The organism is Streptomyces sp. NPDC085931 (assembly GCF_044540565.1).
Lineage (GTDB): Bacteria > Actinomycetota > Actinomycetes > Streptomycetales > Streptomycetaceae > Streptomyces.
On record NZ_JBITSK010000020.1, the window covers coordinates 1 to 57,671 of the forward strand.

A 57,671-nucleotide genomic window follows, 5' to 3' on the forward strand; every position below is an offset into this window, starting at 1 on the left:
AGTTCTCAAGGAACGGTCGCTTCCTTTGTACTCACCCTCTCGGGCTTTCCTCCGGGCGCTTCCCTTCGGTCTTGCGTTTCCGACTCTATCAGATCCTTTTCTCGACCTGACCCCCAGTCAGCGGGGTTTGTCTTCCCGGCCGTTGGGCCGTTCCGACGTGTCCAACCTTAGCGCGTTCTCTCGGCGATTCCAAAATCGGTCCCGGTTCGGAGCCGATCAAGACGTCGAGTCCCTATTCGAATTGAATTCGGGCACGCCGAATACAACCCCGCTGGGAGCGATCTTGCTGATGGTTGGTGCCGCTGCTGCGGCGGAAGTGTCACCGGCAGAACCGTTACGGCTCCGCGGCAACCCGAAGAACTCTACGGATCCGGTCGGGGGCTGTCAAGCGCCCTCTGTCAAGATCTTTTGCGCGCGAGGCGCGGGCGCGTCAGTCCAGGTCGGACAGGCGGCCGCCGGCGTCCGGCTGGGCGTCCTCCACCCGGCGCAGCAGGCGCGTGAGCACTTCGCCCAGGGCCGTGCGCTCCACGGGGGTCAGGTCCTGGAGCAGGTCCTCCTCGAAGACCGACGCCAGGCGCATCGCCTCCAGCCACTTCTCTCGCCCTTCGGATGTCAGCTCCACGATGACGCGGACGCGGTTGGTCTCGTCCCGCTCACGGGTCACCAGTCCTTCGCCGACCATGCGGTCGATCCGGTGGGTCATCGCGGCGGGCGTCAGACCGAGGCGCTTGGCCAGCTCGCTGGGGCCCAGCCGGTAGGGGGCGCCGGAGAGCACCAGGGCCTTGAGGACCTCCCACTCGGCGTTGCTGATGCCGAGGGCCGACGTCTGGCGGCCGTAGGCGACGTTCATGCGGCGGTTCAGGCGGGACAGTGCCGAGACGATCTGCTCGACCTGGGGGTCGAGGTCCTGGAACTCGCGCTGGTACGCGGCGATCTGCTCTTCGAGGGTCGGCTCGCCGGAGCCTGGGGTGTCGCCCATGGGGCGCAGTATGGCACGCCCCTTCTTTGCGTTGAAGTCCTTGGGTATGTACTCTTTAGCTTCGAACTTTAGCTTCGAAGTCTTCACTCCTAACTTGTGAGAGAGGTGAACGTGACCAGGGCGATGGGCGCAGCGATGCGCCGGATCCACGTGGGCAACGCACTCAGCGCGTTCGGGCTGGGCTTCACGGTCCCGTATCTGTACGTCTACGTGGCGCAGGTGCGGGGTCTGGGGGCCATGACGGCGGGTCTCGTGCTCGCCGTCTTCGCTGTGGCCGCGCTGGTGGTGCTGCCGTTCGCCGGGCGGGCCATCGTCCGGCGCGGCCCGCTGCCGGTGCTGCTCACCGCCCTGCTCACCGCCGCCGTCGGTGCGCTGACCCTGGGGATCTCGGGCAGCGCGGCGACCGTGCTGATGTCGGCCTCGCTGCTCGGAGCCGGGCAGGCCGTGATGCAGCCGGCGCTGGCGACGATGATCGTGGACTGCTCCTCCGCGGAGACGCGGTCGCGGGCGTTCGCCATGCAGTTCTTCCTGCAGAACCTCGGGCTCGGAGTCGGCGGTCTCATCGGAGGGCACCTGGTCGACACCTCCAGCGCCGCCTCCTTCACGCTGCTCTTCGCGATCGAGGCGGCGATGTTCCTGCTGCTGGTCGTGGTGATGGCGACGGTGCGGATGCCGCACGCGCCGCGGATCGAGGGCGCGCCCGCCTCGGCGCGGGGCGGCTGGAAGCAGCTGCTGGGCAACCGGGCCATGGTGCAGCTGTGTGTGCTGGGCTTCGTGCTCTTCTTCGCCTGCTACGGGCAGTTCGAGTCCGGGCTGAGCGCGTACGGGGTGGAGGCCGCGGGGATATCGACGTCCGCGCTGGGGACGGCCCTCGCGGCGAACACGCTGATGATCGTCGTGGCGCAGTTCGCCGTGCTGCGGTTCGTGGAGCGGCGCCGGCGTTCGCGGGTGATCGCGGCCGTGGGCCTCATCTGGGCCGTGGCGTGGGCCGTCGCCGGGTACGCGGGGCTGGGGCACGGCAGCCAGGAGATGGCGACCGCCGCGTTCGTCTCGACGTACGCCTTGTTCGGGCTGGGTGAGGCGATGCTGTCGCCGACCGTGGCGCCGCTGGTCGCGGATCTCGCGCCGGAGGGGATGGCCGGGCAGTACAACTCCGCCTTCGCCCTGGTCAAGCAGCTCGCGCTGGCCGTCGGGCCGGCGGTGGGCGGGCCGCTGGGCGCCTCGCTGCACGCGCCGTACATCGTGGCGTTCCTGGTGTTCTCGCTGGGGATCACGGTCCTTGCCGTGCGGTTGGGGCGGCAGCTGACCGACGTACAGGATCAGCCGTGGCTGGAAAGGAGCCGGGTCGTGGCGCGGGGTGGGGCGCCGGTGTCCGCGGACGTCTGAGCCCGGTCCCTCCTACGTCGCCTGGGCGCGCGGCAGGGCGAACTCGCACCAGACCGCCTTGCCGCCGCCGGGGGTGCGGCGGGAGCCCCAGCTGGACGCGATGGTCGCGACGATGGCGATGCCGCGGCCCGATTCGTCGCCCGGTTCCGCGCGGCGGCGTCTGGGGAGGTGGTCGTCGCCGTCGGTGACCTCGATGATCAGCCGCCGGTCCGTGCGGCGCAGGCGCAGACGCATCGGCGGGGTGCCGTGCTGCAGCGAGTTGGCGACCAGTTCGCTGGTGGCGAGGACGCCGAGGTCGTGCAGGTCGGCGGGGAAGCGCCAGCTGGTCAGGACGCCGGAGGCGAAGGCACGCGCGCGGGGGGCCGCCTCGACGCCGCCGAGGAGTTCGAGCGCGGCGTTGCGGAACAGCTCGCTCTCCGGTCCCGTGCGCGCGGGGTGCTGGAGGACCAGGACGGCCACGTCGTCGTCGTGGTCCGGGGTCACGCCGGCCGAGCGGACCAGACGGTCGCAGACGACCTGGGGCGTGCCGGTGGCACCGGCCAGGGCGCGCTCCAGGGCGGCGATGCCCTCGTCGAGGTCGGCGTCGCGCCGCTCCACCAGGCCGTCCGTGTAGAGGACGGCCGTGGAGCCCGGGCTCAGGGGGATCGAGCCGGAGGCGTGCATCCAGCCGCCGGTGCCGAGCGGGGGGCCGGTGGGCTCGTCGGCGCGCAACACCGTGCCGTTCTCGTCGCGGACGAGGATGGGGAGGTGGCCGGCCGAGGCGTAGACCAGCTTGCCCTCGTTCGGGTCGTGGATGGCGTACGCGCACGTGGCGATCTGGTTGGCGTCGATCTCGGCCGCCAGGCCGTCGAGGAGCTGGAGCACCTCGTGCGGGGGCAGGTCGAGGCGGGCGTAGGCGCGGACCGCCGTGCGCAGCTGGCCCATGACGGCGGCCGCGCGGACGCCGCGGCCCATGACGTCGCCGATGACCAGGGCCGTGCGGCCGCCGCCCAGGGTGATGACGTCGTACCAGTCGCCGCCGACGGCGGCTTCCGTGCCGCCCGGGTGGTACGTGGCCGCGATGCGCAGGTCGTCCGGCTGTTCGAGTTCCTGGGGAAGCAGGGAGCGCTGGAGGGTGACGGCCGTTTCGCGCTGGCGGCGTTCGCTGGCGCGCAGCCGTTCGGCGGCCTCGGCGTGGTCGGTGACGTCGGTGGCGAAGACCAGGACGCCCCGGCCGTCCGTGCCGCCCTTGCCGTCGCCCTGGGCGACCGGGGTGCAGGTGAAGGTGTAGGAGCGGCCGTCGGGGGCCTTGCGGGACTTCACCGTGCGCGGCTTGCCGCTGCGCTGGACCTGGTCCAGGAGCGGGAACAGGCCGAACGCGTCCAGCTCGGGCAGGGCCTCGCGGGCGCGCTCGCCGAGGGGGCGGACGCCGAAGGCGGTGGTGTAGGCGTCGTTGACGTAGGCGATGCGGTGGTCGGGGCCGTGGACCAGGGCGACGAGGGAGGGGACACGGTCGAGGACCTCGCGCACCCGCAGCTCGTCGACGGCGGGCACGGGCGGGGTCTCGCCGGTCAGTTGTCCGGCGCGGGCGGCGGGCACGGAACCGTCCCCCCGCCGGTCCGGGGAGGCCGTCTGCTCGGTCCGCGCTGCGGCGCGGCGCTGCGTTCCGGGGAGCCGGGCGCTCCAGCGCGTGAAGTTCACGAATCCTTGCCTCGCGTAGTCGTCGGCGGCCGGCACCGGGACCGGCCGGGGGCCCGGGGGCCCGCACCGGGGCGAGCCGTGGCACACCCGTGGTGGTGGACCAGTCTGGCAGTGCGCGGACCGGACCGACATCCGTCAGACGCCGGGCCGGCCGGTGGAGTTCCAGGGTCCGGTCAGGACGACCCCTTCGGGTTGCCCGGGGGGTCCTGGGAAGGCTTTCCACCGGCCGCGAGTTCGAACTCCGCCCGGGGGTGTTCGAGTGAACCGAGGGAGACGATCTCCCGTTTGAACAAGCCGGCCAGGGTCCATTCGGCGAGCACGCGCGCCTTGCGGTTGAAGGTGGGCACGCGGCTGAGGTGGTAGGCGCGGTGCATGAACCAGGCCGGGTAGCCCTTGAGCTTGCGCCCGTAGACGTGGGCGACGCCCTTGTGCAGACCGAGGGAGGCGACGGAGCCGGCGTAGGCGTGTTCGTACGTCTGAAGGGGCTCGTCGCGCAGGGTGTGGACGATGTTGTCGGCGAGGACCCTGGCCTGGCGGAGGGCGTGCTGGGCGTTGGGGGCGCACTCGCGGCCCGGTTCGGCGGCGGTGACGTCCGGCACGGCGGCGGCGTCTCCGGCCGCCCACGCGTGCGTGGTGCCCTCGATCGACAGTTCCGGCGTGCACTTCAGGCGTCCGCGGTCGTTGCGCGGGAGGTCGGTGGCGGCGAGCACCGGGTGGGGTTTCACGCCGGCCGTCCACACGACCGTGCGGGTGGGGAAGCGGGCGCCGTCGCTGAGGACGGCCACCCGGTCGGCGCAGGACTCCAGGCGGGTGCGCAGGCGGACGTCGATGTTGCGGCGGCGCAGTTCGGTGACGGTGTAGCGGCCCAGTTCCTCGCCGACCTCCGGCAGGATGCGCTCCGAGGCCTCGACGAGGATCCACTTCATGTCCTCGGGCTGGACGTTGTGGTAGTACCGCGCGGCGTAGCGGGCCATGTCCTCCAGTTCGCCGAGGGCCTCGACGCCCGCGTAGCCGCCGCCGACGAAGACGAAGGTGAGGGCCGCGTCGCGGATGGCCGGGTCGCGGGTGGAGGAGGCGATGTCCATCTGCTCGATCACGTGGTTGCGCAGGCCGATGGCCTCCTCGACCGTCTTGAAGCCGATGCCGTGGTCGGCGAGGCCGGGAATGGGCAGGGTGCGCGAGACGGATCCGGGGGCGAGGACGAGGTGGTCGTAGGGCAGGTGCCGGCCGCCGGTGCCCTGCTCCTCGGTGGCGAGGGTGGTGATCGTGGCGGTGCGCTGGGCGTGGTCGACGGCGGTCGCCTCGCCGATGAGGACATGACACCGGTCGAGGACGCGGCGCAGCGGTACGACGACATGGCGGGGTGAGATGGCGCCCGCGGCGGCCTCGGGGAGGAACGGCTGGTACGTCATGTACGGGTCGGGGGTGACGACCGTGATCTCGGCCTCGCCCCGGTCCAGTTCCCGTTTCAGTCTGCGCTGCAGGCGCAGGGCCGTGTACATCCCGACGTAGCCGCCACCGACAACGAGAATGCGCGCACGTTCCTTCACCATCCCATGACGCACCCGCCGCTTGCGTTTGTCCACAGCCTCGACGGATTGTGTGACCGGAGCGGGGGCGGGCGCGGAGTTGGCCGGATTAGCGGGCTGCGGTGTGTTCGCGCAGGTCAGCGCGGGTGGCACGGGGGGCGCGCGGGGGCACATTCGGGACGTATGCGACCCGTACTCCGATCGGTGGGCGCTCCGTGCGGAACCTGCCCCTTCTGAATTGACTCCCTCTCAACTATGTTCGTGTGTCGACGGGGTGTAGGGGGATGTGCTCACCGGGTCCGCGACGGGCGGGCCGCGGAACCGGGCCTGTTCCTCCGTCCCGGCATCGAATGGCGGGGAGAGTCTCCGGGGGGAGACGTCATTACCGGGGGAATGCATATGCATGTTCAGGATTCTCATTGGTCGTCCGCGTCCGCCCTTGCCGCGGGTGGCGCGACGATGAGCGCGGCGGGCAGCGGACGCGCGGACGGGGCGCGGACCACGCCGCTGCGCGTGGACGCCCAGCGCAATCTGGAGCACGTGCTGCGGGCGGCGCGCGAGGTCTTCGGCGAGCTGGGGTACGGCGCGCCGATGGAGGACGTCGCGCGGCGCGCGCGGGTCGGTGTGGGCACGGTGTACCGGCGGTTCCCGAGCAAGGACGTCCTGGTACGGCGGATAGCCGAGGAGGAGATCTCCCGGCTGACCGACCAGGCGCGTGCGGCGCTCGGGCAGGAGGACGAGCCGTGGTCGGCGCTGTCGCGCTTCCTGCGCACGTCGGTGGCGTCGGGCGCCGGACGGCTGCTGCCGCCGCAGGTGCTGCGGGTCTCGGTCGTGGAGGAGCAGGCCGGCGGTGCGCGGGTGCCGCAGCAGCGGACCCAGCCCGCGGAGCTGCGGCTGGTGCCGGAGGAGCCGGTGGCGGTCGCCTCGGTCCCCGCGCCGGAGGACGACGCCGGGGCATCGGCGCTGCTGGAGGTCGTCGGCCGGCTCGTGGAGCGGGCCCGGGCCGCGGGTGAGCTGCGGGCGGACGTGTCCGTGTCGGACGTCCTGCTGGTGATCGCGACGGCCGCGCCCTCGCTGCCGGACGCGGCCCAGCAGCAGGCGGCTTCGGCGCGACTGCTGGACATCCTGCTGGAGGGTCTGCGGTCGCGTCCGGCGTGAACGCATCCGGGCGGTGACTCCGCCGGAGGGCCCGGCCGACGCGTTCGTGCCGGGCCCTCCGGCCTTTAATTCTCCGGCCTTTGGTCTTCTGGCCTTGGCCTTCCGGCCTGTGGTCTGCCGGTCAGTGGTCTTCCGGCCTGGGGTCTTTCGGCCTTGGCTTTCCGGCCATTGGTCTTCCGGCCTGAGGTCTTCCGGCCACTGGTCTTCCGGCCTTGGCCTTCCGGCCTGTGGGCGCCCGGCGTTCGGCTTTCGGTTCCGGCTTTCGGGGTTCCGGACTTCGGGGTTCCGGACTTCGGGGTTCCGGACTTCGGGGCTTCGGGGCTTCCGGACTTCGGGGCTTCCGGAGTCCTGGGCTCCCGGAGGCCCGGACTTCCGGGCGATCGGGCGATCAGGCGGGCAGAGCCACGACGGCTGAAGCTCACGGATGCCCCGGTGCCAGCGGGGACGGCCGCAGGGTGTTCAAGTGCCCGGCCCCGGACTCGGGGAAGCCGCCCCGGAGCAAAGGGGGTTCCTTCCCCGGACAGGCGGTGGCCATGGCTCGCGTGCCTGAAAACCCCACGGACGAGTGACGGTCCGAACTCCGGGGTTCCGGCCGGGAGCCGCTGTGGCACGCTGACCCGGTGGTCTGGACGGGTACGGCGGCTGGTGGGGGCGTTCCGCGATGAGCGTTGACGGGCGGGACGAGTCGAACGGCACCGGAAACAGCGGGGACGCCACGGCCGGCGGCCAGGTTCCACCCCCGATTCCACCCCAGGTTCCCAGCCAGGGCGGGCGAGGAAGCGTTCCTGCCGACGGGCGTTCCGCCGAGGAGTCGGTCCCGGCGCAGCGCGACCGGCGCGAGGAAGGGGTGCTGCCGCCGCCCCGCGATGTGCCGCCCTCCGACGCCGACCTCATCGACCGGATGCGCACGGGCGACGACACGGCGTACGAGGAGCTGTACCGGCGCCACGCCCAGGCCGTGCGCCGGTACGCCCGCACCTGCTGCCGGGACGCCCACACCGCGGACGACCTGACCGCCGAGGTGTTCGCCCGCATGCTGCAGGCCGTCCGCGGCGGCTCCGGCCCCACCCACGCGGTCCGCGCCTACCTGCTCACCTCGGTCCGGCGCGTCGCCGCCTCCTGGACACGGTCGGCGCGGCGCGAGCAACTCGTCGACGACTTCGCCGTGTTCGCCGCCCAGTCCGCGCGCGGCCGGGACGCGTCCGACGACGACACCCTCGAACTGGGCGCGGACGTACGGGCCATGCACGAGGCCGAGCAGTCCATGGCCATGCGCGCCTTCCGGTCGCTGCCCGAGCGCTGGCAGGCCGTGCTCTGGCACACCGAGGTCGAGGACGAGTCGCCCAGCGAGGTCGCCACGCTCTTCGGTCTGGACGCCAACGGCACGCGCGTCCTGGCCAGCCGAGCCCGGGAGGGTCTCAAGCAGGCCTACCTCCAGGCCCACGTCAGCTCCACGCTCACCGCCGACGAGGAGTGCGCGCGCTACGCCGACCAGCTCGGCACGTACGCGCGCGGCCGGCTGCGCACACGGGCCGAGCGGGGGCTGCGCAAACACCTGGAGGAGTGCGCCAAGTGCCGCCTGGCCGCGAGCCAGATCGCGGAGGTGGCGGGCGGTATCCCGGCCGTCGTACCGGTGGCCGTCATCGGCTGGTTCGGCGCCGCCGGATACGCCAAGGCGGCCGCGCTCATCGCCGGGGGCACCGGCGCGGGAGCCGCCGGTGCCGCCGGGGCGGCCGCGGCGGCGGGTGGCTCGTCCGGGGCGGCGGGGGCCGGTGCGTCCGGCGGCGCCGCGGGCGGCGCTTCCGCTGGAGCCGGTGGCGGCGCGGCCGCCGAGGGAGTCGGTGCGCCGGTGAAGGCCGGTATCGCGGCCGGAGTGGTGGCCGTCGGGGTCGCGGCGGCGGTGGTGCTGGCCCTGGCCGGCAACGACCAGCCCCGGCAGGAGGCGCGGCCGGCACCGTCGTCCCCGCCGCCCTCCTCCGTCGTGCGGCCCGGCGAGCCGGCGCCCGACCCGCCCCGGCGGGAGTCCGGGCCGCGTCCGCCGGCCCTCGTACCCGTCGGTGCCGGGACGCCCGCGGCGACGCCGAGCGCCCGCACCACCCCCGGCCCGGCCGCGTCCCCGACACCGGCTCCCCGGCCCGCCCGGCCGTCCACGCCCCCGCGTCCGGCACCCCCGGTGCCCTCCGCTCCCGCCCCGGCACCCACCCCCACTCCAACGCCCCCACCGCCCCCGCCACCACCGCCGCCCGCCCCGGCCGTCTACCAGTGGAGCGACCTGTCGTACGACGTCACCGGCGACGGCACCGGGCCGGAGATGCGGCTCGGTGCGAGCAGCTGGGTCTGGAAGCGGTCCGGTCTGTCGGTCGGCGGGCAGCGGTACGCGCACGGTGTCACCGTGCACGGCACCTCCTCCGTCACCATCGACCTCAACCGCCCCTGCTCCGCCTACGACGCGCTCGTCGGCGTCGACGACCTGACGCTGAAGCACGGCAAGGTGTCCTTCTCCGTCTACGCCGACGGCGTCCGGCTGTGGCGGTCAGGACTGGTCGAGGGCGGTAACCCGGCCGTCCCGGTCCATGTGAACCTCACCGGCCGCAGCACGGTCCGGCTGGTGGTGGAGCCGCGCGGCGCGCTGGACGGACTCACCCTGGCGGACTGGGCGGAGTCGAGGTTCACCTGCCGCTAGGGCCTGTCGTAGGCACGGTGTGCCTCGGCCAGTTCGCGCAGGACGTCGTCCGCGGTGAGGGTCGTGCCCGCGGCGCGCTCCGCCGCGCAGCGGCCGTCGCCCAGCGCGGCGCGGGCGGCGGCCTCCGTGCGTTCGGCGTGGGCGCGCTCGGGCATGGGGCGGGGGCGGCCGGAACGCCAGTGGTCGCCGGTGCCGAGCAGCCGGGCCGCGCGCGGGAAGTCGCCCAGGCCGGCCAGGAGGGCGGCCGCGCCGTCCACCACCGCGGCCAGGATGGCGTCGGAGCACCGCTTGTCCACCGCTTCGCGCAGGGCCTCGGTCAGCGTGGCCAGCGCGCGCCCCGGCCCGGACTCGTCCGCCGTGATCATCGCGTCGACCAGGTGCAGCATGACCACGAACTGCGGCGGCGGTGTGCCCCGCCGGGTCTCCGCCCGCGCCTCCTCGCACAGCGCCCGCGCCCGCGCGGTATGTCCCTCGTCGCACTCCATCTGGGCGCGCAGCAGCCGCACGAACGCCTTGGAGTCGGCCACGCCGTACCGCTCGGCCGCCTCGCTCGCCTCGTCCAGCGCCTTGACCGCGGCCGGCCGGTCCCCGGCGCGGTAGGAGATCTCGGCGAGCCGGGCCTTGAGGAACGGCGACTCCGTGAACGCGCCCACCTCGTCGGCCAGCCGCAGGGCCTCCTCGTACTCCCCCTCGGCCAGGTCGAAGCGGCCCCGCGCCATGGCCGCCTCGCCGGCCGCGCTGCACACCTGGGCCCGCAGCCAGCGGTCACCCGTGCGGCGGCTGAGGACGCGCAGCTCAGCGAGGTCGGCGTCGACGCCCTCCAGGTCGCCCGGTGCGTCGACGACCATGTGCGTGCGGAACATCAGGGCCACGGCGAGCTCCCAGTCGTCGCCGTGCGCACGGCAGTTGGCGACGGCGGCGTCCATGACGTCCCGGGCCTCGCGCCGCACGTCCAAGTAGGCCGAGATGATCGGGCAGACCAGCCCGGGGAGCCGGGCCGCCTGCGGTCCGCCGTCCGCGAAGTAGGCCCACACGCGCTCCACATAGGCGCGTCGCTCGTCGACGAACACGTCCATGGGCGCGGCCTCGGTAAGGAAGAACAGCTGCAGCATGCGCAGGTCCATCCGCAGGGCGTGCGACGGATGCCCCGCCTCCCCGTCCGGCGCGGCCAGGAAGTGGTCGACGGGGCCGGGCAGGCCCGCCTGGCCATCGGGCGGCCGGTGTGCCCCGGTGTCGAGCGCGACGCCCAGCCGCAGGATGCGCTCCAGCCACTCCAGGCCCTCCTGCCGGTAGTTGCGCAGCCACCAGAACCAGCCCATGCCGAGGGCGAGGGCGGCGGCCTCCTCCTCGTCCCCGGCCGTCAGGGCCCGGTCGAGGGCCGCGCGGATGTTGTCCAGCTCCGTCTCCAGGCGGGACATCCAGGGCAGTTGCGCGGCGGAGCGCAGCAGCGGCTCGGCGCGCTCGACGAGGGCGCGCACCCACGCGCGGTGCCGGAGCTCGGCCGCGGCGCGCTGCCGCCCGGCCTCGGCCGCGCGCTCGGCGGCGTACTCGTGGACGGTCTCCAGCATTCGGTAGCGCATGCCCGGAAAGGCGTCGTCCCGCGCCGGGGCGGCCACGACGAGGGATTTGTCGACGAGGGACCCGAGCAGCTCGGCGACGGGCCCGCTGCACACGGCTTCCGCCGCCGCGAGGTCCCAGCCTCCGGTGAAGACGGACACCTCGCGCAGCACCGTGCGCTCGGCCTCGTCGAGCAGGTCCCACGACCAGTCGACGACGGCGCGCAGGGTCTGCTGGCGGGGCAGGACCGTACGGCTTCCGGAGGTGAGGAGGCGGAAGCGGTCGTCGAGACGGTCGGCGATCTGGCGGGGCGTGAGCAGGCGGAGCCGGGCGGCCGCCAGCTCGATGGCGAGCGGCAGCCCGTCCAGCCGCCGGCAGATCTCGGCCACCGCCAGCTCGTCCCGGAGCACCTCCCTCGCGTCGGGACGGACGGCGGCGGCGCGCTCCGCGAACAGCCGGCGGGCCTGGTCCGGTCGCAGGGGCCCGACCGGGCGCACCACCTCGCCCGGCACGCCCAGGGGTTCACGGCTGGTGGCGAGGATCGTCAGAGCCGGGCAGCGGGTCAGCAGGGTCTCGGCGAGGTGGGCGGCGGCGCCGATGACGTGCTCGCAGTTGTCAAGGATCAGCAGGAGGCCGCGCGGGGCGCAGTACTCCACGAGCAGGGCGACCGGGTCGTCCTGCAGGGCCGTGAGCTCGCTGGTCATCAGCACGGTCTCGCGCAGACCGAGCGCGCTGACCACGGCTCCCGGCACCGCCTCGGGCCGGTCGAGCGGGGCGAGCTCGACGAGCCATGCCTGCGGAAGCCCGGCGGCGGCTTCCTCGGCGAGACGGGTCTTTCCAGAACCGCCCGCTCCGGTGAGGGTGACGAGCCGGGCCCTGTGCATGTCGGAACGGATGGCGTCGATCTCGGGTTCCCGGCCGACGAAGGACGTCAGCCGGGGCCGGAGGTTGCCCATCCGCCCGGGCCGCGCGCGCTCCGGCCGCGGTGTCCCGCCCCGCGTCTGCCCGCCGAGCAGTTCGGCGTGCAGGGCGCGCAATCGCGGCCCCGGGTCGGTGCCGAGGCCTTCGGCGAGGGCGCGGCGGGCGGTCTCGTACACGGCGAGGGCGTCGGCCGCACGGCCGGCGTCCCGCAGAGCACGGATCAGCAGGGCGTACAGGGGCTCGTCGTAGGGATGCACGGCCGTGAGCTCGCGCAGTTCCGGTACGACGTCCCCGGCGCGGCCGAGCCGGAGACGCGCCTCGGCCCGCGCCCTGGTCGCCTCCAGGCGGGCCGCTTCCGGGCGGGCCGCGGCGGAGCGGTCGGGGAGGTCGGCGAGGGCCGGGCCGTGCCAGAGGGCGAGGGCGTCGTCGAGGTGCCGTTCCGCGCGGGCGGGGTCGCCGGCGGCGAGGGCGTCCGTGCCGTGGCGGAGGAGCCGTTCGAAGACGAAGAGGTCGACGTCGTCCTGCCCGGCCGCGAGCCGGTAACCGCCGGGTTCGAGCGTCACGGCGTCCTTGCCGAGCGCCCTGCGGAGCCGGCCGACCAGGGCCTGGAGGGCGGCGGGGGCGTCCTGGGGCGGGTCGTCGGCCCAGACCTCGTCGATCAGGGTCCCGGGTGTCGTGACACGTCCCGGGCGCAGGGCGAGGGCGGTGAGCAGGGCGCGCAGGCGGGGGCCGCCGACGGGTACGACTGAGCCGTCCTCGTCCGCTGCCGTGGTGACGCCCAGGATTCTGTACCGCACGGGGCCATTGTCGCCGGGGTTCGCCCGGGGGCCCTGGGTTTTTGCCGGGCGTTACCGCAGGAGCCCTGCTCGCGGGGACTCGGCGCGACGAGGCCGACGCTCCGCGGCGCGGACCTGCCCCGGAAGCACGACGCGCCCGCACCCGCCGTACTACGGAAGGGGCCGTGTCGGGGGGTGTCCGCCCGCAGCGGTCGGCGCGTCAACGGACAGTGAGTCGGCACGCAAGTCGATCGCGCCGTTCCGAGGACGGACACCCCCCGGCGCGGCCCCGCCCCACCCGGCCGCGAGAGGCGCCGACACGGGCACCGCCCGCGCTGCCCGGCACAAGCACGGACCCCAAGCCACCCCGACACCCCACCCCGACACCGCCACACACGACACGCGACACCCGAACTGGCACACCCCCACCCCAGCCGCGAAGCCACCCGCACAGGCACGGCCCGCACCCCCCGACACAAGCTCGGGGACCCGCACCCCCCGACGCAAGCTCGGGGACCCGCAACCCCCGACACAAGCTCGGGGACCCGCAACCCCAACTAGGGGCACCGCCCGCACCCCCCAACCCAAACTAGGGGCACCGCCCGCACCCCCCGGCGCAAGCTCGGCGCAGCCCTCTACCCCCGCCGCCCCCCGATCGCCCCCGCCGTCCCGGCTCCCAGCGCCCCCCGCTGCGGCGCGATGCCCGCCGGTACCGCTCGCTGGCGGGCCGGTGTGCCCGTCCAGCACGTGCCGCGGCGGGCCAGCAGCCGGCGCAGCCACAGCTCCAGGGAGACCAGGTCCGCGAGCCCGTCCAGCGGCAGCGGCTCGCCCGCCGCCGCGCCGCGCAGCGCCTTGCGGACCACCCGCGCCTCGACCAGCCCCGCCTCCGCCAGCAGCGGCGTGTCGAACAGCGCGACCAGCGAGTCCGCCGCCACCCGCAACCCCGTACGCGCCACCGCGGCCGCCGTCGCCTGGCTGGGCGCGCCCCACCCGGGCGGCAACTCCCGTACCCCGGCTCCCTCCAGCACCGTGCGCAGCACCGCCGCCCGCGCCCCCGGGCGCACCCGCAGCGCCTCCGGCAGGGCGCGCGCCGCCCGCACCACCTGGTTGTCGAGGAACGGCGCGTGCAGCCGCTGGAAGCGGATCTCCGCGGCCTGCTCCAGCACCCGCAGGTCCGCCGCGTGCCGCGCCAGCGCCGCCCGCGCGCGGAAGTCGCCCGGCCGCTGCCCGGGCCCGACCAGTTCCGACCGGTGCGTCGACGCCTGAAGGCGAACCGATACTTCAGCGAGTGCCTCACCGGTCAGCCAGCGCGCCGCCGGCCCGGGTCTGCCCCAGCTCAGCGCCGCGAGGGAGGCTTCCACGGCCCCGCCGGGCGCGTCGAGCCCGTCGTCCGACCGGTGGTCGAGGAGGCGCTCGGCGAGGGACTCCAGACCCGACCGGTACGACGTACGGGACAACCGCCGCGCCGCCGCGTACACGCGCGCGGGAACGAACACCGACCCGTCCGCCTTGGCCAGCGCCGCGACCGGGCGCACGAGGTGACGCCGCCGGCGGTCCATCAGCAGGTCGGCCAGGCGCGCGGGATGCGCGTCCAGCACCTGCCGCGCCCCGTACCCGGTGAAGTGGTCCGCGCTGCCCGCCGCCAGCCGGGCCCGGTGCCGCGCCGCCGTCACCAGGCAGGCCCCGGGTTCGTCCGTCAGGGGACCGTCCAGGTCGGCGTAGGGCAGGGTCTCCTCGCCGCCCGTCACCACCACGTGGTGCAGCCGCGGGTTCGCCGCCAGCGCCCCGGCCCGCTCCAGCTCGGCCTCCCGCCCGCCGACGGTCAGATCGTTGAAGGTGACCGCCAGCAACCGCTCGCCCGCGCCCGTGCCGTGCCCGAGCACCGTGCCCGGCATCCCGGGCAGGCCCGCGGCCAGCAGCGCCAGCGTTGCGGAGGCAGGGCCGCCGGAGAGGTCGGCCCCTATGCCCGGTACCGGCATCCCGCGCGCGGCACGCCGTTCGGCGGGTCCCATCCCGGGCACGGGCCCGGGGTCGATGTCCGCGCCGGGGACGTGCCGCGGCGCGGACAGCCGGGTGCGTACGGCCTCCACGAGCGCGTCGCGCACCGCGTCGACCGCGCTGTCGGGATCGGCCGGAGGGGCGGCGACCGCGAGCGAGGCGACCGGCTCGTACCCGGCGATCTCCCGCGCCCCGGCGCGCAGGATCAGCGCGTGCCCCGGCGGAATCCGCCTCACGCCGTCGTACGGCGTCGAGTCGTGGAGCGCGGCGGGCACGTCAGGGGCGGCCAGCAGCGCGGCGAGGTGCCCGAAGTCGAGGTTGGCCTCGATGAGGTCGGCCAAGGGCAGGGCGGCGGTCGCGTAGGCCGTGCCGCCGGCCCAGGGCGTGTAGAACACCGGCCGGGCGCCCGCGAGATCACCGCAGACGGTGATCCTCCTGCCGACCTGCACGATCGCGGTGTAACTGCCCGGCCAGGCGGTCAGATGCCGAAGTGCCCCGCCGCGCGCGGCGAACAACGCGACGCGCAACTGCTCGTCGGTGGCGCCGCAGATCCCGAGCACGGCGATGCGCGTGCGCTCGTCGGCCTTCACGACCCGCACCTCGTCGGGCCGCCAGTCGCCCACGGCCCACAGCGGATCGGGGTCGCCCCACAGCAGCTGGGACCCCACCGGGTGCAGGGTCTCACCGTCGTGCCCGGTGGCCCCCGCCGCACCGGCGGCGACGGCTCCCGCGGCGGTGCTGCTCCATCCCACCAACCACCGCATCGCCGCCTCCACAGGCTGTGGACAACCAGTGCACCGCACGAACCGGTTCCCCATGCTGCCATGAAGGAAGCGCTCCGGAGGGTGCCCGCGCCGCTCGCGCTCCGCCGAATGCGCCCCGGCGGAGCCGCCGATGCATCGGCGTGAGCCCCAACTCCCTTACGGGGAAAGACGGCACGGCCGCCCTGGGGCCGCTCCGGGGCGAGGAGCAAACCGAACAGAGGGAAGAAGAAAGAGAAAGGAGAAGGACTCGGCCGCGGCACCGCTACGCGACCATCCGGCCACGGGGCAAGGCACACCAGCGACACGTCACCGGTACGACTGCGACGTGAACGCGCCCCCGGTACGCGCCCCAAATACGCCCAACGCGCCCTCAACTGCCGTGGTCGGAGCCCTGAAAGCCCGCGATCGACGGGGGCCATTTTCAGCCAAATCACCGATACGCGCGCAGTATCGAACACGCTCCGTACAGGCTCGGCGCCGCGTCGCCCGGTCGCGCAGTCCGGGAGACGGAGCACGCCTCCCGGACCGTTCCGCCGCCCGCGGGGATGAAGGCGGCGGTGTCCCCCAGCCCACTGGATCCAGTACAGCGGGCCGACCCACGCACGGACCATGGAACCGCTCCCGCGATGGCCGGAGAAGAGCGCACGGCCGGGCGCACGGCCACACATCGGGAGCACGCCGCAACTGCCCGTATCTGACCCGCACTTCAGTACGGACCACAATCCCGCCAACCGGAAGAATGCCCCTTAACGCTTGGGATGCGGCGAACTACGCTGGGTTTACGAATGCCGCACGGTTATGCCACTGCGGCAGCCGTCTGTGTCGAGGGGTGGCGCATGTCCAGGGAGCAACGCGGGCCGAACGAAAAACTCGGCGCCGTTCTCGCCCTCGCGGGAATCAGCAACGCAGGCCTCGCGCGGCGCGTCAACGATCTTGGCGCACAGCGGGGACTGACACTTCGCTACGACAAGACGTCGGTGGCGCGGTGGGTGTCGAAGGGCATGGTGCCGCAGGGCGCGGCCCCGCACCTCATCGCCGCCGCCATCGGCCAGAAGCTCGGCCGCCCGGTGCCGCTCCACGAGATCGGCCTGGCCGACGCGGACCCCGCCCCCGAAGTGGGCCTGGCCTTCCCGCGCGACGTCGGCCAGGCGGTGAGGTCCGCCACGGAGCTGTACCGCCTCGACCTCGCGGGCCGCCGCGCCGGCTCCGGCGGCATCTGGCAGTCCCTCGCCGGATCGTTCGCAGTGAGCGCGTACGCAACGCCCGCCTCGCGGTGGCTGATAACCCCGGCCGACAGTTCGGTCGCGCGTGACGTGGGCCCGGGCGAGGGCTCCGGCGCACCGCTCAAAGTCGGCCACAGCGATGTGCAGAAGCTGCGGGAGGCCGCCGAGGACGCGCGGCGCTGGGACTCCAAGTACGGCGGCGGCGACTGGCGTTCGTCCATGGTCCCCGAGTGCCTGCGGGTGGAGGCCGCCCCGCTCCTGCTCGGCTCCTACTCCGACGAGGTCGGCCGGGCCCTGTTCGGCGCCTCCGCCGAACTCACCCGCCTGGCGGGCTGGATGGCCTTCGACACGGGCCAGCAGGAAGCGGCCCAGCGCTACTACATCCAGGCCCTGCGCCTGGCCCGGGCGGCGGCCGACGTCCCCCTCGGGGGCTATGTGCTGGCCTCCATGTCCCTGCAGGCCACCTACCGCGGCTTCGGCGACGAGGGCGTGGACCTCGCCCAGGCCGCCCTGGAGCGCAACCGCGGACTGGCCACGGCCCGCACGATGAGCTTCTTCCGCCTCGTCGAGGCCCGGGCACACGCGCGTGCGGGCGACGCCCAGGCCGCCGGCGGGGCCCTGAAGGCGGCCGAGAGCTGGCTGGAGCGGGCCCGCCCCGGCGACAACGACCCGAGCTGGCTCGGCTTCTACTCCTACGACCGCTTCTGCGCCGACGCGGCCGAGTGCTACCGCGACCTCAAGGCACCCCGCCAGGTCCGCCGCTTCACCGAGCAGGCGCTGTCGAAGCCGACGGAGGAGTTCGTGCGCTCGCACGGCCTGCGCCTGGTGGTCTCCGCCGTCGCCGAACTGGAGTCGGGCAACCTGGACGCGGCGTGCGAGCAGGGGGTGCGGGCGGTGGAGGTCGCCGGGCGCATCTCGTCGGCCCGCACGACGGAGTACGTGAAGGACCTCCTGCACCGCCTGGAGCCGTACGGCGACGAGCCCCGGGTGGTCGAGCTCCGCGAGCGCGCCCGGCCCCTGCTGATGACCTCCGCCTAGGGCCTGTCGTTTGGATCAGGTCGCAGGAAAGTGACGGTGCTGTTCAGCGCCGGGGAGCGTGGTCCGGTGCGTGCAGCTGCAAGGCGGAGGAGGGAGTCGACGCGGAGCGTCGGCGACCGACGACAACGCCGCGGATGTGCGTGCCGGACCACGCGTCAGCGGCGTGATCCAAACGACAGGCCCTAGGCGCCCGCGAGGTGCCGTCTCCGCGTTTGAAGGCACTGTCAGTGGCGCAGTGCACTATCGAGGTGGGAGGTGGTGCCGGTGGGGCTCGCATACGACGCTGACGTGCTGGTGATCGGCGGCGGGATCGTCGGCCTGTCGACGGCGTACGCCATCACCCGCGCCGCCCCGGGCACCCGTGTCACGGTCCTGGAGAAGGAGCCCGGCCCCGCCCGGCACCAGACGGGCCGCAACAGCGGCGTGATCCACAGCGGCGTGTACTACCGCCCCGGCTCCCTCAAGGCGCGTTACGCGGTGCGCGGGGCGGCCGAGATGGTCAAGTTCTGCGCCGAGTACGGCATCCCCCACGCGGTCACCGGCAAGCTGATCGTCGCCACCGACCGAGCGGAGCTCCCCCGCCTGCACGCGCTGGTGCAGCGCGGCCGGGAGAACGGCATCCCGGTGCGCGAGCTGGGCGCGTCCCAGATCCCGGAGTACGAGCCGGAGGTGCGCGGCCTGGCCGCGATACACGTCGGCACGACGGGGATCTGCGACTTCGTCGCGGTCGCGCGCCAGCTGGCCCACGGCTCGGGCGCGGAGATCCGCTACGGCACACGGGTGGTCCGCGTGGACCGCCGGCCCGAGCGGGGAGTCGCCGTCCTCACCGCCGCGGGGGACGTCGTCCGCGGCCGTGTCCTGGTCAACTGCGCGGGGCTGTACTGCGACGAGATCGCCCGGCTCACGGGCGACGACCCGGACGTGCGGATCGTGCCGTTCCGGGGCGAGTACTACGAGCTGGCCCGGCCGGAGCTGGTGCGGGGCCTGGTCTACCCCGTGCCCGATCCGGCGTTCCCCTTCCTCGGGGTGCATCTCACCCGGGGCATCGACGGAGGGGTCCACATCGGGCCCAACGCGGTACCGGCCCTGGCCCGCGAGGGCTACGGCCGCGCCACGGTCCGCCCCGCCGAACTGGCCTCGACCCTGGCCTGGCCGGGCTCCTGGCGGATCGCCCGGCGGCACTGGCGGTACGGGGCGGGTGAGCTGCGGCGGTCCCTGTCCAAGCAGGCGTTCACGGAGGCGGTGCGCCGGCTGCTGCCCGGGGTGTCCGAGGACGACCTGGTGCCGACGGCGGCGGGCGTGCGCGCGCAGGCCGTCCTGCGGGACGGCACGCTGGTCGACGACTTCCTGATCCGCGAGGGCCCCAGAACGGTCCACGTCCTGAACGCACCCTCCCCCGCGGCCACGGCGTCCCTGCCCATCGGCAGAGAGGTGGCCCGCCGAGCGCTGAACGCACTGTGACGACCGCCGTCTCGCGCCGCTGCCCGACCTGGGAGAAAGGCGCAACGCACCCGCACCCGCACCCGCACCCGCACCCGCACCCGCCGGACGACGCAACCGGACACCCCCCGGCGCGGCCCCGCCCCACCACCGGCACAGGCGAAGCCACAGCGCCACGCACGGTCGGCCGCCCGCCCCACCCCGCCCCCACCCCTCCCCCGTCCCGACCCCGTAAAATCAGCCCCACTGTGGCTGACTCCGCGAACTCCCCCGAACCCCCGCACCCCCACACCCCCGGTGCCTCCCTGCGGCACCCCCGGGCCAAGGGAGAGCCGCGCTTCCCCGACGGGCCGAAGCCCGACCCCGCCGGGTCGCACTTCGAGCGGCGGATCCGCAGTTTTCAGCCCCGGCGCAGCCGCGTCACCGCCGGTCAGGCGGACGCCCTGCGGCGCCTGTGGCCCAAGTGGGGCCTGGACATCGACGGCAGCCGGGCCCTCGACCTGCCCGACCTCTTCGGCAACGACAACCCCGTCGTCCTGGAGATCGGCTTCGGCATGGGCGAGGCCACCGCCCAGATGGCCGCCGCCGACCCCGGCACCAACATCCTCGCGGTCGACGTCCACACCCCCGGCCAGGGCAACCTCCTGAGCCTCGCCGACCGCAACGGCCTGTCCAACATCCGCGTGGGCAACGGCGACGCCATCATCCTGCTCCGCGAGATGCTGGCCCCGGACTCCCTCGACGGCCTGCGCGTCTACTTCCCCGACCCCTGGCCCAAGAAGCGGCACCACAAGCGCCGACTGATCCAGCCCGAGTTCCTCTCCCTCGCCGCGACCCGCCTCAGGCCGGGCGCGATCCTGCACTGCGCCACGGACTGGGAGGAGTACGCCGAACAGATGCTCGACGTACTCACGGCACACCCCGACTTCGAGAACACGCAGGCGGACGGTGGCTTCGCACCGCGTCCCGACTTCCGGCCGCTGACCCGTTTCGAGGGCCAGGGACTGGACAAGGGACATGTCGTGAACGACCTCCTCTTCCGCCGCGTACCACACGCGGACCAGTCCCCCGCCGGCGTCTGACCGCACGCACCGCACCACACCGCCCTGGCACCTCTCCGCCTGCGGACAGCGCCCCTCCGTCGTTAGGGTCAATGCCGTGGCCTCCTGCCCCCCACATCCGTCGTACCCCAGCGCTCCCACCGACGGCGCCCCCACCGCCGGCCCGCTGCGGCACGCCCACTGGTGGCAGCGCCCCTGGGTGCGCTACGGCGCCCCCACCACGCTCCTGGCGATATCCGGCCTGGTCATCCTCGCCCTGGTGCGCGAGGAGACCGGCACGGAGGGCTTCCTGGTCGGACTCGGCCTGGCGCTCCTGCCCGTGCCGCTGCTCATCGCCTCGTTCCGCTGGCTGGACCGCGTCGAACCGGGCCCCTGGCGCAACCTGGTGTTCTCCTTCGCCTGGGGCGCCTGCGCGGCGGCGCTGATAGCGATCGTCGCCAACAGCTTCGCCACGAGATGGATAGCGACGGCGACCGCGGACCCGTCCAGCGCGGACACGCTGGGGTCGACCGTGATAGCGCCGGTCGTCGAGGAGACGGCCAAGGCGGCGGCCGTTCTCCTGGTCTTCCTCTTCCGCCGCCGCGACTTCACCGGCATCGTCGACGGCGTGGTCATAGCCGGTGTCACCGCGACCGGCTTCGCCTTCACGGAGAACATCCTCTACCTGGGCACCGCCTTCGGCACCGACCAGCTCACCGGCGGCAGCGGCATCGCCTCCGTCACGGCGGCGACCTTCTTCGTCCGCATCATCATGTCGCCGTTCGCGCACCCGCTCTTCACGGTCCTGACCGGCATCGGCTTCGGCGCCGCCGCGCTCGCGGCGGACCGGCAGCGCCTGCGCCGCGCCGCCTTCCCGCTCGCCGGACTGCTGCTGGCGATGGGCATGCACGCGATGTGGAACGGCTCGTCGACGTTCGGCGAGTACGGGTTCTTCGCCGTGTACGCGGCGTTCATGGTGCCGATCTTCGGGCTGCTGACGTGGCTGGTGATCTGGACCCGGCAGCGGGAGCTGCGCACCGTACGGACGGAGCTGCCCGCGTACGCGGCCGCGGGCTGGCTGACCCCGGCCGAGCCGTACGCGCTCGGTTCGATGCGGGCCCGCCGGATCGCCCGCCAGTACGCCCGCCGGCACGCCGGGAAGGCGGCGGCACGGGAGGTGGCGCGGTACGAGGCGTACGCGACGTCGCTCGCCTTCCTGCGCCACCGGGCCCGCCGCGGCCGCGCCGGGCCCGACTTCGCCGTACGGGAGATGGAACTGCTCGGCGAACTGTGGCGCCGCCGGGAGGCGGCCCGCCCGGCCCTGGACCACGCGGCCCGGATCACGGCCCCGCCGGCGCCGGTCACGCGCCCGCCCTGGCCGGTCCCCGGCGCGTACGGCCGTCCCACCGGCTACGGCTACGGCCACCCGGCCGCCCACGCCCCTCAGCCCGCGCGGCACGCGGCGTACCCGGCGTACAACCCCTACCGGTCCTGACGTCCGGCACCCGCCCGGCACGGAACGACCGGCAGCCCTGACGTCGGGGGGTCGTCGTCAGGGCTGCCGGTGCTTCTTACGGGCGTTCGCCGCTCAGGGGTTGAGTCCCTTGTCCCGCAGCCAGGCCATCGGGTCGATGCCGCTGCTGGAGCCGGCCGCGTGGACCTCGAGGTGCAGATGCGCCCCCGTGACGTTGCCGGTGGCGCCGACACGGCCGATCACGTCGCCCGTGCTGACCTTCTGGCCGACGCTGACGCCGATGGACGACTGGTGCGCGTACCAGATCTCCGTGCCGTCATCGAGGGTGAGGACGGTCTTGTAGCCGTACGAGCCGTTCCAGCCGGCCTCGGTGATGGTGCCGCTGTGGACCGCCTTGATCGGCGTGCCCGTGGGGGCGGCGAAGTCGAGTCCGGTGTGATAGCCGGAGGACCAGTAGGCGCCGGCCTGGCCGAAGGACGAGGTGATCGTGTACGAGGAGGTCGGCAGCGTGTACTGCTTGGCGAGGGCGGCGAGCCGCTCGGCCTCGGCCTTCTTGCGGGCCTCTTCCTCGGCCTTCCGCTTGGCCTCGGCGGCCTTGGCCTTGGCCTCCTTCTCCGCCTTCGCGACGGCCTCGGCGGCGGCCTTCTCGGCGGCGGCCGCGGCCTCCTCGGCGGCCTTGGTCTCGATCTGCTCCTGCTGGTGCTCGACCTGGGCCATGATCCGGGCACGCAGGGCCTCGCCGGCGTTGGCACCGCCCTCGTCGGTGTCCGCGGCGGCCGTCGCGAGATCGCTGAGCGGGGTGGCGGAGCCTTCGGGGGTGTCGTCGTCCGAGATGAGGGAACCCACCGAGGGAAGGTCCGGCACGGAGATCGACACCGGCGGCTTGCCGGTCTGGGCGCTGGCCATGCCGCCGGCGCCCACGGCGGCTATGACGCCGACGCCCAGGACGGTGGAGCTGCGGGCGAGCCCTCCGCCGCGCTGCTTGGTGACGCGATGCCGGCCACGGACGGGGCGGATGGACTCCGCGGTGGGGTTCCACTCCTGGAACGGGCCCTCGTCGGTGCGCTGACCGCCGTAGAAGACTTCGGTGTCGCGCTGGTCCGTCGCGAACGGGGCCGCGGGGGCAGGCCGGTTGGACGCCACGTAGGCGTACTCCTTTCCTTCCTTCTCGCCTACCGGGTTAGCTGACGGGTTCGGAGCAGGAAGGTCTCCTACGCGCGTATACCGGCCGTGCTTCCACGGCGGCATCCGCTCGATTCACCCCAAGTGGTGGTTCCCCGGTTCCCTTTCGGGATTCGGCGCGTGCGCACGGAGCCGCCTTCTGTGACGGCTGGGACGACCGCGCTGCGTTATCGAACGTTAATGGAGGCGCGGTGTGTATTCCAGCGATTCCGCTTGATCATTAACCTTTTTCGCACGGACGTACCTGCCATGACCGGCTTAAATCGGGCGAGTTGGCCGCCTCTCAAGCCGCAAACGGTTTTTGACAGTGTGTCAGTTGTTATGCGGAGCGGGAGGGTTCGCTCACTGTGCGTAAGGGCCGGATCGGGGAAAGCACCGAGGGCCGGAACCCTTTCGGATTCCGGCCCTCGGCCTTCAGTAGCGGGGACAGGATTTGAACCTGCGACCTCTGGGTTATGAGCCCAGCGAGCTACCGAGCTGCTCCACCCCGCGTCGTTGTGATTCCAGTGTACGCCATGCGCAGGACAGCTCGTGCCACACCCGTCCCCGAGGGCTCAGGGCAGCAGGTGGCGGTTGGGTTTCCGGGCCCGCTCCGCGTGTTCCGGCAGGACGACGACGTCGGCACCGGCGGCGGCCAGGACCCCGCTGCCGTCGGCCGCCGCCACGAAGGTGTCCGGCTCGCCCCAGGCCGTGACCACCCGGCGCACGCCCGCATCGAGGATCAGCCGGACGCAGGGCGTGGGCCGGGAGGCGCGGCGGGCGCAGGGCTCCAGGCTGCTGTAGACCGTCGCGCCGGCGAGCCGCGGGTCGGCCGGGTCGATCCTGGCCAGGGCCGCCTCCTCGGCGTGCACGACCGGGTCGCCCCCCTCGCGGGAGTGGCCGCGGGCCAGCTCCGTGCCGTCGGCCGCGACCACCACCGCGCCCACGCTGAACGCCGTGTCCGAGGGCGGGCAGCGCTCCGCCAGCTCGCAGGCCAGGGCCAGCCAGTGGTGGTCGGCGGCGACGGGCAGGGCGCCGGTGCCCGGGGCGGTGGGCGCGTAGCGCATGAGGACGACGTCCTCGATCCGTCGTGTCTCCAGCAGCCGGAGCCGGCCGCCCTGGTAGCCGCCGGGGCCGAAGAGGCGAGGGGAGCGGGGGTCGCCCACGAACAACGGGGCGAGGACCAGCTGGAGTTCGTCGGCGAGTCCCTGGGTGAGCAGCTGGGTGTGGATCAGGCCGCCGCCCTCGACCATGAGGCGCCGCACACCGCGGACGTCGTGCAGGTGGGTGAGGAGTCGGCGCCAGTCCAGGTCCGCGCCGAGCGGGACGACGTCGGCGGCGATGCCCAGGGCGCGGGCGCGTTCGGCGCCGGCGTCGGTCGTGTACAGGACCTTCTCACCGCCCGTGTGCCAGAACCGGGCGTCCGGGTCGAGGTCGCCCGAGCCGCTGACGGTGACCTTCAGCGGGTACTCGGGCCGGCCGGCGGCCACCCGGGCGGAGCGGCGTTCGGGCGAGTTCACCAGCAGCCGGGGGTTGTCGGCGCGGATGGTGCCGGCGCCGACCAGGATCGCGTCGACGGACGCGCGGACCTCGTCGACCCGGTCGAAGTCGGCCGGGCTGGACAGCAGCAGGCGTTCGGGACCGGTGTCGTCCAGGTAGCCGTCGAGGGAGACGGCGGCGGACAGCAGGACGTACGGGTGGGGCATCGGCGCTCCGCGGCTGGTCGGGACGGCGGACGGACGGACCTTGGTTCAAGTTTGAAACAAACCTACACTGGCGGTATGACGACTCGCTGGCTCACCCCCGAGGAGCAGCGCGCCTGGCGCGCCTACATCGCCGCTTCGCTGCTCCTGGAGGACGCGATCGACCGGCAGCTCCAGCAGGACGCCGGCATGCCCCACCTTTACTACTCCATCCTGTCGGTCCTGTCGGAGGCCCCGGAACGGCGGCTGCGGATGACCGAGCTCGCCGAGCGGCTGAAGATCACGCGCAGCCGGCTGACGTACGCGGTGACGCGCCTGGAGAAGGACGGCATGCTGCGGCGCGAGGCGTGCCGGTACGACAAGCGGGGCAGCGTCGCGGCGCTGACCGACGAGGGGTTCGCCGTGCTGGAGCGGGCGGCGCCCGGGCACGTCGAGACCGTGCGCGGCTCCCTGTTCGACCGGCTCAGCGCGGAGCAGGTCGGGCAACTGGAGGAGATCTCCACCGCGATCGTGCGGGGGCTCCAGGAGGACGGGTCCCGCTCGGTCGCGGACGACCTGCCGTGGCGGCGGAGGTCCTCGACGGCCTGTTCGTGACGCGCGCCACAGGAGCCGTCGGTCCGTTGCTTCAAAGTTCAAGCACGAGTAGGGTTCCGGTCGTGGGTCTGTTTCAAATCTGAAGCAACCCGGCAGACGGCTGTGCAGCCGAACAGGAACGGAACCCGGAGGCCCGCGTGCCCGACACCCCCAGCGTCCTCGCCACCCCCCGCTCCCGCGTCCGGGTCCCGCTGCGCTTCCACGACGGCTACGAGGCCGACGCCGAGCTGGTCACCTTCCACGGCCTGGCCGACGGCCAGGAGCACGTGGCCGTCGTCCTGGGCGAGCCCGGCCCGGTGCCGCTCGTGCGGCTGCACTCCGAGTGCCTGACCGGGGACGTGTTCGGCTCGGCCCGCTGCGACTGCGGCCCGCAGCTGCGCGAGGCCGTCGAGCGCATCGCCGAGCGCGGCGGCGTGCTCCTCTACCTGCGCCAGGAGGGCCGGGGCATCGGCCTCTACAACAAGCTGGACGCCTACGCCCTGCAGGACCAGGGCCTGGACACCTACGAGGCGAACGCGGCACTGGGGCTGCCCGAGGACGCCCGCGACTACACGGCCGCGGCGCAGATGCTGCGGGCCCTCGGCATCGGCCGGCTGGACTTGCTGTCCAACAACCCCGACAAGGCGGCCCAGTTGCGCGCCCTGGGCGTCGACGTCCGCGACCGGGTCCCGACGGGGGTCTTCACCACCGCGCACAACGTCCGCTACCTGCGCGCCAAGGTCCTCCAGACGCAGCACACGCTGCCGCTCGCGGCACTGACGGAGCTGAGCGCCGGCTGAGCCACCCGGGTCCGATCCGGCGCCGAACGGGACTGCTTGCCCTACGGCTCTTCGGGTACAGCCTTTGAATGAGGGCGACCTCCGCAGTACCCGGAGCTTATGGAAAGTGACCGTTTTGTGACCGATCTCGACGGCCCCGGAGACCACCGGGCGAGGGGACGGGGTGATGGCCCGGAGGCCGTCGCGGCACAGATCGCCGATGCCGTGGAGAGCCTGACGGCCTTGTGGGCCATCGCCGCCCAGGAAGCGTCCCTGCGGCTGTCCCCGCACCAGCTGCGGGCGCTGCGCACTCTGCAGGCCGCTCCGGGCCTGAACCTCACGTCCCTGGCCGACCGGCTCGACATCGGCCTTCCCACGGCCAGCCGCCTCTGCGACCGCCTGGCGGCGGCCGGCCTCCTGGAACGCGCCCCGCATCCGGGCACCCGGCGCGAGGTGCAACTCCGGCTCACCGCCCACGGCCGGCACGTCCTGCGCGAGGTCGCCGCCCGCCGCACCCGGGCCCTGACCACGGCGCTGGAGGCGATGCAGCCGGCGGAGCGGGCGGCGCTCAGGCGGGGCCTGCGCGGATTCCTCACCGCCCGGCGCACCGCGCTGCCCCGCGTGGGCGGCACGGACGCCACGGCAGGCACGCACGGCATGGACGCCACGCAAGACCCGGAGGACACGCACGGCACGGAGGGCACGCGCGGCACGGAGGGCACGCGGCGCACCGACGGCGCGAATGGCACCGCAGGCGCGGATGGCACGTTCACCGGCAAGGGCATCGATGGCACGCAAGGCCGCGAGGGCACGGACGACACCCATGGCACAGAGGGCACCGCAAACCTGTACGGCTCGCAAGGCAGGAACGGCGCGGAAGACACCGCAGGCCCGGACGGCCCGCACGGCACCGACGGTACGGGCGGCATCGCAGGCCTGGACGGCCCGGGCGGGCCGGGCGGCGGCGACGGTGGTGACGTCGCGCGTGGTACGGACCGGTCGCGTGGACACCAGTGAGCGCGGGACGCGACCGTCGGGCGGGGCGCCCCGCGCTCACCGCGGGCTCATGACCTCAGCCGGTCGCCAGCATCCCCGACCGCAGCCGGGCCACCGTGCGGGAGAGCAGCCGGGACACGTGCATCTGGGAGATGCCGAGCCGGGCGCCGATCTCGGCCTGCGTCAGCTCCTCCACGAACCGCAGGTGCAGGATGAGGCGCTGGCGCTCGTCGAGTTCGGCGACCAGCGGCGCGAGGGAGTGGAAGTCCTCGACCAGCTCCAGCGCCGGGTCCTCGCCGCCGATGAACTCGGAGAGCTTGGTGTCGCTCTCCTCGGCGTCGGCGCTGATCGTGGCGTCGAGGGAGGAGGACACATAGCCGTTGGCCGCGATCTGGGCCTCGACGACCTCCTCCTCGGAGAGGTTCATCAGGGCCGCCAGCTCCGCGACCCTGGGCGCGCGGCCCAGCCGGGAGGCCAGTTCCTCGGTGGCCTTGGCCAGTTCCGTACGGGCCTCCTGCAGCCGGCGCGGCACGTGCACCGCCCACGAGGTGTCCCGGAAGAAGCGCTTGATCTCACCGACGATGTACGGCACCGCGAAACTGGTGAACTGCACCTCGCGGGAGACCTCGAACCGGTCGATGGCCTTGATCAGGCCGATCACGCCGACCTGGACGACGTCCTCCATCGACTGGCCGCCCGAGCGGAACCGGCGGGCCGCGAAGCGCACCAGCGACATGTTCATCTCGATGAGCGTGTTGCGCGCGTACTGGTATTCGGGCGTGCCCTCCTCCAGCACCGCGAGACGGTCGAGGAACTGTCCCGTCAGCTCGCGCGCGTCCTGCGGAGGGATCTTCTGCGGCTCCGCGATCTGCGGCAGCTCCTCACCTGCGTAGGTGGCGGAATCCGTCGTCGTGCCGATGCGCGTGGTCGCGGTCACGGGCCCTCCCTCGTAGTTCCGGCCCGCTCCGATCCCCCGACAGGCCACCTCCACCGCCGCTACCCGCGCTCGCCCCGGTCATGCCCCCCAGCGGCCACGACGAGACGTAGACCACAGTCGGCGCAGGTCGGGGCGGTGTCGGGGTACCCGCACAGGTGCTGTGTCGGTACGGGCAGGAGGGTGGGCGGTGCGGTGCGGCGAAAGAGACCCGGGGGGTCGTGGAACGGACAGTTGTCGTTTGACAACTATAGTCGTGGAGCAACAAAGCAGCGAGGCCGGGCAGGTGACGGGACGGGTCCGCGGGGCGCGGTCCGGCGCCGCGGCGGGCAGGTCAGGCAGTCCGGGTACCGGACGCGCGGGAGTCGTCGGAGTCGTCGTGTATCTGGGCCGCCGCCGCGTCGCAGAACGCCTCCAGACCCTGCAGCAGCGCGACCCGCTTGGCGGCGGGCATCTGGTCGAGCACCGCGCGCAGCGCCTCCTCGCGACGCACGCGCAGATCGGCCAGGAAGGCGCGGCCCCGGCTGCTGAGCCGCAGGCGCAGCTCTCGCCGGTCGACGGGACTCACCACGCGTTCGACGAACCCGGCCGCCTGCAGCCGGTCGCACAGCCGGCTGGTGGAGGGCGGCGTGGAGGCGAGGGAGTCGGCGAGCGTGCGCAGGTTGATGCCCTCGTGGTGCTCGAGGATGAGCAGCACGCGCAGCTGGGACGCGGACGCGGGCGCCGTCGAGGCCCTGCCCCACAGGACTTCCAGCAACTCCGCGGCCGTGGAGGTCACACGGGCGACCTCTGCGGGCTCAGGGCGGGGTCGGAGGGAAGTCACAGTCACACTCTCGCAGGCACCGGGATGGCCGTCAGCGTACTAGGCGTACGGGAAACCGGCGGTGACGACGGCCCCGGCCCCCGCCCGCCCCTCCTCCCGCCGGCCGCCCACCCGCTCATACCCGGGCCCGCGCACCCCGGCCCCGCGTCCCCCCGGAACCCGTAGAAGCCCGTAGAACCCGTCGGTGCCCGCCCCGGAAGCGGCCGGCGCCCGACCAAGGATTGGTGGAGCAACCCCCGTGACGACGATCATGAACAGATTCGTGGCCGCCGAGCGCGCCCTGCGCACGGCGGCACCCCACGAACTGCTGGACGCGGTCCGTCGTGTACTGACCGATCAGTACGCGGCGGACTCCGTCGAGCTGTTCCTCGCCGACTACGGCCTGACCGTGCTGCAGCCGGTGTCCGTCCTGCCGCACACCCTCCAGCCGGTGCCGGTGCACAGCGGCCCGGCCGGCCGGGCCTTCGGCGCGCAGGAGCCGCACGTGGAGTGGCTCCCGGACGACCTCGTGCGCGCGCATCTGCCGGTCACCGTGCGCGGCGACCGCCTCGGCGTGCTGACGGTGACCCTGCGCGGCCACGAGCACGCCCGGTCCGTCCTGACCGAACTGGCCGAGATCGCCGAGGTGCTGGGGCACGAGGTGGTGGTGGCCGAGCGGGACACCGACCTCTACCTCCAGGCCCGGCGCAAGGACCGGCTCACGCTGGCCGCCGAGATGCAGTGGCAGCTGCTGCCGGGCCGCTCCTGCGTCCGCCCCGAGTACGAGCTGGGCGCCCAGCTGGAACCGGCGTACGCGATCTTCGGGGACAACTTCGACTGGTCCGCCACGGCCGACCGGCTCAGCCTCTACGTCACCAACGGCATGGGGGAGGGCATAGAGGCCTCCCTGCTGACGAACCTGGCGATCAACGCCCTGCGCAACGCCCGCAGGGCCGGCCTCCCCCTCGCCGATCAGGCGGCCCTCGCCGACCAGGCGGTGTACGCCCATTACCGGGGCCGCTGCTACCTCTCGGTGGTCATGCTCGACATCGACCTGGCCACCGGGCGGGTCCGGGCGGTGGACGCCGGGTCGCCGCAACTGCTGCGGCTGCGCGAGGGCACGGTCGAGCGGGTGGCCTTCGAGGCGCAGCTGCCGCTGGGGATGTTCGAGGAGACCGACTACGTGGCCCAGGAGTTCCACGTCGAGCCGGGCGACCGGCTGATCTTCGTCAGCGACGGGGTGTACGACGTCGCCTCCCCGGGCGGCGAGACGTACGGCGCCGCCGCCCTGGCCCGGGCGATCCAGTCCACCCGGCTGCTCCCGGCCGCCGAGGTGCCCCGGGCGATCCTGCGCGAACTGACCGGCCACCGGGGCGGCGCCCTCCCGGACGACGACGCCATGGTGGTGTGCCTCGACTGGCGTGGCCGCTGAACGGCGGGGAAAGCGCAGGTCGAGGGCGTCCGCACCACGGTGTTTGGTGGTGCCGAACGTCGGCACTAATGTTTGTCATACGGCAAGTAACGGACTGAGGCGCCGGAGCGACCTCGGTCCGGCCCGCGCAAGGGAGCGATGCACGTGTCGGTGTCGGAAGAGAACGCGGAACAGCAGCCGGCCGCCCACCGGGTCAGCGCCTTTCTCGAACGGCGCCGGGAGCAGATCGCCCAACGCTGGGCCGACGCCGCGCTGTTCCGCACGGTCTTCACCGTCTCACGCGACGAAGCGGTCGAGGCGGGCAGGGCCGTCGCCGCCGCACTGGCCGCGGTGGCCGCCGCCGGACGGCTGGAGGACATCCGGGCGCCCGGCTTCGAGGCGGTCCGCGACCAGCTGGGGCGGATGGCCGTCTCCCGCGCCCGCACGGGCAGCGACCCGGACGGGGTGGCACGCGAGGTGGCCGCCCTGCGCGAGCCGGTGACCGAGCTGCTGCGCGCCGAGTTCGAGGACCCGTCCGCCCCCGCGGCCCAGGAGTGCGTCGTGGCGCTCACCCTGCTCATGGGCACGCTGCGCCTGGTCGTGATGGAGACCACCGTCAGCGCGGGCGAGGAGGTCATCGCCCGCCAGCGCGAGCAGCTGCACGAGGTGGCCACCCCCGTGATCAAGCTCTGGGACAGCACGGTCGCCGTCCCGCTCATCGGCACGCTGGACAGCGCCCGCAGCCAGGTCGTCATGGAGTCCCTGCTGGACGCGATCGTCGCCGAGCGCGCCCGGTACGCCATCCTCGACATCACCGGCGTGCCCACGGTCGACTCGCTGGTCGCGCAGCACCTGATGAAGACGGTCGCCGCGGCCCGGCTGATGGGCGCCGAGTGCATCGTCTCCGGCATCCGTCCCGCCATCGCGCAGACCATCGTCCACCTCGGCATCGACCTCGGCACGGTGCTCACCCGCGCCAGCCTGGCGGACGCCCTGGCCTACGCGCTCAGCAGGCAGGGCGTCGAGATCGCGCCGCTGCGCGCGGCCGCCGCGGCGACGGACGCGGGTCCGCGGTGACCGGGGCCGCGGGCTTCCCGGCGGCCGGAGCCGCCGGCGGGTACGGCTACACCGTGCCGGTCCTCCGGCTCGGCGACGTCCTGCTGGTCACGCTCCAGGGAGAGCTGCACGACGGCATGGCCGAGCAGCTCCAGCACGACATCACGGACCGGATCGCGCACTCCCGGGTGACCGGCGTGGTCATCGACATCTCCGGCGTGGAGATCGTCGACTCCTTCCTGGGCCGGGTTCTCGCCGAGATCGCCGCCGGCGCCGAACTGCTGGCCGCGCGCACGGTCCTGGCCGGCATGCGCCCCGCCGTGGCCATCACCCTGGTCGAGCTGGGACTGACCCTGCCCGGGCTGCGGACCGCCCTGGACGTCGAGCGCGCCATGGAACTGCTCACCGGTGACCCACGCGACGGCGAGGGGAGTCCTTGGTGACCGCGTCCCGGCACGCCGCCCCGGCCACCCTGCCCATCGGCTCGGACGCCGATCTGGCCTGGGTGCGCCAGCAGGTCCGGCAGGCCGCCGCCGAGCTGGGCTTCGGCCTGGTGCAGCAGACCAAACTGGTCACCGCCGCCAGCGAGCTGGCCCGCAACACCCTCGTCCACGGCGGGGGCGGCCATATGGAGCTCACCCCGCTGCACACCGGCCAGGCGCGGGGCCTGCGGCTGGCCTTCGTCGACTCCGGACCCGGCATCCGGGACCTGGACCTGGCGATGACCGACGGCTACACCAGCGGCGGCGGACTCGGCCTCGGCCTGAGCGGATCCAAGCGTCTCGTCCAGGAGTTCGAGGTGGACAGCACGCCCGGCGCGGGGACCACCGTCACCGTCACCGCTTGGACCACCGTCGTACCGCCGACCCGGCCGGGGCCGTGATGAGCAGGGTCTGGGACGTGCCGGTGGCCGACTCGACCCGGGTGCGGGACGTGCGCGTGGCCGCCGAGGAGGCCAGCGCCTGCGCCGGACTGCCCCCGCAGCGCACCGCGACCGCCGCGCTGGTGGCGACGGAGCTGGCCACCAACCTGCTGCGGCACGCCGACGACGGGCACGTGATCATCAACCTGGTGCAGAGCGCGCAGGACCACCGGACGGCCGTGCAACTGCTGTCCCTGGACCACGGCCCGGGCATCCCGGACGTCGCCCAGGCCATGCGCGACGGCTACAGCACCGCCGCCACCCTGGGCGCCGGACTCGGCACCTGCCGGCGCATAGCGAACGCCTTCGACCTGCACAGCGCCGTGGGCCGGGGCACCGTGGCGGTGGCCCGCATCGACCACGACCCGGCCGTGCGCGGCTCGTCCCCGTCCCCGCACCCGCGGGCCGGCGGCGTGAACGTCCCCCTCGGCCGGGCCGAACACTCCGGGGACGCCTGGGGCCGGGTGCACACCGGCGACCGGCTGACCCTGCTGCTCGCCGACGGCCTCGGCCACGGCGTCAAGGCCGCCGAGGCCTCCACGACCGCCGTGGCCGAACTGCGCGACGTGGCGGACCGGCCGCCCGCCGACATCCTGCGGCACCTGGGCCGGGCACTGCGCCGCACCCGGGGCGCGGCCGTCGCCGTGGCCCAGGTCGACCTCGACTCCGGCCGGCTCGGCTTCGCCGGCATCGGTAACATCGGCGCCCGGCTGCGCACCGACGGCGGCTGGAAGTACCTGCTCTCCCACCCGGGCATCGTCGGCGCCCAGGCCCCCGCGACCCTGCCGGTGCAGCGGGAACCCTGGCGCGAGGACAGCCTGCTGGTCCTGCACAGCGACGGGATGCCCACCCGCTGGACCCCACCCGACGACGCCGTCCTCCTGCGGCGCGACCCGGCGGTGGTGGCGGCGGTGCTCCTGCGGGACGCGGGCAGCGCGGCCCGGCCGGCCGGGGACGACACGTGCGTGGTGGTACTGGGGGGCGGCGCGGGTTCCTGAGGCCCGGCCCGGACTAGCGGCCGCCGCGCGGGCGGGGCCCGGCGCCCCCCGTGACGCGGAGCGGCCCGGAAGCCGGACGCAGCATCTGACCCGCCGCCAGTTCCCGGTAGACCGGACTGCCGGCGAGCAACTCCTCGTGCGTGCCGCAGGCACTGACCCGCCCGTCGTCCAGCACGACGATCCGGTCGGCGTGCTGCACGGTGGAGAGCCGGTGCGCGATCACCAGCAGGGCGCATTCCCGCGCCACGTCCCGCATCACCCGGGCGAGCGCGGTCTCGTTGATGGCGTCCAGGTGGGAGGTGGGCTCGTCCAGCAGGAGCAGCCGCGGCCGGGCCAGCAGGGCGCGGGCCAGGGCGACGCGCTGGCGCTCCCCTCCCGAGAGGGTGCCGCCGCGCTCGCCGAGCATGCCGGACAGGCCGCCGGGCAGCCTGCGCACGACGTCCTCGAGCTGGGCGAGTTCCACGACCCGCCGCACCTCCGCCTCGCCGGCGCCGGGCGCGGCGTAGGTGATGTTGTCCCGGAGCGTTCCGTGGACGACGTGGGTGTTCTGGTCGACGACGGCGATACGGGCGCGGCACTCCGACCGGGTCAGTCCGGCGGCGGGCCGCCCGTCGAAGAGGAGCGTCCCCCGGTCCGGTTCGTAGAACCTGGCCACCAGGGCGAAGATCGTGCTCTTCCCGGCCCCCGACCGGCCGACCAGCGCGGTCTGGCAGCGGTCCGCGACGGCGAGGGTCACCCCGCGCAGCACCGGCCGGGCGGGGTCGTAGCCGAAGGTGACGTCGCGCAGGGCCAGGACGGGTTCCTCGCGCGGCACGGCCACGGCCGTACCGGCGCGCGGGGGCGCGAGGGGCCTGACGGGTCCGGCGAGTCCGGCGGGTCCAGTGCGTTCGGCGGGTTCGGCGGGTTCGGCCGGCAGGGTCAGCGCCTGCTCGACGCGCGCGTAGGCGCCCATGCCCCGCTGGATCAGGCCGACCGCGCGGAAGACCGACGACAGCGGCAGGACCAGGTACGAGGCGTACAGCAGGAAGGCGACCAGGTCGCCGAGGGAGTGGGCCTGCCCGCCGACGCGCAGACCGCCGACCACCAGCACGAGCAGGAACGAGCCCTGGACGGCGAGTTCGACCGCGGGGCTCATCAGCGACGCGAGCTTCGCGGTCCGCACCCCCGCGCCGTACGCCGCCTCCACCCGCTCCCCGATACGCCGTGCCTCACGCTCCTCGGCCCGGTGCACCCGGACCATCGCGAGGGCGCCCAGCGCGCGCTCCAGGTCGGCGGCGATGGCCCCGACGGAACTCTGCATCCGCTCGGAGGCGGCCCGGATGCCCTTCAGCAGGGACGTCACGACCAGGGCCGCGACCGCGACCGTCGCCGCGACCAGGAACAGCAGCAGGGCGTCGAGCCACAGCATGAGGGCGATGGCGCCGGCCGCGACGAGCGACCCGGTCACCAGGTCGACCAGGGCCTGGGAGACCACTTCCCGCAGCAGGGTCGTGTCGACGGTCACCCGGGAGATCAGGTCGCCGGTGCGGTGCCGGTCGTGCTCGCGCATCTCCAGCCGGAGCAGCCGCGCCACCAGGCCGTGCCGCAGCTGCCGTACGACGCCCTCGCCCATGCGCTCCAGGACGTACCGCCCCACCGCGCCGGTCGCCGCCTCGGCCGTGAACAGGACGGCCAGGGCCAGCAGCAGGGCCCACGGCACCCCGCCGCCGGCGGTGTCGACGGCCCGCTGCGCGACGAGCGGCTGGGCCAGCCCCAGCGCCGAACCCACCAGGGTGAGGACGCAGGCGACGGCGACGGAGGACCGGTGGCCGGCGGTGAGCCCGTACAGGGTGCGCACGGCCGCCCGGGTGGAACGATCCGGTCCGCCCCCGGCGTGCCCCGGCCCGACTTCACAGCCGCCCGGGTCCCCGCCCACGTCCCCGTGGCCGCCTTCGCCGTCCTGCTCGCGTCCGCGTGCGTCCGCGGGCACCGCCGCCGGGTCGCTCATCGGGCGGCGCGGCTCGCGGCGGGGACGGTGATGAGCCGGGCGAAGTAGTCGTCCGGCACGCCCTCGCCCACGGCACGGCCCTCCGCCTCGATCCAGGCGTGGGCCGTGAAGGGCGGCACCACGCGCACGCCGGTGCACCACGTGGGCCAGGTGCCGCCGAGCCGGCAGAGCAGGACGGCGCCCAGGGACCGGGGCAGACAGCCCTTCGGCCCGGCGCAGCGCAGACTGACCGCGCACAGGGCGTCCCGTGCGTCCCGGGCCTGTGCGGCGGTGGCCGGTGCGGCCCCGCGGCGCAGCAGGGCGAGCACGGCGCGGATCCGGCGCGGGGGCAGCAGCGACAGCGCGAGGGCGGGCAGGAGCACCGCCCGCGCGGCCACGCGCCGGGCGAAGGGCACTCCGGTGGGGCGCTCCAGGGCGCTGGGGGTGGTCATCGGGCCAGCCCCGATTCCCGCAACTCCCGTACGAGAGCGGCGACGTCGTCCTCGGCGCGGGCCCGGTCGATGTCGAACCGCGCGACGAGCGCGTCCGCCGCGGCCCTCTCGTCGCCGCCCTCCAGGAGGGTGGTGACGACCAGGGTGGCGGTGGGATTGAGCTCCCAGTAGTCGCCGCTGCGCTCGTCCAGCAGGACGGTGCCGTACGCGGTCTGAGCGGTGGAGACGTCGGGGCCGAACCGCAATGCCATGATGCGAACTGCCTTTCTCCGGCGTGGCGTTCTCAAGGGGTGGGGGTACGGGACAGTCCGCGCAGCCAGACCTCGGCGGCGATGGTCGAGTAGAGGATGGCGTCGCGCAGCCCGGGGGTGGCGGGGCGCTGGGCGAGGCGGCGCAGCGCGTCCCCGTCGACCAGACCGAGCGCCTCGAGCCGGGAGTCCTCCCACAGCGCCAGCAGGTCGCCGCGGTGCCTGCGCAGCCCTTCGGCGGCGTCCATCGAGGCGGCGGCCTTGTTGGTGCGCCGCAGACACGTCTCGGGCACGATGCCGCGCAGGGCGGTGGTGAGCAGGGGCTTGTACTGCCAGGGCGAGACGCGTTCGGCGGGCCGGACGGCGAGGCAGGCCTCGATGACGCGGTCGTCGAGGAACGGCGAGGCCATCGGCACCCCGGCCCGGGCGGCCATGCGGTCCCACTGGCGGATGATGCGGGTGCAGGAGCGGATCTGCTCCAGGTCGGCGTGCAGGCCCCGGTCGGGGTGGAGCGGCGTGGCCGTCGCGGCCGCTTCGCGCAGCGCCCGGCGCGCCGCCTGTTCGGCGTCGGGGGTGACCCAGTCGAACAGGCGCGGGGGCATGCCCCAGCCGAGACTGGTGGTGACACTGGCCGGCATCGGGGCGCGCAGCTCCCCGGCCGCGTCGGCGAGCCACCTGCCGTACGGACGGGAATCGGCCAGTGCCCTGAGCGTGCCGCCGAGGGGCCACTGCCACAGGGCCCGGAAGCCGCGCAGCTGCCGCCAGGCGAACAGCGGCCGGGTGCGCGCCAGCCGGTGGTAGTACGCCTCGGAGCACCAGGCCACGTGGTCGCCGCCGATGCCGGTGAGATGGAGCCTGCTGCCCCGCTCGGCCATGCCGGGCAGGTGGTGCAGGACCCGGGAGCGGTCCATGACGCCGATGGTGGGTTCGTCCAGCAGGTCGTCGATGTTCAGCAGGTCCTCGTAGACCAGCGGCGAGGCGTCGGCGTCCCACACCACGTGCTCCACGTCCGGCAGGTGCTTGGCCGCCTGCTCGGCCCAGTACAGGTCGGTGTCGGCCGGGTCCCGGCCCGGCCAGGTGCTGGCCACCACGCGGGCGGCGGAACGGTCGGCCAGGAAGCACAGGGAGGTCGAGTCCAGTCCGCCGGAGAGATCGCAGCTGACCACCCCGCCGCCGCGGGTCCGGGCGTCCACGGCCGCGGCGAGGGCCTCCCGCACCACCGGGGCGCCCCCGGTGAGCGGGCGGACCGGCTCCGGCGGCGTCCACCAGCGCACGTGCCGGGCACCGCGCCCGTCCGCGCCGACGTACAGCGCCTCCTGGGGCGGTACGGCGGTGACGTCCCGCCACAGCGAGGTCTCGGACAGCGGGTAGGGGGCGGGCCACAGCAGCCGCACCGCGATGCGCTCCGGGTCCGGTTCGGCGCCGAGGGCGCGGGCGAGCACGTCGGCCCGGGTGGCGGCCACCCGTACGCCGTCCACGGTGGCGTGGAAGACGAGCCGGAGCCCGGACGCGGTGCCCTGCACCCGGACACGGCCGTCGAGGGCGGCGACGAGGTGGAAGCTGCCGGGCAGCGAGCGGGCCAGGGCGCCGGCGTCGGCGAGGTCGCGCAGCCGCTCGGCGTGGCGGCGCAGCCGGGCGGCGTCGACCGGGCAGCAGCCGATGACGGCCAGGGCGGCGCGGCCGGCCTGCGCGGTGACGATCTCCTCGTCGGCCCACCGGCCGACCAGCCAGGGCCGGCCCGAGGGGTGCGGGAGGGTTCGGGTGCCGGGGCGGGCGAAGGAGCGGGCCACGGCGGCCGCGTCCTCCCGGTCGGTGAAGACCGTGAAGTGCGCGTCGCCGGGGCCCGTCCCCGCACAGGAGTGCAGTTCCGTCATGACGTCGGGTCAGTGACCGTCGCTCGTCAGTTCTTGCTGAGGATCAGACGGTCGTTGCCGGAGCGCTGCAGGAGACCCGTCTTCGTGCGGAAGGTCCCGAGCCGGACCAGCGTGGGCGCTTCGTATGCCTTCTTCATGATCTCTCCTCGGTTGCGGTTGCACTTGCGCTTGCACGACCGCTTACGCGGGCGCAGCACCTAGTCATCTGCACAACCGGCGCGCAGGACAAGACCGTGAGAGACCATCAGATGATATGCAAAGTACGGTGAAAGCCGGCATGTCCCGCCCCACGAACTCACGCCGCCCGACGGCCCCCGACCAGGGAGCGTCTTCGTCCAGGACTGTGCAGAAACGCTCCGAGCTGTGCGTCGGGAGCGCCGCCCCGGCCGGTCGGCCGGCACCGGCGGCGGGACCGTAGCGGGGAGGCTCCCGGCGCACGGACCGCCGTGCGCGCACTCCTTCTTGCTTCGGCCGGAACGCCGCACCACGCACACGGCCCCGGGTCGGAAGCTCTCCGATCCGGGGCCGGACGGTAGGCCCTGTGGGACTCGAACCCACAACCAATGGATTAAAAGTCCACTGCTCTGCCAATTGAGCTAAGGGCCCGGGCGATGTTGCCCCCACGAGCATAGCCGGAGGACGCCGAGTCTCCGATCGGGTATCGGTGTCCCGGCCGCGCCGGGGGGCGAAACGGGGCCGGAACGGCCGAGCGCCGTGGCCCGCCCGGGGCCACGGCGCTCGTCACGCGTCGGGATCAGCCGTTGCGCTTCCAGCGCGGCTTGTCCTCGCGGCGGCCGAACGAACCGCCGCCGCGGTGGTCGTCACGACGGCCGTAGGGGCGGTCGTGGCCCGGACGGTCGTGCCCCGGACGGTCGTGGCCGCCGGAGCGGAAGCCCGGACGGTCGTCCCGGCGGTCGCGGTTGAAGGGACGGTCGCTGCCCCGGTGCCCACCGCGCTCGTCCCGGCGGAAGCCGCCGCGGTCACGGTCGCGGTTGAAGCCACCGCGGTCGTCACGGCGCTCGAAGGTACGCCCGCCACGGTCGTCACGACGGTCGCGGTTGAAGCCGCCCCGGTCGCCCCGCTCGCCGCGGTCGTCGCGCCGGAAGCCGCCGCGCTCACCGCGGTCGCCCCGGTCCGCCCGGTCGTCCCGGCGGAAGCCGCCACGGTCGTCGCGGCGCTCGAACGAACGGCCGCCACGGTCGTCACGACGGTCGCGGTTGAAGCCACCGCGGTCGTCGCGGCGCTCGAAGGAACGGCCACCGCGGTCGTCACGACGGTCGAAGGAACGGCCGCCACGGTCGTCACGGCGCTCAAACGAACGGTCCCGGTCGGACGAACGGTCCCGGTCGAAGGACCGGTCCCGGTCGAAGGACCGGTCCCGGTCGGCGTACCGGTCGCGCCCGGCTCCGCCCCGCTCGTCGCGCCGCTCCCGGCGCTCGTAGGGCGCGGAGGTCTCGGCGCGGTCCGCGCGGTCCTGGCGCTCGACGTCCTGGGCGGTCGGCTGCTCGGGCACCGACACCTCGACGGCGACGGGGGCGTCCCCGGCCTCGGTGTCCGCGGCCACGGGCTCCTCGCCCCGCTCGCGCGCGACCCGCGCGAGCAGCCGGTCGGCCTCCTCGCGCAGCTCGTTCGCCCGGCGCTGCGCCCGCTCCAGCTCCTTGGTGAGCTGGGCGACCTCGCGCTCGGCCTGCTGCGCGGCGTTGCCCACGGACTCGGCCTGGACCTCGGTCATGGACCGGGCCCCGGTGATCTCGGCGACCTCCGGGTCGAAGGCGCCGGCGCTCTGGATGATGTGGCGCGTGGCGTCGACGCCCGCGTCCTCCATCAGCCGGAAGATCTGGCGCCGCTGGTGCGGCAGGGACAGCGACACGACGGTGCCGGAACGGCCCGCACGCGCGGTACGGCCGGACCGGTGCAGGTAGTCCTTGTGGTCCCCGGCCGGGTCCACGTTCAGCACCAGGTCGATGCCGTCGACGTGGATGCCGCGAGCGGCGACGTCGGTCGCGACGAGCGCGTTGACGTAGCCCTTCTTGAAGTCCTCCAGCACGCGGGTGCGCGCGCCCTGCGTCATACCGCCGTGCAGCGCGTCGGCCTTCACACCGGCGTCGCACAGCTGCTCGGCGATACGGTCGGCGCCCAGCTGGGTGCGGACGAAGATGATCGTGCGGCCCTTGCGGGAGGCGATCGCGGCGGTGACCGGCGCCTTGTCCTTGGGCTTCACGATGAGGATGTGGTGCGACATCGTCGTGACGTTGCCCTGGGCGCTGTCGACCTCGTGCGTGACCGGGTTGCTCAGGTAGCGCTTGACCAGGGTGGAGATCTCGTTCTCCATCGTGGCCGAGAACAGCATGCGCTGACCGCCGGCCGGGACCTGGTCGAGCAGCTCGGTGACCTCGGGCAGGAAGCCCAGGTCGGACATCTGGTCGGCCTCGTCGAGGACGGCGACCTCGACGTTCTCCAGGGAGCAGGCGCCGCGGTTGATGATGTCGCGCAGCCGGCCCGGGGTGGCGACCAGGACGTCGACGCCCTTCTCCAGGGCGTAGATCTGGTTGCCCATGGACGTACCGCCGCAGACGACCTTCATCTTCAGGCCGAGGACGTCGCCGTAGGGCTGGAGCGCGTCGGCGACCTGCATGGCGAGCTCACGCGTGGGGGTCAAGATGACGGCGCGCGGCTTGTGCTTCTCGGTGCGGCCGCCGGCCAGACGCGCCAGGGTCGGCAGACCGAACGACAGGGTCTTGCCGGAGCCGGTGCGGCCGCGGCCGAGGATGTCCTTGCCGGCCAGGGCGTCCGGGATGGTCGCGGCCTGGATCGGGAAGGGGGTGGTCACGCCGTTCTGCGCGAGCTTGCGCACGACGCCCTCGGGCAGGCCGAGGTCCGCGAAGGTGGCCTCGGGGGCGCTGTCGGGGGTGGTGTCGACTGCCTCGTTCTCGGGCACGACGACGTGATCAGTACTGGCGATGGACATGCGAATGCGAAACCTTCCGGAGTCTCGTCGGCACGCGCCCGTCAACTCCGTGATTCGCGATTCGCAATACGACCGCCTCAATGCGGTCCACCACGGCAAGGGAGAGTACGCGCCACACGGCGCGCTCTGCGGTGGCGCCGGGCAAGATGGGATCAAACGATCTGCCACCATACGCAGTCCGGGCCGCGTTGCGCAAACCGGACCGAGCGGGAGACAGCGGGAAACCGCCCGGCCGCAGACGACTCGGAACGCTTCCCGCCGGGGTCAACCACCCACCCCCCGGAGATGTTCCCCCGCCCGGACCCCGCCCGGCCCCCGCGCGGGGGCAGGACCTGGTGAGGCCGGTCACTACGCCGGCGCCCCCGCCTCCGGGGCCGGTTCCCGCTGGGCCAGCTGGGGAGCGGGCGGCTCGTGGGCCGAGGACGACGGCTCCGGCGTCGGCTCCGGGGACGCCGTCGGCTCCTGCGTCGTCGGGGTCGGCTCCGGCTCGGTCGTCCGGGTGGGCGTCGGCTGGGCCGGCGGCCGCACCGTCGGCCTGGTGGTCTTCCCCGGCTTGCCGCCCCCGGGCGCGGACGCGCTCGCGTCCGGCGTCGGCGACACCCGCGGCGGCGCCGACTCCCCGGGCCGCCCGCGCTCGCCCTTCTTCCCCTTCTTGCCCTTGCCGCGCCCGCGCTCCCCGTCGGCCGCCGCGGGCCCGAACCCGCCGGCGCCGCCCGACACCGTCGAGCCGCCGCCGGACGCCCCGCCGCCTCGCTGCCCGGCCGAGTGCGACGGCTTGGCACGCCCGCCCGCGTCGTCGTCGCCCACGCTCATACAGCCGGCGGCAGCGGCGACGGCCACGACGGTGGCGGCCAGGCGGACGGGTACGTACAAGGGGCGCACGGGGCCACCTCCGGGAGGGGTGATGGAGTCAACACCTCCAACTCCCGCCGCCCACAAGAGGACACGCGCCCCGTATTCACAACCCGCTCAGCCGTAGCCCAGGGCGTGAAGGCGCTCGTCGTCGATGCCGAAGTGGTGCGCGATCTCGTGCACCACCGTGATCTCCGTCTCGGCGACGACGTCCTCCCGCGACTCGCACATCCGCAGGGTCGGGTTGCGGTAGATGGTGATCCGGTCCGGCAGCACACCGGCGTACCACTCGCCACGGTCGGTCAGCGGAGTCCCCTCGTACAGCCCGAGCAGCTCGGGATCGTCCGCCGGCGGTTCGTCCTCGACGAACACCGCGACGTTGTCCATCAGTCGCGTCAGCTCCGGCGGGATCCGGTCGAGCGCCTCGGCGACCAGTTCCTCGAACTCCTCGCGCGTCATCTCCAGCACAGGCCCATTGTCGGCCACGACACCCGCGTACGAGAGCCTCCCGGCGCCGCATATCCGGCCCCGGACTTGGGCATACGGGACCAATGGCCCGCGTCCCCGCCGCAGTCCTGAGTGTCCTGAACCCGATCCGCAGGGCCCCGCGCGCCCTGGCCCGCCACTACCGCTCCCGCCAGGCGCCCACCACGATCGCGCTCGTGCCGCAGCCGCACCCCTGGACCCGCGCGGTGGGACTCCTGACCGTCGTCCTGGTCGGCGCCTGGCTCGGTCTGCTGGTCGTGGGCAACGTCCGGGTCCCGGTCGGCCCCATGAACACGACGATGACCCTGCGCCCGTCTCTCACCGGCGGGACGAAGATCAACATCTCGCCGCTGGGCGCCCTGGAGCTGAACAGCCACATCGCCCCGGTCCGCCTGGACGTCAACGTCGACCAGCTCGACCCCGACCGCTCCCAGGCCCTGGTCGACCACCCCGAACGGCTCTCCGGTCTGCAGGACGAGGTCGCCGAGGACGTCGGCCGCGGCACCCTCGACCTGGCCGTCCGCTCCGGCGTCGCCGTCGTCGTGGGCGCCACCGCCCTGGGCCTCGCGGTCTACCGCCGCCCCCGCCGCGCGATGGCCGCCGGCGGCCTGGCCCTCGCCCTGCTCGCCGCCTCGGGCGGCACGGCGTACGCGACCTGGCGCCCGGACTCGGTCCTGGAGCCCAAGTTCTCCGGCCTGCTCACCTCCGCCCCCTCCCTGGTCGGCAACGCGCGCAGCATCGTCACGGAATTCGACGTCTACCAGAAGGAGTTGGCCCGCCTGGTCACCAACGTGACCAAGCTCTACGACGCCACCTCGACGCTCCCCGCCTACGCGCCCGACCCCTCCACGATCCGGGTGCTGCACGTCTCCGACATCCACCTCAACCCGGCGAGCTGGAAGATCATCGCCTCGCTCGTGGAGCAGTACCAGGTCGACGTGATCGTCGACTCGGGCGACACGATGGACCACGGCACGGCCGCCGAGAACGGCTTCCTCGACCCCATCGAGGACCTGGGCGCCCCGTACGTCTGGGTCCGCGGCAACCACGACTCGATGATCACCCAGCGGTATCTGGAGGGCCTGAGGAACGTCCACGTCCTGGACGGCGGCCGGGCGAAGACGATCAAGGGCCTGCGCTTCGCGGGCATCGGCGATCCGCAGTTCACCCCGGACCGCTCCAAGGGCGCCGGTGCCGAACAGTCCCAGGAGCTCGCGGGCGCCCGCCTGGCCACGGCCCTGCGCGACCAGCGGGCGGCCGGCACCCCGGTGGACGTGGCCATCGCCCACGAGCCCTCCGCGGCCCGCGAGGTCGACGGCGAGGTCCCCCTCGTCCTGGCCGGCCACCTGCACCACGACGAGATGGAGGTCCTGAAGTACGGCACCCGGCTGCGCATCGAGGGCTCCACGGGCGGCAGCGGCCTGCGTGCCATCGAGGGCCGGCACCCCGACCCGATCGAGGCGTCGATCCTCTACTTCGACCGGGACACCCGGCATCTCCAGGCGTGGGACGAGATCGAGCTGGGCGGCCTGGGCCTCACGACGGCCGAGGTCAGCCGCCACCTGCCGGAGGAGAACCAGCCCGGTGCCACCCCGTCCCCGGACACCTCCCCCGAAGGCTCCGCCAGCCCCTCCTCCTAAACCGTTTTGGCGATAGCTCCCGCCATCCCATATGCTTCTCACGTCCCCGACGCGCTGAGAAGCGCCCAGGCGGGCCGATAGCCCTCATCGTCTAGCGGCCTAGGACGCCGCCCTTTCAAGGCGGTAGCACGGGTTCGAATCCCGTTGGGGGCACGCACCACCCTGTGCGACACTGTCGTACGACGCTTGGTCCTGTGGAGCAGTTTGGAGTGCTCGCCACCCTGTCAAGGTGGAGGCCGCGGGTTCAAATCCCGTCAGGACCGCTGAGGTTTCACGTGAAACCTCGTGGCTGGGTAGCTCAGTTGGTACGAGCGTCCGCCTGAAAAGCGGAAGGTCGCCGGTTCGACCCCGGCCCCAGCCACCGCAGCCCTCACCAGGGCCTGAGCCCCTCTCCGGGATTCCGGAGAGGGGCTCTTTCGTGCCGCTCGCATCCCCTCCGATCCCAGACGGGGGGCAGGGCGGGAGCCACCGCCCCGCCCCGGGGCAAAAGCGTTAGCCACGAATTTGGCGGGGATGAGATCCTGGATTCCGTATGTCTACGCACTCCGCCCCCGCCCTCGGCGCCCTCGCCCCCCGTCTGACCGAGCTGTCCCTGCGCGACGCGCAGCGGCTCGGGCGCAGGCTCGAAGGTGCGCGCAAGATCCGCAAGCCGGAGGCCCGGGCCGCCGTGCTCGCCGAGATCGAGGCGGAGATCGCCAAGAGCGAGGAGCGGATGGCCCGCCGCCGGGCCCGCGTACCCGCGATCACCTACCCCGAGCAGCTGCCGGTCAGCCAGAAGAAGGACGACATCGCGGCCGCGATCCGCGACCACCAGGTGGTGATCGTCGCCGGCGAGACCGGCTCCGGGAAGACCACGCAGATCCCCAAGATCTGCATGGAGCTCGGCCGGGGCGTGCGCGGCATGATCGGGCACACCCAGCCGCGCCGGATCGCCGCCCGCACCGTCGCCGAGCGCGTCGCCGAGGAGCTGAACACTCCCCTCGGCGAGACCGTCGGCTGGAAGGTCCGCTTCACCGACCAGGTCGACCCCGAGGCCACCTTCGTCAAGCTCATGACGGACGGCATCCTGCTCGCCGAGATCCAGACCGACCGCGAGCTGCGCGCCTACGACACGATCATCATCGACGAGGCCCACGAGCGGTCCCTCAACATCGACTTCCTGCTGGGCTACCTCGCCCAGCTGCTGCCCAGGCGCCCCGATCTCAAGGTCGTCATCACCTCGGCGACGATCGACCCGGAGCGCTTCTCGCGGCACTTCGGCGACGCCCCGATCATCGAGGTCAGCGGCCGCACGTACCCGGTCGAGGTGCGCTACCGCCCGCTTCTCGAGGAGGACGGCGACGACGCCGACCGCGACCAGATCACCGCGATCATCGACGCCGTCGAGGAACTCCAGAAGGAGGGCCAAGGCGACATCCTCGTCTTCCTCTCCGGCGAGCGGGAGATCCGCGACACCGCCGACGCCCTGACCAAGAAGAACTACCGGTTCACGGAGATCCTGCCGCTCTACGCCCGGCTCTCCCACGCCGAGCAGCACCGCGTCTTCCAGCCGCACACCGGCCGCAGGATCGTTCTGGCCACGAACGTCGCCGAGACGTCCCTGACCGTCCCGGGCATCAAGTACGTCATCGACCCCGGCTTCGCCCGCATCTCGCGCTACAGCCACCGCACCAAGGTCCAGCGCCTGCCGATCGAGCCGATCTCACAGGCCAGCGCCAACCAGCGCAAGGGCCGCTGCGGCCGTACCTCCGACGGCATCTGCATCCGCCTCTACAGCGAGGACGACTTCAACGCCCGCCCGGAGTTCACGGACGCGGAGATCCTCCGGACCAACCTCGCCTCCGTCATCCTGCAGATGACCGCGGCCGGCCTCGGCGACATCGAGAAGTTCCCCTTCATCGACCCGCCGGACCACCGCAACATCCGCGACGGTGTGCAGCTCCTCCAGGAGCTGGGCGCCCTCGACCCGGCGCAGAAGGACCCCCGCAAGCGGCTCACCGAGACCGGCCGCAAACTCGCCCAGCTGCCCGTCGACCCACGCCTGGCCCGCATGGTCCTGGAGGCGGACAAGAACGGCTGCGTCCGCGAGGTCATGGTCATAGCCGCCGCGCTGTCCATCCAGGACCCGCGCGAACGCCCCGCCGACAAGCAGACCCAGGCCGACCAGCAGCACGCCCGCTTCAAGGACGAGACCAGCGACTTCCTCGCCTATCTCAATCTCTGGCGCTACATCCGCGAGCAGCAGAAGGAGCGCGGCTCGTCGTCCTTCCGCCGGATGTGCAAGCAGGAGTACCTCAACTTCCTTCGCATCCGCGAATGGCAGGACATCTACACGCAGTTGCGCACGGTCGCCAAGCAGCTGGGCATCCACCTCAACGAGGACGACGCCCCGGCCGACCGCGTCCACCTCTCCCTCCTCGCCGGCCTGCTGTCCCACATCGGCATGAAGGACGTGAAGGACGGCGCGAAGAACGAGTACCTGGGCGCCCGCAACGCCAAGTTCGCGATCTTCCCCGGCTCGGCCCTGTTCAAGAAGCCCCCGCGGTTCGTGATGTCCGCCGAACTCGTCGAGACCTCGCGCCTGTGGGCCCGGGTCAACGCGAAGATCGAGCCGGAGTGGGTCGAGCCCCTCGCCCAGCACCTGATCAAGCGCACCTACAGCGAGCCGCACTGGGAGAAGGACCAGGCGGCCGTCATGGCGTACGAGAAGGTCACGCTCTACGGCGTGCCGATCGTGGCGCAGCGGAAGGTCAACTACGGCCGGATCGACCCGGAGATCAGCCGCGAGCTGTTCATCCGCAACGCGCTCGTCGAGGGCGACTGGCGCACGCACCACAAGTTCTTCGCGGACAACCGCCGGCTCCTCACCGAGGTCGAGGAGCTGGAGCACCGCGCCCGGCGCCGGGACATCCTGGTCGACGACGAGACGCTGTTCGACTTCTACGACCGGCGCATCCCCGAACACGTCGTCTCCGGCGCGCACTTCGACTCCTGGTGGAAGCGCAAGCGGCACGAGCAGCCCGACTTCCTCGACTTCGAGCGCGAGATGCTCATCAACGAGAAGGCGGGCGAGGTCACCAAGGCCGACTACCCCGACGCGTGGCGCCAGAGGAACCTCAAGTTCCGGGTGACGTACCAGTTCGAGCCGGGCGCGGACGCCGACGGCGTGACCGTCCACATCCCGCTCCAGGTCCTCAACCAGGTCACCGACGAGGGCTTCGACTGGCAGATCCCGGGCCTGCGGGAGGAACTGGTCACGGAGCTGATCCGCTCCCTGCCCAAGCCGATCCGCCGCAACTACGTGCCCGCGCCCAACTACGCCAAGGCCTTCCTGGACAAGGCGGTCCCGCTCCAGGAGCCCCTCACCACCACCATGGCCCGCGAGCTGCGGCTCATGGTCGGAGTCCCCTTCGACGCCGAGGACTTCGACTGGGACAAGGTGCCCGACCACCTCAAGATCACCTTCCGGATCGTCGACGAGCGGCGCCGCAAGCTGGCCGAGGACAAGGACCTTGAGGCGCTCAAGCTCCGGCTGAAGCCCAAGGCCCGCAAGGCGCTCTCGCAGGCCGCGGCGGCCACGGCCGAGCGGCAGGGCGGCGAGTCCCTGGAGCGCAAGGGCCTCACCGACTGGACGATCGGCACGCTCACACGCGTCTTCGAGACGCGCAGGGCCGGCCAGCCGGTCAAGGCCTACCCGGCGCTGGTCGACGACGGCGACACCGTCTCGGTGCGCCTCTTCGACACCGAGGCCGAGCAGGCCGAGGCGATGTGGAAGGGCACCCGCCGCCTGATCCTGCGCAACATCCCGGTGAACCCGGCGAAGTTCGCCTCCGACAAGCTGACCAACGCGCAGAAGCTCGCGCTGTCCTCCAACCCGCACGGCTCGGTGCAGGCCCTGTTCGACGACTGCGCGACGGCGGCGGCGGACAAGCTGATCGCGGACTTCGGGGGCCCCGCGTGGGACGAGGAGTCGTACCGCAAGCTGTTCGACAAGGTGCGCGCCGAGATCGTCGACACGACCGTCCGCACGGTGGGCCAGGTGCAGCAGGTCCTGGCGGCCTGGCAGGCCTGTGAGCGCCGTCTGAAGGCCGTACGCAGCCCGGCGCTGCTGCCGAACCTCCAGGACGTCCGCGGCCAGCTGGACGCCCTGGTGAAGCCCGGCTTCGTCACGGAGGCGGGCGTACGCAGGATGCCGGACCTGATGCGCTACCTGGTCGCGGCCGACCGGCGCCTGCAGCAGATGCCGACGAACGTCCAGCGCGACACCACGCGCATGGAGAAGGTCAAGGAGATGCAGGACGAGTACGCCTGGCTGCTGGAGCAGATGCCGCAGGGCCGGCCGGTGCCGCGGCAGGTGCTGGACGTGCGCTGGATGCTGGAGGAGCTCCGGGTCAGCTATTTCGCCCACGCGCTCGGCACGGCGTACCCGGTCTCGGACAAGCGGATCGTGAAGGCGATCGACGCGCTGGCACCGTGATCGTCCGCGCACGCTGGGTGAGTTCGACCCGGGGCTCACCCTCCTGTACAGTCTCTTCTCGCAGCGCAACGCACGAAAGCGCGGCGAAACCTGGTCCTGTGGAGCAGTTTGGAGTGCTCGCCACCCTGTCAAGGTGGAGGCCGCGGGTTCAAATCCCGTCAGGACCGCAGCAGAGAGCCCGGATCTTCGGATCCGGGCTCTTTTTGTCTGCCCGCGGGGACCCCTGGGGTCAGCGGCCGGTGCGTGCACGGCTTCGTGCGCCCCCTCGCGCCGTCTTGACGCCCCCTCAATCGGCCGGTACCCCAGAACCAGGGCCGTCCCCCGTACGGCCCGTGGAGGTGGCGTATGGCGGCATCGGTCAGGCACGAGACGCGGGCCCTGCTCCGCGCGCACCTGGCGGCCGCGTCGTCCTACCGGCATCTCACCCGGCACTGCCCGATCTGCCATCACCTGCTGCGGCTGGCGATGGAGTCCGCCCCGCGCCCCGTTCAGGCGGCGAACGCGGCCGGGGACGGGGTCGCCGGGGACGAGAGCCCGGCGCCGGCGTGAGGCGGCCTCAACACCCGTACGCACAAAGGGAGCTGGAGCGAGGGGTTCCTCTACCCCACCCGCGGCGGCGCTAACAAGCCGCTCGGTATGTGACGGGTGTCACCGCATGAGTTTGACGAAGTGCGGTATTTACCCGCCTCCTACAAAGGGTCAATTTAATATGTGCAATTGCACCTTGTCCGAGGTGCCGCACTCAGCCGATCCGACACCCCTCCCCAGACTCCGACAAGGCCGCTCACAGCGGGTCCCGCGGTCGGCGCCCGGCGCACAAAAAAGATCGCGCTGGACCCGGCGGAGTCCAGCGCGATCGACGACGCACCCTGTTACATGCCCGGAAAGCTCTCTCTGGCTCGGGCGTGGGGCCTGTTGGGGCAGGACCCCGCGTCGCTTGGAGCTGTGGGTCCGGACGTCACGGCCAGTTGGGGGACGGACCGTTTCGCCCGGTATTCAGTTGTTCAGGCCTCGCTGCGCTGCTGCGGAATGCCCGCGAGCAGAGCGCGGACCTCGGCCTCGCGGTAGCGCCGATGCCCGCCGAGCGTGCGGATCGACGTGAGCTTGCCGGCCTTCGCCCACCGCGTGACCGTCTTGGGGTCGACGCGGAACATCGTGGCGACCTCAGCCGGGGTCAGCAGCGGCTCGGCATCAGGGGTGCGAGCGGTCATGAGCGGCCTCCTCGGGAGAACCGAACCTTCTCGGTTCTTTCCTCTAAATTCTGCACCTTGACCCGCGTTGCCCGAAATGGCGGACGCGAGTCGAGTCGGTTATAGGACGAACGGCTTGTCCTCGGCACTACAACTACACCATCTGTCCAGCCGCGTCGGCCAAACCGATGGAATTGCCCCTCCAGGTGCCCATCAGCCACGGAAGCCGATGGACCATGCCATAGCGGACAGTCACGCCGCTGTGACGATCAGTCACAGCGGCGATCAGGAGTCACGAGACCCCCCAAAGCGTGCAATGCTGAGATTCCACCCATAGTGCAGCACTAGGGACGGAAGGAGCCCTCCCCGGACTCCTTGTCCTATTTTGGCATGAGGAGGGGCAAGCGGCGCAAGGGCCTCGTACGTGTAGTCCGTCACGCTTGGCCTGCTTGCGCGGTACGCCCGGATCGGGTCCTACGTCCCTTGTTGACGAAGCCTCAGAAAACGCACGGCCCGCTTCAGGAACTCGGTGCGAGGACGAAACCCCAAATCGGGCGGTTCGTCAAACGTCAGTTCGTTACCGACCGCCCGCGTTCCGTGCGGACCCCGTGGTCAGGGGTCAGTTGGCCGACCGCAGATCCCGTACGGAACGCCACCGCTGCACGAGCCGGGCGTACGCCTCCCCCGCGGCCGCGCCGTCGCCCCGGCGCAGCGCGGCGATGCCCTCCGCCACGTCGGCCGCCGAGTGGTCGTCCTCCAGCGTCCCGGCCGGCACCGCGTGCACCAGGCCGCCGTAGTCCAGCTCCACCAGCGAGCGCGGGTGGAACTCCTCCAGCCAGCGCCCGACGTCCAGCAGGCCGTCGATCAGCGGGCCCTCGTCCATGGCCTCGCGCAGGGCGCGCAGGCCCCGGGCCACGCGCCGCCGGGCCTGGACCATGGGGGTGCGGTAGCGCAGCACGGGCGGGCTGTCCGCGCCGTCGCCCTTGTCGTACTCGCGCTCCTCGTCGCCGACCAGCACGAACCAGCTGATCGGCACCTGCCAGGTCGCCGTGCGGATCCACGGCCGGGCGTCCGGGTTGATCGCCAGCCAGCGCTCGTAGTCCTGGGCGGCCTGGCGGCGCAGGACGGGCGGCAGGACCGCGTCCAGCACGAACGCCGGGAGCTCCTCCGAGAGGTCCTCCAGGGCCAGCCAGCCGCGCAGCCGGGTACGCCAGGGGCAGACGCAGACGACCCCGTCCACGTCCAGCACGAAGGCGTCCTCGCTCTCGTGCACCGGCACCGGGACCGGCGGCGTGGGCGCCAAGTCGGCCAGGGCGCCCCGGAGTTCGTCCTGGTACGAGGGACGGTCCGGACGGCGGGCGTAGCGGGCCCAGTGGCCGCGCTCCGGCTCGGGGAAGGCGGCCAGCGGTTCGTACACGCGCAGGTAGCTCGCGTAGGGGACGATCACCGAGGACACCTTGGGCACGCCTGCTCCCTCCCCCGCGCACCGCGGCGGAAACCTGCGGGGCGCGCTCACGACCGCGCGGGAAATCCCTTCAAATCGTCGCACGGGTGTACTCCGGTCGGAGGTGATCCTGAGCACCGTGCGGCCGGCGGGCCCGGCAGGCTCTAATCTCGTGCTCAACAGTCCCCGCCACCCGCACGGGGCCTGTCCACACCCGCCGCAACTTACTCAGGAGTCACCACCGTGACCGACGTAACCGGCGCACCTGCTGATGTCCTGCACACCCTGTTCCACTCGGACCAGGGAGGCCATGAGCAAGTCGTGCTCTGCCAGGACCGCGCGAGCGGCCTCAAGGCCGTCATCGCCCTGCACTCCACCGCCCTGGGCCCCGCGCTCGGCGGTACGCGCTTCTACCCGTACGCGACCGAGGCCGAGGCCGTCGCCGACGCGCTGAACCTCGCCCGCGGCATGTCGTACAAGAACGCCATGGCCGGACTCGACCACGGCGGCGGCAAGGCCGTGATCATCGGCGACCCGGAGCGGATCAAGACCGAGGAGCTGCTGCTGGCCTACGGCCGGTTCGTGGCCTCGCTCGGCGGCCGGTACGTCACCGCCTGCGACGTCGGCACGTACGTGGCCGACATGGACGTCGTCGCCCGGGAGTGCCGCTGGACGACCGGCCGCTCCCCGGAGAACGGCGGCGCCGGGGACTCCTCCGTCCTCACCGCCTTCGGCGTCTACCAGGGCATGCGGGCCTCCGCGCAGCACCTGTGGGGCGACCCCACCCTGCGCGGCCGCAAGGTCGGCATCGCCGGCGTCGGCAAGGTCGGCCACCACCTGGTCGAGCACCTGCGGGCGGAGGGCGCCGAGGTCGTGATCACCGATGTGCGCGAGGACGCCGTGGGGCGGATCCTCGCCGCGCACCCCGAGGGCGTCACGGCCGTCGCCGACACCGCCACCCTGATCCGCGTCGAGGGCCTGGACATCTACGCCCCGTGCGCGCTCGGCGGCGCGCTGAACGACGACACGGTCCCGGCGCTGACGGCCAAGGTGGTGTGCGGCGCGGCCAACAACCAGCTCGCCCACCCGGGCGTGGAGAAGGACCTCGCCGACCGCGGGATCCTCTACGCGCCGGACTACGTGGTGAACGCGGGCGGTGTCATCCAGGTGGCCGACGAACTGCACGGCTTCGACTTCGAGCGGTGCAAGGCGAAGGCGGCCGGGATCTACGACACCACGCTCGCCATATTCGCACGTGCGAAGGAAGACGGTATCCCGCCGGCCGCAGCGGCCGACCGGATCGCCGAGCAGCGGATGCACGACGCGGCCGCGGCGCGCCGGGCGCGCTGACTCCGTCCGGGGCGCCGCGCGTCGCACATCCGGCCGGTACCCGCCGGTGGGCAGTTAGAGAGAACTCTCACTTCTCCCGGCGGGTCGACCGCCGATAAGTGGTTAAAATCGCGGTTGACCAGCGAGGACGGGGCGCCTCGAAGGTCCTGGGCGCGGGCACGTCATGCGGGCGACGTACCGTATGGGCGCGGGCTCAGGTACCGTGGAAGCCCTACGGACCGGTCTCTCCGCGGAGAGTCCGTGCCGGACCATGAACGCGTGTCAAGACTCTGGGGCCGTCGAGCCCCGTCGTTGAGGGGGTCGAGCCATGGGGCGCGGCCGGGCCAAGGCCAAGCAGACGAAGGTCGCCCGCCAGCTGAAGTACAACAGCGGTGGGACTGACCTCTCACGCCTGGCCGAGGAGCTGGGTGCATCGCCTTCGAATCCGCAGCCGCCTAACGGCGAGCCGTTCGAAGACGATGAGGACGACGACCTGTACGCACGGTACGCCGACCTCTACGAGGACGACGACGACGAGGACGACCAGTCCCCGCAGCATCGTCGCGGCGCTTGACCTTGCACTGAGCACAAACCCGGTCGGTGACCCCGGTCACCGACCGGGTTCTGTGCTGCGCGCAAGGTGACGACCGTGTCTCAGCTCGCGTAGTCACCGATCAGGGCGGCACCCGTGGGGTGCTCGCCCCGTTCCGTGATCTCGCCTGCGACCCAGGCGTCCACGCCACGGTCGGCGAGGGTCGCCAGGGCCACCTCGGTGGACTCCTGGGGGACGACGGCGATCATGCCCACGCCCATGTTCAGGGTCTTCTCGAGCTCCAGGCGCTCGACGCTGCCCGTACGGCCGACCAGGTCGAAGATCGGGTCGGGCGTCCAGGTGGAGCGGTCCACGATCGCGTGCAGTTCGTCGGGCACGACCCGGGCGAGGTTGGCCGCGAGTCCGCCGCCGGTGACATGGCTGAAGGCGTGCACCTCGGTGGTGCGCATCAGGGCCAGGCAGTCCAGCGAGTAGATCTTCGTCGGTTCCAGCAGCTCCTCGCCGAGGGTGCGGCCGAGCTCCTCGATGTGCGCGTCCAGGGCGAGTCCGGCCTGGTTCAGCAGGACGTGGCGGACGAGCGAGTACCCGTTCGAGTGAAGACCAGAGGACGCCATGGCGATGACCGCGTCACCCGTACGGATGCGATCCGCGCCCAGCAGCCGGTCGGCCTCCACGACGCCCGTGCCGGCGCCGGCGACGTCGAAGTCGTCCTCGCCGAGCAGGCCCGGGTGCTCGGCCGTCTCGCCGCCGACCAGGGCGCACCCGGCCAGCACACAGCCCTCGGCGATGCCCTTGACGATGGCGGCGACCCGCTCGGGGTGGACCTTGCCGACGCAGATGTAGTCGGTCATGAACAGCGGCTCGGCGCCGCACACCACGATGTCGTCCATGACCATCGCGACCAGGTCGTGGCCGATGGTGTCGTAGACGCCCAGCTGCCGGGCGATGTCGACCTTGGTGCCGACGCCGTCGGTGGCGGAGGCGAGCAGGGGGCGCTCGTAGTTCTTGAGGGCGGAGGCGTCGAAGAGGCCGGCGAAGCCGCCGAGGCCGCCGAGGACCTCGGGGCGCTGGGCCTTCTTCACCCACTCCTTCATCAGTTCGACGGCGCGGTCGCCGGCTTCGATGTCGACGCCCGCGGCTGCGTAGCTGGCGCCGCCTTCGGCAATGGGTTTCTCGGACATGGCTAAAGAGAACCTTCGTGTCGTACGGCGGGGAGGACGGGCCGTCTAGGGACGGCGGATCGCGTCGGCGGCGGCCGTGGCGGCCGGGCCGGCGGCCAGCTCCGTCTCCAGCAGCTGCTTGCCGAGCAGCTCGGGGTCCGGGAGCTCCATCGGGTACTCGCCGTCGAAGCAGGCGCGGCACAGGTTCGGCTTGGCGATGGTGGTCGCCTCGATCATGCCGTCGATGGAGATGTAGGCCAGGGAGTCGGCGCCCAGGGAGGTGCCGATCTCGTCGATGGTCATGCCGTTGGCGATGAGCTCGGCGCGGGTGGCGAAGTCGATGCCGAAGAAGCAGGGCCACTTCACGGGCGGCGAGGAGATCCGGATGTGGACCTCGGCGGCGCCCGCCTCGCGGAGCATGCGGACCAGGGCGCGCTGCGTGTTGCCGCGCACGATCGAGTCGTCGACGACGACCAGGCGCTTGCCCTTGATGACTTCCTTCAGCGGGTTCAGCTTCAGGCGGATGCCCAGCTGGCGGATGGTCTGCGAGGGCTGGATGAAGGTCCGGCCCACGTAGGCGTTCTTGACCAGTCCGGCGCCGAACGGGATGCCGGAGGCCTCCGCGTAGCCGATGGCGGCGGGGGTGCCGGACTCCGGGGTCGCTATGACCAGGTCGGCCTCGACCGGGGCCTCCTTCGCCAGCTTGCGGCCCATCTCCACGCGGGAGAGGTACACGTTCCGGCCGGCGATGTCGGTGTCCGGGCGGGCGAGGTAGACGTACTCGAAGACGCAGCCCTTGGGCTTCGCTTCCGCGAATCGGGAGGTGCGCAGGCCGTTCTCGTCGATGGCGACGAACTCGCCCGGCTCGATCTCGCGGACGTAGGACGCGCCGCAGATGTCGAGGGCGGCGGACTCGGAGGCGACGACCCAGCCGCGCTCCAGCCGGCCGAGGACCAGCGGGCGGATGCCCTGCGGGTCGCGGGCCGCGTACAGAGTGTGCTCGTCCATGAAGACGAGGGAGAAGGCGCCCCGGACCTGCGGGAGGACGCTGTGGGCGGCCTCCTCGATGGTCAGCGGCTTGCCGTCCTCGTCCGTCTGGGCCGCGAGGAGCGCGGTGAGCAGGTCGGTGTCGTTGGTCGCCGCGACGCGCGGGGTGCGGCCGCCCTCCTGCTTGGGCAGGTCGGCGACCATCTCGGCGAGCTGGGCGGTGTTGACGAGGTTGCCGTTGTGGCCGAGCGCGATAGAGCCGTGCCCGGTGGCACGGAACGTCGGCTGGGCGTTCTCCCAGACGGAGGCACCGGTGGTCGAGTAGCGGGCGTGTCCGACCGCGATGTGACCCTGGAGCGAGCCGAGGGAGGTCTCGTCGAAGACCTGGGAGACCAGGCCCATGTCCTTGAAGACGAGGATCTGTGAGCCGTTGCTGACCGCGATTCCCGCGGATTCCTGGCCTCGATGCTGGAGGGCGTAGAGCCCGAAGTACGTGAGCTTGGCGACCTCTTCGCCCGGAGCCCAGACACCGAAGACGCCGCAAGCGTCCTGGGGGCCCTTCTCGCCGGGGAGCAGGTCGTGGTTGAGTCGTCCGTCACCACGTGGCACGCCACCGAGTGTAGGCGAGGTCGACCGTTGGTCCGAATTGGGGATACCGGACTTTCCGGGGGATCACCGCTCGGCCACGGCTCGCACACGCGTACCGTTTTCGCTGGTCAGCGTCAGAGTTCGGTGATCGACTCCGTACTTCAGCCTCCCGTCGAAAAGTCGCAGCAGGGTCTTCTCGGCGGCCATGAGTGAGTCTTCGCACATCATTCGGGTCGTGGCCGGGGGGCCGAGGGTGATATGGCCGTCGCGGACCGTGGCCCTGGCGTTCACCTTGTTGCAGCCCAGGCGGCCGGCGACGGTGCCCTTCTCCTCGTCGAAGGTGAGGTGGGCACGGCCGTCGGCCCGGGGGCTGGTGACGGTCCACCGGGTGCCGCTCAGCCGCGCGTCCTTCGCCTTGGTCAGCCGGACGGTCTCGCCCCGGTCGGTGGTGAGGGTGAGGCGGTCGCCGTCCACCCGGGCCCGGAACTCGTGGCCGGAGAGCGTGCGCGCGAGGGTCTCCTCGAACGCCATGGGCGTGTCCTCGCAGGCCATCTCCGTGGCCATGGTCCTGCCGAGCCGGACGCGGTCGCCGTCGACGGTGGCGTCGGCGCCGAAGGTGTTGCAGCCGAGGCTGCCCTCGGCCCGGCCGTCGGCGAGGGTCACGTGGGCGCCGGCGGGGGCCTGGTGAGTCTTCCCGCCGGCGGTGACGCTGTCCACGCTCCACCGCACGCCGGTGACCGGCCGCTCGGCGCCGGCCGCGCCGCTGCCGCCGTCCGCCTTCTCGCTGCCGCAGGCCGCCATGAGCGGGACGAGCATGGCGGCGGCCGTCAGGGTCATGCGCTGCTTCTGCCTGTCCATGCCCCTTCGACGGGACACCCGGGGGGATCGGTTCCCCTCAGGTCATCAGGGGCAGGTGGACGGACAGGTCCGCCCGCTCTCCGCTCGCCCTGACCTCGGCGTTCCGCACGGCCCGGGCCCAGGTCAGCCGCCCGGTCGCCAGCCGGATCCAGGTCAGCGGGTCCGTCTCGACGACGTTGGGCGGGGTGCCCCGGGTGTGCCGCGGGCCCTCCACGCACTGCACCACCGCGTACGGCGGCACCCGCACCTCCGTCGAACCGCCGGGCGCCTTCACGGCGAGGGCGTCGGCCAGCAGCCGGGTGCAGGCGGCCAGGGCCTGCCGGTCGTAGGGGACGTCCAGACCGGGGACGGCGGCGTTGAGGTCGTCGGTGTGGACGACGAGCTCGACGGTGCGGGTGACCAGGTAGTCGGCGAGCGGCAGGGCGCCGGCGCCGGTGGCGAGGAGCCGGGTGCCGGGGTGGGCGGCGAGGTCAGCGGTGAAGCGTTCCTCGGCGGCGGCCAGGTAGGCGACCGGGTCCGGGTGGCGCTCGGCCAGTTCGCGGGCGTACGCGGCGATGTCCGGGGCATCGGCCGCGATCGAGAACGGCCAGTCGAGCAGGGCGGCGTCCTGCCGGGCCGGCTCGGGCAGGTCCACCAGGCGGGACACGGCCCGCAGGATCATCCCGGCGTGCGCCACCAGGTCCCGGACCGTCCAGTCGCCGAGCCGGGTGGGCAGGGCGAGCTGCTCGGGCGTGAGCCCGGCGACGGCGGTGCGTACGTGCCCGAACTGGGCGAGCACGGCCGCCCGGATCTTGGCGGGGTCGTAGCTGCGGGGGCGTTTCCTGGCCGGAGGCATGGGGGTCAGCCTAGGGCGGGTGTCGCGGCGGGCGCTTCGAAGGTCTCCCCGTTGCGGGGGACGCCGATGCCGCGCCAGGTGAAGGGGACGCCCCGGGCCGCGTCCGGGTCGGGGGCGTCCATCAGCTGGAAGTGCAGGTGCGGCTCGGAGGAGTTGCCGGAGTTGCCGCAGCGGGCGATCAGCTGCCCGGCGCGGACCCGGTCGCCCTCCCGGACGGTGAGGCTGCCGCGCCGCAGGTGGGCGTAGGCGGCGTAGGTGCCGTCGCCGAGGTCGAGGACGACGTGGTTGCCGAGGATGCGGCCCGTTCCGGCCAGTTCGCGCACCGAGCCCTCGACCAGCATCAGGTAAGCCAGCCCGGGCAGGGAGGTGCGGCTCAGGTGATCGCGCTGCCCGTCGGCGGCCCGTACGACCGTGGCGTCGGCGACCGCGAGGACCGGGGCGTCGTGGGCGGGGAAGTCCTGGGGGCGGCGGGCGAGCGGCCACAGCCGGCGGAAGGCGGGGCGGGCCCCCGGTACGGGTTCGGCCACGATGTCGATGGCGTAGGTCTGGCCGTGGGCGTGGATGCCGTGGCTCGGGGTGCGGTCGGCGGGGCTGTTCAGCGCGGACCAGCGGCCGGTGACGGGTGGGGCGACCGCGACGGGCGGACGGGCCACCCGGGGGCTGTCCGGGGCGCCGCCCCACCGGTTGGCGACGGTGAGAACGGCGTACGCGAGCAGCAGCGGCAGCAGGTTCCACAGGACCGGATGGCTCCAGTCCAGGCAGACGTGGGCGGTCACCAACCCG

At 73.0% G+C, this 57,671-nt stretch carries 43 protein-coding genes, 6 tRNA genes, 1 pseudogene and 1 riboswitch (1 of these 51 running past the window's edge); of the genes and pseudogenes, 24 read left to right on the forward strand and 26 right to left on the reverse strand.

Annotated features, from left to right (window positions below):
* Positions 1–430: 430 nt before the first annotated feature.
* Complete coding sequence (locus ACIGAN_RS32010; protein ID WP_365099804.1) at positions 431–979, reverse strand: MarR family winged helix-turn-helix transcriptional regulator; 549 nt, start codon at positions 977–979, stop codon at positions 431–433.
* Between the two features lie 123 nt (positions 980–1,102).
* Between ACIGAN_RS32010 and ACIGAN_RS32015 the strand changes: the two genes are divergently transcribed.
* Positions 1,103–2,365: an MFS transporter gene (locus tag ACIGAN_RS32015; protein ID WP_399862935.1), complete on the forward strand. Its 1,263-nt coding sequence runs from the start codon at positions 1,103–1,105 to the stop codon at positions 2,363–2,365.
* A 12-nt stretch (positions 2,366–2,377) separates the two neighbouring features.
* Here the strand turns inward: ACIGAN_RS32015 and ACIGAN_RS32020 are convergent, their stop codons facing one another.
* Both ACIGAN_RS32020 and ACIGAN_RS32025 read right to left on the reverse strand, forming a co-directional pair.
* Complete coding sequence (locus ACIGAN_RS32020; RefSeq protein ID WP_365099802.1) at positions 2,378–4,045, reverse strand: ATP-binding SpoIIE family protein phosphatase; 1,668 nt, start codon at positions 4,043–4,045, stop codon at positions 2,378–2,380.
* A gap of 173 nt (positions 4,046–4,218) precedes the next feature.
* The gene (locus ACIGAN_RS32025; RefSeq protein ID WP_399862845.1) at positions 4,219–5,598 is read right to left on the reverse strand and encodes an NAD(P)/FAD-dependent oxidoreductase; all 1,380 of its coding nucleotides are present in this window, start codon (positions 5,596–5,598) and stop codon (positions 4,219–4,221) included.
* Positions 5,599–5,973: 375 nt separating this feature from the next.
* Here ACIGAN_RS32025 and ACIGAN_RS32030 point away from each other — a divergent pair, with 375 nt between their 5' ends.
* Both ACIGAN_RS32030 and ACIGAN_RS32035 read left to right on the forward strand, forming a co-directional pair.
* On the forward strand, positions 5,974–6,732 hold the full coding sequence (locus tag ACIGAN_RS32030; RefSeq protein WP_399862847.1) for a TetR/AcrR family transcriptional regulator: 759 nt from the start codon (positions 5,974–5,976) through the stop codon (positions 6,730–6,732).
* Positions 6,733–7,393: 661 nt separating this feature from the next.
* Positions 7,394–9,415 (forward strand): sigma-70 family RNA polymerase sigma factor, encoded by a 2,022-nt coding sequence (locus ACIGAN_RS32035; RefSeq protein ID WP_399862849.1) that lies wholly within the window; start codon positions 7,394–7,396, stop codon positions 9,413–9,415.
* On the opposite strand, the gene ACIGAN_RS32040 is transcribed toward ACIGAN_RS32035, so the two are convergent.
* Positions 9,412–12,690 carry a BTAD domain-containing putative transcriptional regulator gene (locus tag ACIGAN_RS32040; RefSeq protein WP_399862851.1) on the reverse strand — a complete coding sequence of 1,093 codons (3,279 nt, stop codon included), beginning with the start codon at positions 12,688–12,690 and terminating at the stop codon, positions 9,412–9,414. The two genes, ACIGAN_RS32035 and ACIGAN_RS32040, sit on opposite strands and share 4 nt — an antisense overlap.
* Positions 12,691–13,304: 614 nt before the next feature.
* A complete protein-coding gene (locus ACIGAN_RS32045) occupies positions 13,305–15,431 on the reverse strand; it encodes an asparagine synthase-related protein (RefSeq protein ID WP_399862853.1) in 2,127 nt (708 codons plus the stop codon).
* An 836-nt stretch (positions 15,432–16,267) separates the two neighbouring features.
* Here ACIGAN_RS32045 and ACIGAN_RS32050 point away from each other — a divergent pair.
* From ACIGAN_RS32050 to ACIGAN_RS32065, 4 genes are all read left to right on the forward strand, one after another.
* Positions 16,268–17,692 (forward strand): MFS transporter, encoded by a 1,425-nt coding sequence (locus ACIGAN_RS32050; protein ID WP_365099794.1) that lies wholly within the window; start codon positions 16,268–16,270, stop codon positions 17,690–17,692.
* A 255-nt stretch (positions 17,693–17,947) separates the two neighbouring features.
* Positions 17,948–19,153, forward strand: coding sequence for an L-2-hydroxyglutarate oxidase (gene lhgO, locus ACIGAN_RS32055; RefSeq protein ID WP_365742366.1), 1,206 nt, complete (start codon positions 17,948–17,950; stop codon positions 19,151–19,153).
* Between the two features lie 284 nt (positions 19,154–19,437).
* Positions 19,438–20,214 (forward strand): tRNA (guanosine(46)-N7)-methyltransferase TrmB, encoded by a 777-nt coding sequence (gene trmB, locus ACIGAN_RS32060; protein WP_399862937.1) that lies wholly within the window; start codon positions 19,438–19,440, stop codon positions 20,212–20,214.
* A 76-nt stretch (positions 20,215–20,290) separates the two neighbouring features.
* The gene (locus ACIGAN_RS32065; RefSeq protein WP_365742370.1) at positions 20,291–21,667 is read left to right on the forward strand and encodes a PrsW family intramembrane metalloprotease; all 1,377 of its coding nucleotides are present in this window, start codon (positions 20,291–20,293) and stop codon (positions 21,665–21,667) included.
* Positions 21,668–21,760: 93 nt separating this feature from the next.
* Here the strand turns inward: ACIGAN_RS32065 and ACIGAN_RS32070 are convergent, their stop codons facing one another.
* The 3 genes from ACIGAN_RS32070 to ACIGAN_RS32080 form a co-directional block, all read right to left on the reverse strand.
* Entirely contained in the window at positions 21,761–22,789 is a 1,029-nt protein-coding gene (locus ACIGAN_RS32070; protein ID WP_365742372.1) for a M23 family metallopeptidase, read from the reverse strand.
* 11 nt (positions 22,790–22,800) lie between these two features.
* Positions 22,801–22,957, reverse strand: a riboswitch (cyclic di-AMP (ydaO/yuaA leader).
* A 289-nt stretch (positions 22,958–23,246) separates the two neighbouring features.
* A tRNA-Met gene (locus tag ACIGAN_RS32075) sits at positions 23,247–23,320 on the reverse strand.
* A gap of 62 nt (positions 23,321–23,382) precedes the next feature.
* The gene (locus ACIGAN_RS32080; RefSeq protein ID WP_399862856.1) at positions 23,383–24,513 is read right to left on the reverse strand and encodes a dihydrofolate reductase family protein; all 1,131 of its coding nucleotides are present in this window, start codon (positions 24,511–24,513) and stop codon (positions 23,383–23,385) included.
* Between the two features lie 75 nt (positions 24,514–24,588).
* Between ACIGAN_RS32080 and ACIGAN_RS32085 the strand changes: the two genes are divergently transcribed.
* The 3 genes and pseudogenes from ACIGAN_RS32085 to ACIGAN_RS32095 all read left to right on the forward strand — a co-directional run.
* Positions 24,589–25,104, forward strand: coding sequence for a MarR family winged helix-turn-helix transcriptional regulator (locus ACIGAN_RS32085; RefSeq protein WP_365742376.1), 516 nt, complete (start codon positions 24,589–24,591; stop codon positions 25,102–25,104).
* A 137-nt stretch (positions 25,105–25,241) separates the two neighbouring features.
* Positions 25,242–25,883 (forward strand): GTP cyclohydrolase II, encoded by a 642-nt coding sequence (ribA, locus tag ACIGAN_RS32090; RefSeq protein ID WP_399862858.1) that lies wholly within the window; start codon positions 25,242–25,244, stop codon positions 25,881–25,883.
* 99 nt (positions 25,884–25,982) lie between these two features.
* Positions 25,983–26,474, forward strand: a pseudogene (locus ACIGAN_RS32095) (MarR family winged helix-turn-helix transcriptional regulator); the annotation flags it as partial.
* A gap of 460 nt (positions 26,475–26,934) precedes the next feature.
* Here ACIGAN_RS32095 and ACIGAN_RS32100 read toward each other — a convergent pair.
* Both ACIGAN_RS32100 and ACIGAN_RS32105 read right to left on the reverse strand, forming a co-directional pair.
* Positions 26,935–27,795 (reverse strand): RNA polymerase sigma factor SigF, encoded by an 861-nt coding sequence (locus tag ACIGAN_RS32100; protein ID WP_309096947.1) that lies wholly within the window; start codon positions 27,793–27,795, stop codon positions 26,935–26,937.
* 331 nt (positions 27,796–28,126) lie between these two features.
* Positions 28,127–28,621, reverse strand: a complete 495-nt coding sequence (locus ACIGAN_RS32105; RefSeq protein ID WP_309096946.1) for a MarR family transcriptional regulator — start codon at positions 28,619–28,621, stop codon at positions 28,127–28,129.
* 244 nt (positions 28,622–28,865) lie between these two features.
* Between ACIGAN_RS32105 and ACIGAN_RS32110 the strand changes: the two genes are divergently transcribed.
* The 5 genes from ACIGAN_RS32110 (at position 28,866) to ACIGAN_RS32130 (ending at position 32,981) form a co-directional block, all read left to right on the forward strand.
* Complete coding sequence (locus tag ACIGAN_RS32110) at positions 28,866–30,026, forward strand: PP2C family protein-serine/threonine phosphatase (protein ID WP_399862939.1); 1,161 nt, start codon at positions 28,866–28,868, stop codon at positions 30,024–30,026.
* Positions 30,027–30,164: 138 nt separating this feature from the next.
* Entirely contained in the window at positions 30,165–31,082 is a 918-nt protein-coding gene (locus ACIGAN_RS32115; protein ID WP_399862861.1) for an STAS domain-containing protein, read from the forward strand.
* Entirely contained in the window at positions 31,079–31,504 is a 426-nt protein-coding gene (locus ACIGAN_RS32120) for an STAS domain-containing protein (RefSeq protein ID WP_365742382.1), read from the forward strand. Before ACIGAN_RS32115 ends, ACIGAN_RS32120 begins: the two co-directional genes overlap by 4 nt.
* On the forward strand, positions 31,501–31,944 hold the full coding sequence (locus ACIGAN_RS32125; RefSeq protein WP_365742384.1) for an anti-sigma regulatory factor: 444 nt from the start codon (positions 31,501–31,503) through the stop codon (positions 31,942–31,944). Before ACIGAN_RS32120 ends, ACIGAN_RS32125 begins: the two co-directional genes overlap by 4 nt.
* Positions 31,944–32,981 (forward strand): ATP-binding SpoIIE family protein phosphatase, encoded by a 1,038-nt coding sequence (locus ACIGAN_RS32130; protein WP_365742386.1) that lies wholly within the window; start codon positions 31,944–31,946, stop codon positions 32,979–32,981. Before ACIGAN_RS32125 ends, ACIGAN_RS32130 begins: the two co-directional genes overlap by 1 nt.
* Positions 32,982–32,994: 13 nt before the next feature.
* Here ACIGAN_RS32130 and ACIGAN_RS32135 read toward each other — a convergent pair whose 3' ends face one another.
* The 9 genes from ACIGAN_RS32135 to ACIGAN_RS32175 form a co-directional block, all read right to left on the reverse strand.
* Complete coding sequence (locus ACIGAN_RS32135; protein ID WP_399862863.1) at positions 32,995–34,818, reverse strand: ABC transporter ATP-binding protein; 1,824 nt, start codon at positions 34,816–34,818, stop codon at positions 32,995–32,997.
* Positions 34,819–34,964: 146 nt separating this feature from the next.
* Positions 34,965–35,399 (reverse strand): lasso peptide biosynthesis B2 protein, encoded by a 435-nt coding sequence (locus ACIGAN_RS32140; RefSeq protein ID WP_365091711.1) that lies wholly within the window; start codon positions 35,397–35,399, stop codon positions 34,965–34,967.
* A complete protein-coding gene (locus tag ACIGAN_RS32145; RefSeq protein ID WP_365091714.1) occupies positions 35,396–35,650 on the reverse strand; it encodes a lasso peptide biosynthesis PqqD family chaperone in 255 nt (84 codons plus the stop codon). Before ACIGAN_RS32145 ends, ACIGAN_RS32140 begins: the two co-directional genes overlap by 4 nt.
* A gap of 32 nt (positions 35,651–35,682) precedes the next feature.
* On the reverse strand, positions 35,683–37,521 hold the full coding sequence (locus ACIGAN_RS32150; protein WP_399862866.1) for a lasso peptide isopeptide bond-forming cyclase: 1,839 nt from the start codon (positions 37,519–37,521) through the stop codon (positions 35,683–35,685).
* 26 nt (positions 37,522–37,547) lie between these two features.
* Entirely contained in the window at positions 37,548–37,658 is a 111-nt protein-coding gene (locus ACIGAN_RS32155) for a keywimysin-related RiPP (protein ID WP_365091717.1), read from the reverse strand.
* Between the two features lie 396 nt (positions 37,659–38,054).
* Positions 38,055–38,127 (reverse strand) — tRNA-Lys (locus ACIGAN_RS32160).
* Positions 38,128–38,275: 148 nt separating this feature from the next.
* Positions 38,276–40,489: a DEAD/DEAH box helicase gene (locus tag ACIGAN_RS32165; RefSeq protein WP_399862868.1), complete on the reverse strand. Its 2,214-nt coding sequence runs from the start codon at positions 40,487–40,489 to the stop codon at positions 38,276–38,278.
* A gap of 348 nt (positions 40,490–40,837) precedes the next feature.
* The gene (locus tag ACIGAN_RS32170; protein WP_399862870.1) at positions 40,838–41,371 is read right to left on the reverse strand and encodes a hypothetical protein; all 534 of its coding nucleotides are present in this window, start codon (positions 41,369–41,371) and stop codon (positions 40,838–40,840) included.
* Between the two features lie 87 nt (positions 41,372–41,458).
* Entirely contained in the window at positions 41,459–41,809 is a 351-nt protein-coding gene (locus ACIGAN_RS32175; RefSeq protein WP_190199398.1) for a metallopeptidase family protein, read from the reverse strand.
* Positions 41,810–41,892: 83 nt separating this feature from the next.
* Here ACIGAN_RS32175 and ACIGAN_RS32180 point away from each other — a divergent pair, with 83 nt between their 5' ends.
* The 7 genes from ACIGAN_RS32180 to ACIGAN_RS32210 all read left to right on the forward strand — a co-directional run bounded on the left by ACIGAN_RS32180 (position 41,893) and on the right by ACIGAN_RS32210 (position 48,493).
* Positions 41,893–43,467: a metallophosphoesterase family protein gene (locus ACIGAN_RS32180; protein ID WP_399862872.1), complete on the forward strand. Its 1,575-nt coding sequence runs from the start codon at positions 41,893–41,895 to the stop codon at positions 43,465–43,467.
* A gap of 80 nt (positions 43,468–43,547) precedes the next feature.
* Positions 43,548–43,620, forward strand: a tRNA-Glu gene (locus ACIGAN_RS32185).
* Between the two features lie 35 nt (positions 43,621–43,655).
* Positions 43,656–43,730: transfer RNA gene (locus ACIGAN_RS32190), tRNA-Asp, on the forward strand.
* A 24-nt stretch (positions 43,731–43,754) separates the two neighbouring features.
* Positions 43,755–43,828, forward strand: a tRNA-Phe gene (locus tag ACIGAN_RS32195).
* A 171-nt stretch (positions 43,829–43,999) separates the two neighbouring features.
* Entirely contained in the window at positions 44,000–47,944 is a 3,945-nt protein-coding gene (hrpA, locus tag ACIGAN_RS32200; RefSeq protein ID WP_399862874.1) for an ATP-dependent RNA helicase HrpA, read from the forward strand.
* A gap of 92 nt (positions 47,945–48,036) precedes the next feature.
* Positions 48,037–48,111: transfer RNA gene (locus ACIGAN_RS32205), tRNA-Asp, on the forward strand.
* A gap of 178 nt (positions 48,112–48,289) precedes the next feature.
* The gene (locus ACIGAN_RS32210) at positions 48,290–48,493 is read left to right on the forward strand and encodes a DUF6274 family protein (RefSeq protein ID WP_365091765.1); all 204 of its coding nucleotides are present in this window, start codon (positions 48,290–48,292) and stop codon (positions 48,491–48,493) included.
* 455 nt (positions 48,494–48,948) lie between these two features.
* On the opposite strand, the gene bldC is transcribed toward ACIGAN_RS32210, so the two are convergent.
* Positions 48,949–49,155 (reverse strand): developmental transcriptional regulator BldC, encoded by a 207-nt coding sequence (gene bldC / locus ACIGAN_RS32215; RefSeq protein ID WP_003949541.1) that lies wholly within the window; start codon positions 49,153–49,155, stop codon positions 48,949–48,951.
* Positions 49,156–49,753: 598 nt separating this feature from the next.
* Positions 49,754–50,599, reverse strand: coding sequence for a hypothetical protein (locus ACIGAN_RS32220; RefSeq protein WP_365742421.1), 846 nt, complete (start codon positions 50,597–50,599; stop codon positions 49,754–49,756).
* Between the two features lie 222 nt (positions 50,600–50,821).
* Between ACIGAN_RS32220 and ACIGAN_RS32225 the strand changes: the two genes are divergently transcribed.
* Positions 50,822–51,928: a Leu/Phe/Val dehydrogenase gene (locus tag ACIGAN_RS32225; protein ID WP_365742423.1), complete on the forward strand. Its 1,107-nt coding sequence runs from the start codon at positions 50,822–50,824 to the stop codon at positions 51,926–51,928.
* Between the two features lie 307 nt (positions 51,929–52,235).
* Positions 52,236–52,481 (forward strand): DUF3073 domain-containing protein, encoded by a 246-nt coding sequence (locus ACIGAN_RS32230; protein WP_365091772.1) that lies wholly within the window; start codon positions 52,236–52,238, stop codon positions 52,479–52,481.
* An 80-nt stretch (positions 52,482–52,561) separates the two neighbouring features.
* Here ACIGAN_RS32230 and purM read toward each other — a convergent pair whose 3' ends face one another.
* The 5 genes from purM to ACIGAN_RS32255 form a co-directional block, all read right to left on the reverse strand.
* A complete protein-coding gene (gene purM / locus ACIGAN_RS32235; protein WP_365091775.1) occupies positions 52,562–53,641 on the reverse strand; it encodes a phosphoribosylformylglycinamidine cyclo-ligase in 1,080 nt (359 codons plus the stop codon).
* 45 nt (positions 53,642–53,686) lie between these two features.
* Positions 53,687–55,216 (reverse strand): amidophosphoribosyltransferase, encoded by a 1,530-nt coding sequence (gene purF, locus ACIGAN_RS32240; protein WP_311688302.1) that lies wholly within the window; start codon positions 55,214–55,216, stop codon positions 53,687–53,689.
* Positions 55,217–55,279: 63 nt separating this feature from the next.
* A complete protein-coding gene (locus ACIGAN_RS32245) occupies positions 55,280–56,053 on the reverse strand; it encodes an META domain-containing protein (RefSeq protein WP_399862877.1) in 774 nt (257 codons plus the stop codon).
* A 37-nt stretch (positions 56,054–56,090) separates the two neighbouring features.
* Positions 56,091–56,888 carry a maleylpyruvate isomerase family mycothiol-dependent enzyme gene (locus ACIGAN_RS32250; protein ID WP_399862879.1) on the reverse strand — a complete coding sequence of 266 codons (798 nt, stop codon included), beginning with the start codon at positions 56,886–56,888 and terminating at the stop codon, positions 56,091–56,093.
* A gap of 5 nt (positions 56,889–56,893) precedes the next feature.
* Positions 56,894–57,671: the 3' portion of a M23 family metallopeptidase gene (locus ACIGAN_RS32255; protein ID WP_399862881.1), read on the reverse strand. 56 nt of this gene lie beyond the right edge of the window; only the last 778 of its 834 coding nucleotides appear in the window; its start codon lies off the right edge, out of view — the gene reads right to left on this strand; the stop codon is at positions 56,894–56,896.

Coding starts and splice junctions, on each gene's coding strand:
- ACIGAN_RS32010 (WP_365099804.1), bottom strand. CDS start 979: ATGGGCGACACCCCAGGCTCCGGCGAGCCGACCCTCGAAGAGCAGATC.
- ACIGAN_RS32015 (WP_399862935.1), top strand. CDS start 1,103: ATGGGCGCAGCGATGCGCCGGATCCACGTGGGCAACGCACTCAGCGCG.
- ACIGAN_RS32025 (WP_399862845.1), bottom strand. CDS start 5,598: ATGGTGAAGGAACGTGCGCGCATTCTCGTTGTCGGTGGCGGCTACGTC.
- ACIGAN_RS32030 (WP_399862847.1), top strand. CDS start 5,974: ATGCATGTTCAGGATTCTCATTGGTCGTCCGCGTCCGCCCTTGCCGCG.
- ACIGAN_RS32035 (WP_399862849.1), top strand. CDS start 7,394: ATGAGCGTTGACGGGCGGGACGAGTCGAACGGCACCGGAAACAGCGGG.
- ACIGAN_RS32045 (WP_399862853.1), bottom strand. CDS start 15,431: ATGCGGTGGTTGGTGGGATGGAGCAGCACCGCCGCGGGAGCCGTCGCC.
- ACIGAN_RS32050 (WP_365099794.1), top strand. CDS start 16,268: ATGTCCAGGGAGCAACGCGGGCCGAACGAAAAACTCGGCGCCGTTCTC.
- ACIGAN_RS32080 (WP_399862856.1), bottom strand. CDS start 24,513: ATGCCCCACCCGTACGTCCTGCTGTCCGCCGCCGTCTCCCTCGACGGC.
- ACIGAN_RS32085 (WP_365742376.1), top strand. CDS start 24,589: ATGACGACTCGCTGGCTCACCCCCGAGGAGCAGCGCGCCTGGCGCGCC.
- ACIGAN_RS32110 (WP_399862939.1), top strand. CDS start 28,866: ATGAACAGATTCGTGGCCGCCGAGCGCGCCCTGCGCACGGCGGCACCC.
- ACIGAN_RS32115 (WP_399862861.1), top strand. CDS start 30,165: ATGCACGTGTCGGTGTCGGAAGAGAACGCGGAACAGCAGCCGGCCGCC.
- ACIGAN_RS32130 (WP_365742386.1), top strand. CDS start 31,944: ATGAGCAGGGTCTGGGACGTGCCGGTGGCCGACTCGACCCGGGTGCGG.
- ACIGAN_RS32140 (WP_365091711.1), bottom strand. CDS start 35,399: ATGACCACCCCCAGCGCCCTGGAGCGCCCCACCGGAGTGCCCTTCGCC.
- ACIGAN_RS32145 (WP_365091714.1), bottom strand. CDS start 35,650: ATGGCATTGCGGTTCGGCCCCGACGTCTCCACCGCTCAGACCGCGTAC.
- ACIGAN_RS32150 (WP_399862866.1), bottom strand. CDS start 37,521: ATGACGGAACTGCACTCCTGTGCGGGGACGGGCCCCGGCGACGCGCAC.
- ACIGAN_RS32155 (WP_365091717.1), bottom strand. CDS start 37,658: ATGAAGAAGGCATACGAAGCGCCCACGCTGGTCCGGCTCGGGACCTTC.
- ACIGAN_RS32165 (WP_399862868.1), bottom strand. CDS start 40,489: ATGTCCATCGCCAGTACTGATCACGTCGTCGTGCCCGAGAACGAGGCA.
- ACIGAN_RS32180 (WP_399862872.1), top strand. CDS start 41,893: ATGGCCCGCGTCCCCGCCGCAGTCCTGAGTGTCCTGAACCCGATCCGC.
- hrpA (WP_399862874.1), top strand. CDS start 44,000: ATGTCTACGCACTCCGCCCCCGCCCTCGGCGCCCTCGCCCCCCGTCTG.
- ACIGAN_RS32210 (WP_365091765.1), top strand. CDS start 48,290: ATGGCGGCATCGGTCAGGCACGAGACGCGGGCCCTGCTCCGCGCGCAC.
- bldC (WP_003949541.1), bottom strand. CDS start 49,155: ATGACCGCTCGCACCCCTGATGCCGAGCCGCTGCTGACCCCGGCTGAG.
- ACIGAN_RS32230 (WP_365091772.1), top strand. CDS start 52,236: ATGGGGCGCGGCCGGGCCAAGGCCAAGCAGACGAAGGTCGCCCGCCAG.
- purM (WP_365091775.1), bottom strand. CDS start 53,641: ATGTCCGAGAAACCCATTGCCGAAGGCGGCGCCAGCTACGCAGCCGCG.
- ACIGAN_RS32245 (WP_399862877.1), bottom strand. CDS start 56,053: ATGGACAGGCAGAAGCAGCGCATGACCCTGACGGCCGCCGCCATGCTC.
- ACIGAN_RS32250 (WP_399862879.1), bottom strand. CDS start 56,888: ATGCCTCCGGCCAGGAAACGCCCCCGCAGCTACGACCCCGCCAAGATC.